This window comes from Xanthobacter dioxanivorans (genome assembly GCF_016807805.1).
Classification (GTDB): domain Bacteria; phylum Pseudomonadota; class Alphaproteobacteria; order Rhizobiales; family Xanthobacteraceae; genus Xanthobacter; species Xanthobacter dioxanivorans.
Genome location: NZ_CP063362.1, coordinates 1,400,739 through 1,456,931, shown reverse-complemented (window position 1 = coordinate 1,456,931; position 56,193 = coordinate 1,400,739). Strand labels below are relative to the sequence as shown.

Annotated in this window: 51 protein-coding genes and 2 pseudogenes (2 of these 53 running past the window's edge); 29 read left to right on the top strand and 24 right to left on the bottom strand. The window is 71.1% G+C overall.

Going from position 1 to position 56,193, the window contains the following annotated elements; genetic code table 11:
* Positions 1 to 371, bottom strand: the beginning of a protein-coding gene (locus EZH22_RS32560; RefSeq protein ID WP_333473697.1) for a type II secretion system protein GspD. 583 nt of this gene lie to the left of the window's left edge; only the first 371 of its 954 coding nucleotides appear in the window; it begins with the start codon at positions 369 to 371; its stop codon lies beyond the left edge, outside the window.
* Entirely contained in the window at positions 368 to 1,669 is a 1,302-nt protein-coding gene (locus EZH22_RS32555; protein WP_333473696.1) for a secretin N-terminal domain-containing protein, read from the bottom strand. Before EZH22_RS32555 ends, EZH22_RS32560 begins: the two co-directional genes overlap by 4 nt.
* A 528-nt stretch (positions 1,670 to 2,197) precedes the next feature.
* Here EZH22_RS32555 and EZH22_RS06960 point away from each other — a divergent pair.
* The 12 genes from EZH22_RS06960 (at position 2,198) to EZH22_RS06905 (ending at position 11,809) form a co-directional block, all read left to right on the top strand.
* The gene (locus tag EZH22_RS06960; RefSeq protein WP_203196427.1) at positions 2,198 to 3,856 is read left to right on the top strand and encodes a GspE/PulE family protein; all 1,659 of its coding nucleotides are present in this window, start codon (positions 2,198 to 2,200) and stop codon (positions 3,854 to 3,856) included.
* Between the two features lie 5 nt (positions 3,857 to 3,861).
* On the top strand, positions 3,862 to 5,073 hold the full coding sequence (locus EZH22_RS06955; protein WP_203192918.1) for a type II secretion system F family protein: 1,212 nt from the start codon (positions 3,862 to 3,864) through the stop codon (positions 5,071 to 5,073).
* A 180-nt stretch (positions 5,074 to 5,253) separates the two neighbouring features.
* Positions 5,254 to 5,712, top strand: a complete 459-nt coding sequence (gene gspG / locus EZH22_RS06950) for a type II secretion system major pseudopilin GspG (RefSeq protein ID WP_203192917.1) — start codon at positions 5,254 to 5,256, stop codon at positions 5,710 to 5,712.
* A gap of 14 nt (positions 5,713 to 5,726) precedes the next feature.
* Positions 5,727 to 6,203, top strand: coding sequence for a GspH/FimT family pseudopilin (locus tag EZH22_RS06945; protein ID WP_203192916.1), 477 nt, complete (start codon positions 5,727 to 5,729; stop codon positions 6,201 to 6,203).
* On the top strand, positions 6,181 to 6,672 hold the full coding sequence (locus EZH22_RS06940; protein WP_203194980.1) for a prepilin-type N-terminal cleavage/methylation domain-containing protein: 492 nt from the start codon (positions 6,181 to 6,183) through the stop codon (positions 6,670 to 6,672). The genes EZH22_RS06945 and EZH22_RS06940 overlap by 23 nt, the downstream gene beginning before the upstream one ends.
* Positions 6,669 to 7,394 carry a prepilin-type N-terminal cleavage/methylation domain-containing protein gene (locus EZH22_RS06935; protein ID WP_203194979.1) on the top strand — a complete coding sequence of 242 codons (726 nt, stop codon included), beginning with the start codon at positions 6,669 to 6,671 and terminating at the stop codon, positions 7,392 to 7,394. The genes EZH22_RS06940 and EZH22_RS06935 overlap by 4 nt, the downstream gene beginning before the upstream one ends.
* Entirely contained in the window at positions 7,391 to 8,290 is a 900-nt protein-coding gene (locus tag EZH22_RS06930) for a type II secretion system minor pseudopilin (protein ID WP_203194978.1), read from the top strand. The genes EZH22_RS06935 and EZH22_RS06930 overlap by 4 nt, the downstream gene beginning before the upstream one ends.
* Positions 8,287 to 9,375: a PilN domain-containing protein gene (locus EZH22_RS06925; protein ID WP_203194977.1), complete on the top strand. Its 1,089-nt coding sequence runs from the start codon at positions 8,287 to 8,289 to the stop codon at positions 9,373 to 9,375. Before EZH22_RS06930 ends, EZH22_RS06925 begins: the two co-directional genes overlap by 4 nt.
* Positions 9,372 to 9,929, top strand: coding sequence for a type II secretion system protein GspM (gene gspM, locus EZH22_RS06920; RefSeq protein ID WP_203194976.1), 558 nt, complete (start codon positions 9,372 to 9,374; stop codon positions 9,927 to 9,929). Before EZH22_RS06925 ends, gspM begins: the two co-directional genes overlap by 4 nt.
* On the top strand, positions 9,926 to 10,588 hold the full coding sequence (locus EZH22_RS06915; protein ID WP_203194975.1) for a hypothetical protein: 663 nt from the start codon (positions 9,926 to 9,928) through the stop codon (positions 10,586 to 10,588). Before gspM ends, EZH22_RS06915 begins: the two co-directional genes overlap by 4 nt.
* Positions 10,589 to 10,646: 58 nt before the next feature.
* Positions 10,647 to 11,303, top strand: coding sequence for a TIGR02466 family protein (locus EZH22_RS06910; protein ID WP_231711352.1), 657 nt, complete (start codon positions 10,647 to 10,649; stop codon positions 11,301 to 11,303).
* A 14-nt stretch (positions 11,304 to 11,317) separates the two neighbouring features.
* On the top strand, positions 11,318 to 11,809 hold the full coding sequence (locus tag EZH22_RS06905; protein WP_203194974.1) for a copper resistance CopC family protein: 492 nt from the start codon (positions 11,318 to 11,320) through the stop codon (positions 11,807 to 11,809).
* Here the strand turns inward: EZH22_RS06905 and EZH22_RS06900 are convergent.
* Both EZH22_RS06900 and EZH22_RS06895 read right to left on the bottom strand, forming a co-directional pair.
* Positions 11,706 to 14,378, bottom strand: coding sequence for a spermine/spermidine synthase domain-containing protein (locus EZH22_RS06900; protein ID WP_203194973.1), 2,673 nt, complete (start codon positions 14,376 to 14,378; stop codon positions 11,706 to 11,708). The two genes, EZH22_RS06905 and EZH22_RS06900, sit on opposite strands and share 104 nt — an antisense overlap.
* 115 nt (positions 14,379 to 14,493) lie before the next feature.
* Positions 14,494 to 16,404, bottom strand: a complete 1,911-nt coding sequence (locus EZH22_RS06895) for a hypothetical protein (RefSeq protein WP_203194972.1) — start codon at positions 16,402 to 16,404, stop codon at positions 14,494 to 14,496.
* Positions 16,405 to 16,954: 550 nt separating this feature from the next.
* Here EZH22_RS06895 and EZH22_RS06890 point away from each other — a divergent pair.
* The 4 genes from EZH22_RS06890 to EZH22_RS06875 are packed head-to-tail and all read left to right on the top strand — an operon-like array spanning position 16,955 to position 20,070.
* A complete protein-coding gene (locus EZH22_RS06890) occupies positions 16,955 to 17,743 on the top strand; it encodes a peptidyl-prolyl cis-trans isomerase (protein ID WP_203194971.1) in 789 nt (262 codons plus the stop codon).
* Positions 17,740 to 18,750 (top strand): HupE/UreJ family protein, encoded by a 1,011-nt coding sequence (locus EZH22_RS06885; protein ID WP_231711351.1) that lies wholly within the window; start codon positions 17,740 to 17,742, stop codon positions 18,748 to 18,750. The genes EZH22_RS06890 and EZH22_RS06885 overlap by 4 nt, the downstream gene beginning before the upstream one ends.
* Positions 18,751 to 18,793: 43 nt before the next feature.
* A complete protein-coding gene (locus EZH22_RS06880; protein WP_203194970.1) occupies positions 18,794 to 19,417 on the top strand; it encodes a HupE/UreJ family protein in 624 nt (207 codons plus the stop codon).
* On the top strand, positions 19,414 to 20,070 hold the full coding sequence (locus EZH22_RS06875) for a HupE/UreJ family protein (RefSeq protein ID WP_203194969.1): 657 nt from the start codon (positions 19,414 to 19,416) through the stop codon (positions 20,068 to 20,070). Before EZH22_RS06880 ends, EZH22_RS06875 begins: the two co-directional genes overlap by 4 nt.
* Before the next feature lie 345 nt (positions 20,071 to 20,415).
* Here EZH22_RS06875 and EZH22_RS06870 read toward each other — a convergent pair whose 3' ends face one another.
* The 5 genes from EZH22_RS06870 to rplU all read right to left on the bottom strand — a co-directional run bounded on the left by EZH22_RS06870 (position 20,416) and on the right by rplU (position 23,852).
* Complete coding sequence (locus EZH22_RS06870) at positions 20,416 to 21,183, bottom strand: outer membrane protein (RefSeq protein WP_203194968.1); 768 nt, start codon at positions 21,181 to 21,183, stop codon at positions 20,416 to 20,418.
* Positions 21,184 to 21,737: 554 nt separating this feature from the next.
* Entirely contained in the window at positions 21,738 to 22,244 is a 507-nt protein-coding gene (locus EZH22_RS06865) for an RNA pyrophosphohydrolase (protein ID WP_203194967.1), read from the bottom strand.
* Between the two features lie 164 nt (positions 22,245 to 22,408).
* Positions 22,409 to 23,038 (bottom strand): GNAT family N-acetyltransferase, encoded by a 630-nt coding sequence (locus EZH22_RS06860; RefSeq protein WP_203194966.1) that lies wholly within the window; start codon positions 23,036 to 23,038, stop codon positions 22,409 to 22,411.
* A gap of 145 nt (positions 23,039 to 23,183) precedes the next feature.
* On the bottom strand, positions 23,184 to 23,456 hold the full coding sequence (rpmA, locus tag EZH22_RS06855; RefSeq protein ID WP_203194965.1) for a 50S ribosomal protein L27: 273 nt from the start codon (positions 23,454 to 23,456) through the stop codon (positions 23,184 to 23,186).
* Between the two features lie 21 nt (positions 23,457 to 23,477).
* Positions 23,478 to 23,852, bottom strand: coding sequence for a 50S ribosomal protein L21 (gene rplU, locus EZH22_RS06850; RefSeq protein WP_203194964.1), 375 nt, complete (start codon positions 23,850 to 23,852; stop codon positions 23,478 to 23,480).
* 201 nt (positions 23,853 to 24,053) lie between these two features.
* Between rplU and hrpB the strand changes: the two genes are divergently transcribed.
* On the top strand, positions 24,054 to 26,528 hold the full coding sequence (gene hrpB, locus EZH22_RS06845; RefSeq protein WP_203194963.1) for an ATP-dependent helicase HrpB: 2,475 nt from the start codon (positions 24,054 to 24,056) through the stop codon (positions 26,526 to 26,528).
* Between the two features lie 9 nt (positions 26,529 to 26,537).
* Here the strand turns inward: hrpB and EZH22_RS06840 are convergent, their stop codons facing one another.
* Positions 26,538 to 26,936, bottom strand: a complete 399-nt coding sequence (locus tag EZH22_RS06840; protein WP_203194962.1) for an acyl-CoA thioesterase — start codon at positions 26,934 to 26,936, stop codon at positions 26,538 to 26,540.
* A 312-nt stretch (positions 26,937 to 27,248) separates the two neighbouring features.
* Here EZH22_RS06840 and EZH22_RS06835 point away from each other — a divergent pair, with 312 nt between their 5' ends.
* The 4 genes from EZH22_RS06835 (at position 27,249) to EZH22_RS06820 (ending at position 31,652) form a co-directional block, all read left to right on the top strand.
* The gene (locus EZH22_RS06835) at positions 27,249 to 28,373 is read left to right on the top strand and encodes a linear amide C-N hydrolase (protein ID WP_408647676.1); all 1,125 of its coding nucleotides are present in this window, start codon (positions 27,249 to 27,251) and stop codon (positions 28,371 to 28,373) included.
* Between the two features lie 103 nt (positions 28,374 to 28,476).
* Positions 28,477 to 29,487, top strand: a complete 1,011-nt coding sequence (locus EZH22_RS06830) for a WD40 repeat domain-containing protein (RefSeq protein ID WP_231711350.1) — start codon at positions 28,477 to 28,479, stop codon at positions 29,485 to 29,487.
* Between the two features lie 186 nt (positions 29,488 to 29,673).
* On the top strand, positions 29,674 to 30,423 hold the full coding sequence (locus tag EZH22_RS06825) for an acetoacetate decarboxylase (RefSeq protein WP_203194960.1): 750 nt from the start codon (positions 29,674 to 29,676) through the stop codon (positions 30,421 to 30,423).
* Between the two features lie 77 nt (positions 30,424 to 30,500).
* Positions 30,501 to 31,652 carry a patatin-like phospholipase family protein gene (locus EZH22_RS06820; RefSeq protein ID WP_203194959.1) on the top strand — a complete coding sequence of 384 codons (1,152 nt, stop codon included), beginning with the start codon at positions 30,501 to 30,503 and terminating at the stop codon, positions 31,650 to 31,652.
* A gap of 40 nt (positions 31,653 to 31,692) precedes the next feature.
* Here the strand turns inward: EZH22_RS06820 and EZH22_RS06815 are convergent, their stop codons facing one another.
* Complete coding sequence (locus tag EZH22_RS06815) at positions 31,693 to 32,397, bottom strand: sulfite exporter TauE/SafE family protein (RefSeq protein ID WP_203196423.1); 705 nt, start codon at positions 32,395 to 32,397, stop codon at positions 31,693 to 31,695.
* Between the two features lie 147 nt (positions 32,398 to 32,544).
* Positions 32,545 to 33,195 carry a glutathione S-transferase family protein gene (locus EZH22_RS06810; RefSeq protein WP_203194958.1) on the bottom strand — a complete coding sequence of 217 codons (651 nt, stop codon included), beginning with the start codon at positions 33,193 to 33,195 and terminating at the stop codon, positions 32,545 to 32,547.
* A gap of 340 nt (positions 33,196 to 33,535) precedes the next feature.
* On the opposite strand from EZH22_RS06810, the gene EZH22_RS06805 reads away from it, so the two are divergent.
* From EZH22_RS06805 to EZH22_RS06795, 3 genes and pseudogenes are all read left to right on the top strand, one after another.
* The gene (locus EZH22_RS06805) at positions 33,536 to 34,753 is read left to right on the top strand and encodes a polyhydroxyalkanoate depolymerase (protein WP_203194957.1); all 1,218 of its coding nucleotides are present in this window, start codon (positions 33,536 to 33,538) and stop codon (positions 34,751 to 34,753) included.
* A gap of 249 nt (positions 34,754 to 35,002) precedes the next feature.
* The gene (locus EZH22_RS06800) at positions 35,003 to 36,181 is read left to right on the top strand and encodes an MFS transporter (protein WP_333473732.1); all 1,179 of its coding nucleotides are present in this window, start codon (positions 35,003 to 35,005) and stop codon (positions 36,179 to 36,181) included.
* 333 nt (positions 36,182 to 36,514) lie between these two features.
* Positions 36,515 to 37,944, top strand: a pseudogene (locus EZH22_RS06795) (homospermidine synthase).
* 170 nt (positions 37,945 to 38,114) lie between these two features.
* Here the strand turns inward: EZH22_RS06795 and pnp are convergent.
* From pnp to EZH22_RS06750, 9 genes are all read right to left on the bottom strand, one after another.
* The gene (gene pnp, locus EZH22_RS06790; RefSeq protein WP_203194955.1) at positions 38,115 to 40,298 is read right to left on the bottom strand and encodes a polyribonucleotide nucleotidyltransferase; all 2,184 of its coding nucleotides are present in this window, start codon (positions 40,296 to 40,298) and stop codon (positions 38,115 to 38,117) included.
* A gap of 233 nt (positions 40,299 to 40,531) precedes the next feature.
* A complete protein-coding gene (rpsO, locus tag EZH22_RS06785; protein WP_203194954.1) occupies positions 40,532 to 40,801 on the bottom strand; it encodes a 30S ribosomal protein S15 in 270 nt (89 codons plus the stop codon).
* Between the two features lie 245 nt (positions 40,802 to 41,046).
* Entirely contained in the window at positions 41,047 to 42,195 is a 1,149-nt protein-coding gene (gene truB, locus EZH22_RS06780) for a tRNA pseudouridine(55) synthase TruB (protein WP_231711348.1), read from the bottom strand.
* Complete coding sequence (rbfA, locus tag EZH22_RS06775) at positions 42,192 to 42,629, bottom strand: 30S ribosome-binding factor RbfA (protein ID WP_203194953.1); 438 nt, start codon at positions 42,627 to 42,629, stop codon at positions 42,192 to 42,194. Before rbfA ends, truB begins: the two co-directional genes overlap by 4 nt.
* Positions 42,630 to 42,992: 363 nt before the next feature.
* Positions 42,993 to 46,208: a translation initiation factor IF-2 gene (gene infB / locus EZH22_RS06770; RefSeq protein ID WP_203194952.1), complete on the bottom strand. Its 3,216-nt coding sequence runs from the start codon at positions 46,206 to 46,208 to the stop codon at positions 42,993 to 42,995.
* On the bottom strand, positions 46,205 to 46,933 hold the full coding sequence (locus tag EZH22_RS06765) for an RNA-binding protein (protein ID WP_231711347.1): 729 nt from the start codon (positions 46,931 to 46,933) through the stop codon (positions 46,205 to 46,207). Before EZH22_RS06765 ends, infB begins: the two co-directional genes overlap by 4 nt.
* A gap of 19 nt (positions 46,934 to 46,952) precedes the next feature.
* Positions 46,953 to 48,551: a transcription termination factor NusA gene (nusA, locus tag EZH22_RS06760; protein ID WP_203194951.1), complete on the bottom strand. Its 1,599-nt coding sequence runs from the start codon at positions 48,549 to 48,551 to the stop codon at positions 46,953 to 46,955.
* Complete coding sequence (gene rimP / locus EZH22_RS06755) at positions 48,551 to 49,402, bottom strand: ribosome maturation factor RimP (RefSeq protein WP_203194950.1); 852 nt, start codon at positions 49,400 to 49,402, stop codon at positions 48,551 to 48,553. Before rimP ends, nusA begins: the two co-directional genes overlap by 1 nt.
* A 649-nt stretch (positions 49,403 to 50,051) precedes the next feature.
* Complete coding sequence (locus EZH22_RS06750; RefSeq protein WP_203194949.1) at positions 50,052 to 50,549, bottom strand: universal stress protein; 498 nt, start codon at positions 50,547 to 50,549, stop codon at positions 50,052 to 50,054.
* A 246-nt stretch (positions 50,550 to 50,795) separates the two neighbouring features.
* Here EZH22_RS06750 and EZH22_RS06745 point away from each other — a divergent pair, with 246 nt between their 5' ends.
* Entirely contained in the window at positions 50,796 to 51,233 is a 438-nt protein-coding gene (locus EZH22_RS06745; protein WP_203194948.1) for a GlcG/HbpS family heme-binding protein, read from the top strand.
* A 27-nt stretch (positions 51,234 to 51,260) separates the two neighbouring features.
* Here the strand turns inward: EZH22_RS06745 and EZH22_RS06740 are convergent, their stop codons facing one another.
* Complete coding sequence (locus EZH22_RS06740; protein WP_203194947.1) at positions 51,261 to 51,866, bottom strand: malonic semialdehyde reductase; 606 nt, start codon at positions 51,864 to 51,866, stop codon at positions 51,261 to 51,263.
* Positions 51,867 to 52,122: 256 nt separating this feature from the next.
* On the opposite strand from EZH22_RS06740, the pseudogene EZH22_RS31640 reads away from it, so the two are divergent.
* The 4 genes and pseudogenes from EZH22_RS31640 to EZH22_RS06730 form a co-directional block, all read left to right on the top strand.
* Positions 52,123 to 53,346, top strand: a pseudogene (locus tag EZH22_RS31640) (pyridoxal phosphate-dependent aminotransferase); the annotation flags it as partial.
* Between the two features lie 7 nt (positions 53,347 to 53,353).
* Entirely contained in the window at positions 53,354 to 54,034 is a 681-nt protein-coding gene (locus EZH22_RS32810) for an AbrB family transcriptional regulator (RefSeq protein WP_408647722.1), read from the top strand.
* Entirely contained in the window at positions 53,932 to 54,459 is a 528-nt protein-coding gene (locus EZH22_RS32805; RefSeq protein WP_408647721.1) for an AbrB family transcriptional regulator, read from the top strand. The genes EZH22_RS32810 and EZH22_RS32805 overlap by 103 nt, the downstream gene beginning before the upstream one ends.
* 88 nt (positions 54,460 to 54,547) lie before the next feature.
* On the top strand, positions 54,548 to 54,961 hold the full coding sequence (locus tag EZH22_RS06730) for a DoxX family protein (RefSeq protein ID WP_203194945.1): 414 nt from the start codon (positions 54,548 to 54,550) through the stop codon (positions 54,959 to 54,961).
* Between the two features lie 28 nt (positions 54,962 to 54,989).
* Here the strand turns inward: EZH22_RS06730 and EZH22_RS06725 are convergent, their stop codons facing one another.
* Complete coding sequence (locus EZH22_RS06725) at positions 54,990 to 55,754, bottom strand: M48 family metallopeptidase (RefSeq protein ID WP_203194944.1); 765 nt, start codon at positions 55,752 to 55,754, stop codon at positions 54,990 to 54,992.
* 61 nt (positions 55,755 to 55,815) lie between these two features.
* Positions 55,816 to 56,193, bottom strand: the 3' portion of a protein-coding gene (locus EZH22_RS06720; RefSeq protein WP_203194943.1) for a polyhydroxyalkanoate depolymerase. It continues 1,056 nt past the right edge of the window; only the last 378 of its 1,434 coding nucleotides appear in the window; its start codon lies off the right edge, out of view — the gene reads right to left on this strand; its stop codon occupies positions 55,816 to 55,818.

Genomic DNA, 56,193 nt, shown 5'->3' with positions numbered 1-56,193 from the left:
GGGTTGGACAGCACCTTCACGTCGGTGACCGTGTGCAGGGCGTCGAGGATGGCCCTCGGCTGGTTCTCGCGGCCGATGAGCAGGTTGAAGCCGGGCAGCACGCGGTTGATGGCCTGGTCGGTGACGGTGCTGGACAAGGTGTTCAGCACCGAGCCGTTGTTGCTGCCGAGGCCGAGATTGTTGGAGGTGAGATAGAACTGCACGCCGTAGGCCAGCGTGTCGTTCAGCGTCACCTCGGCCACGGTGGCCTCGATGGCCACCTGGAGCTGCGGCTGGTCGAGCTGCATCAGCGTGCGCTCGATGATGCGGTAATGTTCCTGGCTGGCGAAGATCAGCAGCGAGTTGTTCACCGTATCGGCGGTGATCCTCACGCCGGGGAGCAGGGCGGTTCCGCCGCCTGATCCGGTGCCTTGTCCCGTGCCCGAAGGGGCCCCTCCGCGTCCGTGCCGGTGGATTTCGCCCCGGCGGTGCCGGGCGCCTGCGCTGGCGGGGTGATGCCGAGCCGCTGTTGCACCGAGGGGCTCGTTCCGCCGCCGCCCGTGCCATCGCCATCCGCCCCGCCGCCGGAGGTGAGGGACGCGCCGGAGCCGGGGGCGATCTGGCTCGCCGCCTGGTCGAGGCCGCTCGACCCGCCGCCCATGAACAGGTCGTTGAGCACTTTCGCCGTCTGCTTCGCCTCGCCGTAGCGCAGGCGATAGACGCGCACCCCGACCGTGGTGTCGGAGCGGTCGAGGCGGGTGATCCAGGTGGCCGCCGTCTTGAGCAGCTCGGGCTTGCGGGCCACGACCATGATGGAGTTGAGCCGGCCGATGGCCTGGAACTTGACGAGCTTGTGGCTCAGCCCGCTCTCGCCCGCATCCATCAGGCTCTCCAGCTCGGAGATGAGCGGCTCGGGGGTGCCGTTGCGCACGGGATAGATGCCCACCGACTGGCCGCGCATCCAGTCGGCGTCGAAGGACAGGGCGGTGTTGATGGCCGCCTGCCGCTCGGCGCCCGTGCCCTGGATGAGCAGCAGGTTGCGGCCGGGATCGGCGCGCACCGCGCCGGCGCGGGTGGCGAAGCTGTCCAGAAGTGGCATGAGGGCCTCGGCCGAGACGTAGCGCAGAGGGACCACCGACAGTCCGAAGCCAGGCTCGGCGCGCGCGGCGCCGACCTCGGTGGTGCCGCCGGCGGCTTCGGAGAGGGGCACGAGGCGATAGCCCGCGGCGTCGCGGATCATGGCCACGGCGTTGGACCGGAGCGCGCTTTCCAGCACGTAGAGCAGGTCGGCCTTCGGCACCGGCCGGGCCGAGGCGAGGCTGACCGTTCCCTGCACGCGCGGGTCGATCACGTAGCCCACCCCGAGGATGTCGCCGAGCACCACCTTGGCCACCGTGGTCACCGGCGTGTTGTCGAAATTGAGGTCGTAGCCGTCAGGCCCGGCGCCGGTTCCGGCGCGGCCGGCCACCCCGGTTTCGGAAGGATCGGAGACCGGCGGGCCGGCGTTGGTGGCGTAATATTCGACCGCCCGGCGATCGTCGGGGATCTCCTGCGTCGCGGGCACGGGCCGGGTCTGGCGCGGGGACAGGTCCAGCGAACGCACCTGCTCGAAGACCCCGGGCGAGCGGGTGTCTTCCGGCACGAAGGAGCACGCGCCGAGCGCGCCGGCGAGGAGGGCCGCACAGACCAAGCGGATACGGACCGGTCGGAACCCGAACCGGTTGGGCCGAACTTTGCGCACACTCCACCCCGATGCCTCGATCAATCGGCTGCCAGTCGAGGTGGATGGCCCCGAACTCCCGACGGTAAATGTCTAGTATCGGCGGCGTATGACAGAAATATTAGGGGGGTGTCGCCGGGTGCCGGGCGGTGCTTCCTCAACGCTGGCGCGAAATGGCGTTGTAGCGCCATTGTCATCTGGATGCCGCGAAACCTTCATGAGGCGGCACGATTATGCGCGCGGTGCGTCGGCGGTGCCGGGGCGGGCCTCGCCTCGTCCGCATTGCAGCGCGCAGTCCCGGACGGGCGGAGACTCGGCGGGGCGGAGTCTTGGTCGGGCAAGGTCTTGGCCGGGCAAGGTCTTGGCCGGGCGGAGTTTCGCCGCCGGCGGCCGGGCGCGGCGGATCCGGCGGGGCGCACGCGCGGCGACTGGATCTTTCTGGGCACCTTTCCGGTGGTAGGGACACGGGGCATGACGGCCGAGGGCGCCGGCGACTTCATGAGCTATCTGGCGCGTGGCGGGCACGGGCGTCCGGGCCCGGCGCCGTCGGGCGAAGCCGCGGGGCCGGCGGCGGGCGGGGCGCTGCGGCGGGTCTGGGAGGCGAGCGAGCTGACCGCCGGCGACTTTGCCGATGCGGTTGCGGCCTTCTATTGCCTGCCGCGCGTTGGCCTTGCGGAGCTGATGGCGGCGGCGCCGCTGGTCTCCGCCTTCTCGCCGCGCTTCCTGCGCGAGGTGGCGGCCCTGCCCCACCGGGCGGCCGGGGGAGCGGCGTGCCTCGCCGTGGGCGATCCCACCGACGCATCGGTGGTGCAGGCCGCCGAGATCGTGCTCGGGGAGAAGGTGGCGCTGGCTGTGGCCTCGTTCGAGGACATCGCCACGGTTCTCGCCGAGCGGCTGGGGGCGGACGAGGCGCAGGCGGCGGCGGCCGCGGGGCCCGGCGATGCGCGCGCCGCCGACGACATCGACAGCCTGCGCGACCTCGCCAGCGGCGCCCCGGTGGTGCGCGCGGTGAACGACCTGCTGGAAAAGGCGGTGGAGCTGCGCGCCAGCGACATCCATGTGGGCCCCTTCCGCGGCTCCATGGAGGTGCGCATGCGCATCGACGGCCTGCTGCGCCCGGTGGCGGCCCCGGCCGACGTGCTGCCGCAGGCGGTGATCTCCCGCATCAAGATCCTCGCCGGCCTCGACATCGCCGAGCGCCGCCTGCCCCAGGACGGCGCGGCGCGGCTGGGGCTGGGGCGCGGCGAGATCGACGTGCGCGTCGCCATCATGCCGACCCAGCACGGGGAGGCCGCCGTCATCCGCCTGCTGCCGCGCGACCGGGGCCTGCTGACCGTGGACCGGCTGGGCCTGTCGCCCGGCGACGCCGAGACCCTCGCCCGCCTGCTCGCCCTGCCGCACGGCATGATCGTCGTCACCGGCCCCACCGGCTCGGGCAAGACCACGACGCTGGCCACCCTTCTGTCGATCCTCAACGATCCCTCGCGCAAGATCCTCACCATCGAGGACCCGGTGGAGTACGAGATCCGCGGCATCTACCAGTCGCAGGTGCGCCCGGCCATCGGCCTGACCTTCGCCACCGCGCTGCGCGCCTTCCTGCGGCACGATCCGGACGTGATCATGGTGGGCGAGGTGCGCGATCCGGAGACGGCGCACATCGCCGTGCACGCCGCCCTGACCGGCCACCTGGTGCTCACCACCCTCCACACCGACACCGCCGCCGCGTCGGTGCCGCGCCTGCTCGACCTCGGGGTGGAGGGCTTCCTGCTGAAGTCGACGCTAAGGGCGGTGATCGCCCAGCGGCTGGTGCGCCAGCTCTGCGACCGCTGCAAGCGGCCGCACACGCTCCGGGCCCGCGACATCGAAGACGACCCGCGCTATGCCGCGCTGGGGCTTGAGGCGGGGGAGACCGTCCATGAGCCGGCGGGCTGCGAGCGCTGCGGCGGCTCCGGCTATCGCGGCCGCGTGGGGGTGTTCGAGATCCTCACCCTGTCGGACACGCTCCGCGAGATGATCGACCGCCATGCCGGCGCCAGCGTGCTCGACCGGGCCGCCATCGCGGGAGGCATGACCACCATGCTCGATGACGGCATCGCCAAGTGCCGGGCGGGCATCACCTCGGCCGCCGAGGTGCTGCGCGTCACCACGGTGCGCTGAGAGCCATGGCCGACTTCACCTACAGGGCCTTGACCCAGGCCGGCCAGCTCGTCACCGGGCGGATCGCCGGCACCACCGAGGCGGAGGTGCGCCAGCGCATCGAGTTTCTCGGCCTCGTGCCGGTGGAGACGGCACCGGCACGGGAGGCGGCATCGGCCGGCCGCTTCGGCTTGTCCTTCGGCGCCCCGCGCGCGGCCGACGTGACCTTGTTCACCCGCGACCTCGCCTTGCTGCTCAAGGCGGGGGCGCGGCTGGACGAGGCCCTCGAGCTCCTGTGCGGCGACGCCGACCTCGGCCGCATGCGCGCCGTGGCGGCGGGCATCCGGGCCGAGGTGCTCTCCGGCGCCGGCTTCGCCGAGGCGGTCGCCGCCCAGCCGAAGCTGTTTCCCCCGGTCTATGTGGCCCTGGTGCGGGTGGGAGAAGCGTCCGGCACGCTGGACCGGGTGCTCGAACTGCTCGCGCAGGAGCGCGCCCGGGCCGAGGAGCTGCGCCGCAAGCTGCTCGAGGCGCTGCAATATCCCGCCTTCGTCCTGGTCGCGGCCGGCGGCGTGCTGGTGTTCTTCCTGCTGTTCGTGATGCCGCAATTCTCCAGCGTGCTGCGCGACATGGGGGCCAAGCTCGATCCGGCGGTGGAGGTGCTGCTCGACCTGTCGGACATCCTGCAGGCCCATGCGGGCGCGGTCGCGGCCGGCATGGCGCTGCTGCCGCTCGCGGGATGGGCGGTGCTGCGCCGGCCGGCGACGCGGGCCGGCCTCCTCGGGGCGCTGGCCCGCCTGCCGCTGGTGCGCACGGTGCTCCAGTTCCGCCGCTCGGCGGTGTTCTGCCGCAACCTCTCGATCCTGCTCGGCAACGGCGTGACGCTGACGACGGCGCTGCGCATCATCGTCGAGGTGATGGCGGCGGGCGACGACGCCTCCGCCTGGGCGACGGCCTCCGACAAGGTGCGCCACGGCGGGCGGCTGTCGGACGCCTTCGCGCAGGGCGATGCCCTGCCGCCCATGGCGATCCGCATGCTGCGCCTCGGCGAGGAGACCGGGCAGCTCGCGCTGCTCTCCGGCCGCATCGCCGATTTCTACGAGGAAAAGCTCCAGCGCGCCCTCGGCAAGGTGGTGGCGGTCATCGGCCCGGCCGCCATCGTCACCATCTCCGTCGTGGTGGGCGGGCTCATCGTCTCGGTCATGACCGCCCTGCTGTCGGTCAGCCAAAGCATCGGATGAACGAACGTGAAGACCTCGTTTTCCGGCGGTCGCATCCGCTCCGGCACGTCACCGCCGCCATGCCCGGGCGTGTCCCGGCCATCCAGGCGGGGCGGCCGGGACGGGTTTACGCACGGTGTCCCATGTGGTTCGGCGTGGATACCCGGCACCAGGCCGGGCATGACGAAAGTGATTGCGGCAATGCCATTCCTGAGTTTCCCAACGGGGTCCAAGCGCCGCCGCCGGCGCAGCACGGCCGGCTACACCCTGGTGGAGCTGCTGGTGGTCATCACCATCATCGGCCTCATCGTCGCCCTCGTCGGGCCGCGGGTGCTCGGCTATCTCGGCGATTCCAAGGTGAAGACGGCGAAGATCCAGATCCAGGGCTTCGCCAGCGCCCTCGACCTGTTCTACCTCGACGCCGGCCGCTACCCGACCTCGTCGGAGGGCCTCAACGCCCTGGTCCAGCGCCCGCCCGGCGTCGCCGCCTGGAACGGGCCGTACCTGAAGGGCGGCACCCTGCCCCTTGATCCGTGGGGCAAGGCCTATGTCTATCGCGCTCCCGGCCAGGGCGCGCCCTACGACATCGTCTCGCGCGGCTCGGACGGGCAGGAGGGCGGCACCGGCACCGCCGCCGACATCACGAGCGCTGTGCGGTGAGACGCCGGCGCGGCATGGCCCCCATTGGCATGGCCCCCACGCCGGGGGAAGCCGGGTTCAGCCTCCTGGAGGTGGTGTGCGCGCTCGCCATCGTGGCGGCCATCGCGGCCATCGCCCTGCCGCGCCTGCCGCTGGGCACCTCGCGGCCGAGGCTCGAGGCCTTCGCGGTGGAGACGGCGGCGCTGCTGAAAGCCGACCGCACCGCCGCCATCCGCCGCGGCGCCCCGGTCGCCACCGAGGTCGACGCCCCGTCCGGGCGCATCCGCTCGGGATCGAGCGGGCGCACGGTCCGCATTCCCGCCGACGTGCGCATGCAGGCGGTGCTGCCGCAATACTGCAATGGCAGGGCGGTGCGCGGGGCCATCGGCTTCCTGCCGTCCGGCCTGTCGTGCGGCGGCGTCCTCACCCTGGCGCGGAACGGCGCGGCCTACGAGGTGCGGGTGAACTGGCTCACCGGAGGGGTCGAGATTGTCCCGCGTCGCAGCTCCTGAGCGTTGCCCCGACGGGTCGGCGCGCGCGCCGCGCACCGGCGCCGGGGGCCGGGCCGGCTTCACCCTCATCGAGGTGCTGGTGGCGCTGGCGGTCGCGGCGGCCTGCCTCGGCGCCATCGCCCAGGTGTCCGGCACCAGCGCGCGGGGCTCGCGGGCCCTCGACGCCCATGTGGGCCTGCTGCAGACCGCGCGCGCCGTCGAGACCGGCATCCCCGCCCGTGGCGACCTCGCGGTTGGCCGCACCGACGGGGAGGTGGCCGGCCATCGCTGGCGCATGGACGTGCGGCCCCTCGCCGTCGGTGGCGAAGATGGCGGCGGCGATGGCGGGAAGGGGAGCGGCCCGGATGCGGCCGGCGGCCCCGGGGGCGGGCGCTGGGCGCCCATGGACGTGCTGATCCGCGTGCGCGCGCCCTCCGGCGCCCTGCTGGTGATCGAGACCGTCCGCCTGGTGCGGGCCGCCGCCGAATGAGGGTCGTTCCGCGCTCCCGCCGGGCCACCGCCGGCTTCACCCTGGTGGAGGTGCTGGTCGCCCTGGTCCTGGCGGGCCTCGTGGTGGGCGCGGTGGCCATGGTGACTGCCCAGTGGCTGCCCCAGTGGCGGCGCGGCTTCGCCCGCGTGGAGGCGGGCGAGCTGCTCGCCCTCGCCGTCGACCGCCTCGCCGCCGACATTGCCGCGGCCGAGTTCGTGCCGGCCAGCCTCGACAGCCGCCGGCCGCTGTTCGAGGGCTCGGCCTCCGCGGTGACCTTCGTGCGCACGGCGTTCGGCCCCAATGCGGGGCCGGGGCTGGAGATCGTCGCGTTCGCGGCGGCGGACGAGGCCCGGGGCGCCGGCCTCGTCCGCCGCACGGCGGCGTTCGTGCCGCGCCTCGCCGAGGCGGGAGCCCCGCCGTTCGGCCCGCCGGTGGGGCTGCTCGCCGCCGCCTACCGGGCCTCCTTCTCCTTCTCAGGCCGCGACGGCGTGTGGATCGACCGCTGGACCGGCGCCGACGTGCTGCCGCGCGCGGTGCGGATCGTGGTCCGCGACACCCGCACCGGCCGCGTCCTCGACGCCTCCACCGCCGTCGTCATCCGGGCCGAGTTGCCGGCGGCCTGCGCGGGCGAGGAGACGCTGCGCATCTGCGGCAAGGCGCAGCCCATCGGCGCCACGGCGCCGGGCGACGGCGCGGCCGCCGGACCGGGGGGGCCGCCATGAGCGCCCCTCACCGGCCGCCGCCACGCCAGGGAACGCGGGGCTTCATCCTCGTCGCCGTGCTGTGGATCCTCGCGGCGCTGGCCGGCTTCGTCGCGGTCTATTCCGTCTACGTCTCCGGCACCGCCATGGCGTCGGCGGCGCGGGACGAGGGCCACCTTGCCCGCAGCCTTGCCACCGCCGCCGTCGAGCTCTCGGCCTACCGGCTGGTGTCCGTGCCCAAGGACCGGCGCCCCACCCACGGCGAGGTCAGCCTGCGGATGGGGCGGGCCTCCGTCGTCGCCGAGTTCCGGGACGAGGCGGCACGCATCGACCTCAACGCGGCGCCGCGCGAGCTGCTCGCCGGGCTGTTCGTCGCCCTCGGGGCACAGCCGGAGGCGGCGGATGGCTACGCCGACCGCATCCTCGCCTTCCGCTCACCGCCCTCCGGCGCGCAGGAGGCCGAGGCGGCGATCTACCGGGATGCCGGCCTCGGTCACGGCCCGCGCGGCGCGCCGTTCGTCCATGTGGACGAGATCTGGCGGGTGGCCGGCCTGCCGCCCGCCCTGGTTGGCGCCGCGCTGGCCCACGTGACGGTGTTCAGCGGGCGCGGCGCGGTCAATGCCGACGAGGCCGATCCGGTGGTGCGCGCCGCCTTGCCCGATGCGCTGCGTCCCGCCGTCTCCGCGCCGGCCGCCGTGCCGGCCGGCACCGCCCCGGCCGCGCCGCCCGCCGAGCGCAGCGACGCGGTGCGGGTGAGCGTGCGCATCGCCTTCGACGGCGGCCGCCAGCGCGCCGCCGAGGCGGTGATCCTGGTGCGCGACTTCGGCACCGATCCCTACCGCGTGCTGTCGTGGCGCGAGGATCTCGACGGGCCGATGGAGCTTCCGCCCCGCGCCGAAAAGGCACGCAGGCCATGACCCGAACCGGCGCCCGCCCGCCCGCCCCGGCGATCCTCGACCGTGCCCTCGACGCCTTCTCGCGCTGGATCGACACGGTGGCCGGCGTCGTCGCCGCCGTCCTCGCCGGCCTGCGGCCCCTGCGGGCGGTGCGGATCGGCGAAAGCGCGGCCGGCATGTTCAGCCTCGCCGGCCCGGACGGGGGCGCGACGGGCTTTCCGCTCGCCGGGCCACCGGACGCTCCGTCTCCGGAGGTCGCCGCGCGGGTGAAGGGGCGCGCGGTCGAGCTCGCCCTCGATCCCGCCCGCTTCCTGTCACGCCCCCTGGAGCTTCCGGCCGGGGCGGCGCCCTTTCTCGATGGCATCGTGCGGGCGCAGATCGACCGCCTGACGCCCTGGACGGCGGGCGAGGCGGTTTATGGCTGGACGCCGCCCGTGATGATGCCGGACGAGCGCCTGCGCCTCACCGTCCTGGCGGCGCCCCGCGCGCGGGTCGAACCGCCTCTCCATTGCCTCAGGACGATGGGCGCGGGCTCCGTCGCCGTCACCGTCGCGGCGGTCGGCGGCGCGGGGCCGGTCCTGCTGCGCGGTCTCGATCCGGCCATGGCGGGCGTATCCGGGCTGGCGCGGGTGCGTCGCGCGCTCCTCGCCGTGCTCGCGGCGGCGGCGGTGCTGGCCACGCTCGCCCTCGCCGCCTCGGAGATCGCCGGCGGCGGCCTTGATGCCGAGCGCGACGACATCGACGCGCGCATCGCCGCCCATCGCCGCGCCCTCACCGCCGGCGGCGCGGCGCAGGGGGCCGGGGGCGCGGCGTTGCGGGCGCTCGAGCAGCGCAAGCGCGAAAGCCAGCCCACCGTGCTGGTGCTGGAGGCCCTGTCGCGGGTGCTGCCCGACGACACCCATGTCACCGCCTGGCAGATGGACGGGGACAGGGTGCAGGTGGCGGGGATTTCACGCGAGGCGCCCGCCCTCGTCCGGCTGATGGAGCAATCGCGCGCCTTCACCCAGGCCACCTTCGTCGCGCCGACCACCCGCCAGCCGGGCGAGGCCGGCGAGCGCTTCGAGATCGAGGCCCGCATCGCCGTCCCGCCCGAGGGGGCCCGGTGAGCGCCGCGCCGGCCTCCCGCCCCGCCGCGCTCCTCGCCACGCTGGCCTATGGGGCCCTGGTGGCGGTGCTGGTGCTCGTCGCCTGCGGCGCGGTGGGCGATCTCCTGGCGCGGCGGGCGGCGGTGGAGGAGGCGCGCGCGCGCCTCGACCGGATGCAGGGCCGGGGACCGGCGCGCGCGGGGGCGGACGGCACCCCGGACGTCGCGGCCGGCTCGCCGTTCCTGGAAGGGCCGTCGGTGACGGTGGCCGGCGCCGACCTGATGCAGCGGGTGGCGGCGGCAGTGGCACGCTGCGGCGGCCGCATCACCTCCTCCCGTGTCGAGCTGGAGGGGACCCCCTACGGCGCCGGCTTCCTGGCGTTGGCCGCCAGCCTCGAGATCGGGCAGGCGGACTTGCAGAAGCTGCTCTACGACCTGGAGGCGGGCCAGCCGTTCCTGTTCGTGGACCAGCTCGTGGCCCAGGGGTCGGTGGCCTCCGGCGCCGGCGAGACGCGCGAGGGCGGGCGCCTGCAGGTCACGCTGACCGTTTATGGCCAATGGCGGAGCGTGCGATGAAGCGGATCCGGCGGATGCTCGCGGGCCTGATCGGGGCGCTCCTCGCCGGCCTTGCCACGCCCGTCGGCGCCGAGGATCTCGACCTGCCGGCGCCGCCCGCCGGCACGGCGGAGCTGCGCGCGGGCGAAGCGGGCGCGGGCGCGCCGGGCCGGATGCCGGCGCCGCGGGGCAATCCCCTGTGGTCGGTGCCGCTCGACGCCCTCTCCGCCACGCGGGAGCGGCCGATCTTCTCCCCCACCCGGCGCCCCCCGGCGCCACCGGAGGGTGCGCCGCCGCCGCCGCCCGATGTGCCGGTGCCGGTCGCCGCCGCGCCGGCGCAGCCGCGTCTGACCCTGATCGGCACCGTGGTCGGCACCGGCGAGGGCTATGCCATTTTCCTCGATCCGGCGACCGGCGGCGTGATCCGGCTCAGGGCCGGGGAGGCGCACGAGGGGTGGGTGCTGCGCACCGTCAGCCTGCGCGATACCCTGCTGCAAAGCGGGCGCGCCTCCGCGATCCTGGCGCTGCCACAGCGCGACGGCGGCGGCCTCGCCGCGCCGGCGGGGCGCCAGCCGGACGGGGCCCCCGCCCGCCCCGCGGGGATGCGGGCGACGGCGGACCACATCATCGCCCCGCGCCGCTCCCGGCCGTCGCCGGCCGATCTGGAGTCCAGCCATTGACGCCGGGGGCGGTCGTCATCGGGCGGTCGTCATCGGGCGGTCATGGGGGGTGAGGAAAGTGCGCGCCATCCTTCCCCTTGCCGGACCGGACAGCGTGAGCCAGATCATCGGATTGTTCCCGACGCCCGTGATGCGGGTGGAGGGCCTGCTGGAGGCGCCGGAGGCCTCCGCCCTGGCCGCCGAGGCGGTCGAGGCCACCACCCTCACCAACGCCTATTCGGACCTCCTCTCCCACACGCCGGTGGCCGGCGCGGAGACGAACAGCCTGTTCGCGACGCTGGGTGGCCGGGTGCTGCCGAAGGTGGTGGAATTCGGCGAGGTGCTGTTCGGCGAGGCGCTCAACTGGCAGATCAAGGAGATCTGGGTGAACGTGCTGGAGCCCGGCGGGCGCCAGGCCATCCACACCCATGCCAACAGCTTCATCTCCGGGGTGATCTACCTGACCCCGGCGCACCCGTCCGCGAACCTCGTGTTCCACAAGGCCCTGGGCGGCACCGGCTTCATCTTCGGCAATACCAACCCGAACGCCCGCATCAACGCCTTCAATGGCGGAAAATGGGCCATGCCGCAGACGAATGCCGGCGATCTCGTGATGTTCCCGAGCCATCTGCTGCACGAGGTGCCGGTGAACCAAGGTGCCCGGCGCATCTCCATCGCCTTCAACGCGATCCCCGACCGGCTCGACAATTTCGGCTACGCCATCCGCTTCTCGTGATCTCGGAGACGACGATGAAATCGCTCTTCCTCGGCGCGGCGCTGCTCGCCGGCCTGATGGCGGGCACGGGCAGCATGGCGCGGGCCCAGTGCGCCTTCGACCAGTCCGTCCCCAACGCCAACGCCGTGCTGGACGACCCGCGGCCGGCGGTGAGCATCGACTTCACCGACGAGTTCGAGCTCAACGAGGTGCGGGTGGTGGCGCTGGCCGACAACAGCCTGCGGCCGACCGACTGGACGCGTCCGGCGGCGCAGGTGCGGGCGACGTCGTTCCGCGTCACCGAACCCCTGCCGCCGGGCAAGTACCTGATCGAATGGAACGGCTATCTGCGCCGCCACTTCCATGCCGATGGCGGGTCCATCCCCTTCACCGTGGCGGCGGCCGGGGACGCGCCGCCCGAGCCTAGCCCGGCGGCAGCGCCGCCCGCAGGCGCCGCGCCTCGGATCGGTTCGGATTTGCGCTATCCAGCGCTTCTAGGAGCCGGCGCGCCGCCGCCGGGTCGCTGATCGCGAGCTGCCGCGCCATGGCCAGCACCGGCAGGTAGGCGGCCTCGAAATCCGGGCTCATCCGCACCAGCTCCACGAGGCGGGGCGCGATGTCGCCGATGAGGTTGCGCGGGCCCTTCGCCGCCAGCGTGCGCGCGCCCATCCGCAGGTAGCCGTCGCGGGCCTGCCAATAGGCGGCGAGGTGGCGGCGGGCCTCCGCGTCCGCCGGCTGGAGCAGGTCCGCCGGATCTGCCTTGAGCGCCGCGAGCAGCGCGACGAGGCGGTCGGCGGGGGTGTCGGCCTCGGCATAGGCGACGCGTGGCGCCTGCGTGGTCACCACCGGGCGGTCGTCGGTGTTGAGCCGTCCCGGCCCGGCGAAGGCGCGCAGGGCATCGGCGCCGGCGAGATAGAGGCCGAACAGGGAGAAGCGGTCGTCCATGTCGAGGGCCGAGAGACGGGCGCCGAGGGCGCGGTCGGCGACGCGGCGGGCGAGCCAGTCGGCCGGATAGGTCGTCGGCGCCTTCCGGCCGACGAGGGCGATCAGCGGCGTCTCCACGCTGAACTGCGCGAGATAGGCGCTGGCATCGGGGAAGGTGTCGAGGAAGGTGCGCACGATGACGCGCAGGGTGGCCAGATCGAGCTGGTGCAGCGGCAGCCACTGGCAGAACAGGCCGCCCTCGGCGAGGCGCGCGCGGACGGCGGCGAAATGCTCGCGGGCATAGAGCGCGCCAGAGCCATCCACCGAGGGGTGGTAGAGGTCGGCGACGATCACGTCATAGGCTTCGCCCGGCGCGCGCACGAAGCGGCGGGCGTCGGCCACGTGGGTCCGGATGTCGCCATTGCGGCCGATCTGCGGGGCCGAGCGGTCGAACAGCGCGAACGCCTCCACCACTTCCGGCACCAGCTCCACCCCGTCCGCCACCAGGCCCGGATGGTCGCCGGCCGCCGACAGGGTGGCCCCGGTGCCGAGGCCGAGGAACAACGCCCGCCTGGGGTCCGGATGCAGCAGCAGCGGAATGTGCGCCTGCCGCTGGTCCGATCGCGCGGAGCTGCTGCCGCCCATGCGGAAATGGTTGTTCACCTGGAGATATTGATCGCCCGCGCCGTTGCGCACCACGCTCACCGCCGCCATCACCCCGTCCCGGTGCCACAGCAGCGCCCCGCCCGGCGGGATGCGCACCAGCCGCAGCGACACGGGGGCGAGCACCAGGGCGAGCGTCGCGGCGCCGAGGAGGGCCGCCGCGGAGACGCTCGGCCGCCGCAGGTCCGGCAGCGCCAGCAGGTAGGCGAAGGCGATGAGGGCGAAGGCGAGCTTGGCGCCGATCAGCGGCAGCAGGAGCGGGCCGAACAGGATCGGCGCCAGCGCCGCCCCCAGCGTGTTGGCGGCGAGCGCGGGGCCGACGCCGCCGGCCCTGTCGCTGGCGTCCTGGGCCAGCTGGGTGAACAGCGCGCCCATGGCGACGGTGGGCGGCAGGAAGGCCAGCGCCGCGATGCCGAGCTCGGCGAGGAGGCGGCCTTCCATCGTCGCCGGCAGCCACGCCCGCAGTCCGGCCAACGCGTCGTCCGAGACGCCGAGAAGCGCGGCTCCGGCGAGGCAGGCGAGGCCGGTCGCCGTGACCAGGGTGCGGGTGAGCGCGGCCGTGTCGGAGGTCCGAGCCATCCGGTTGCGCACCCCCGCGCCCAGCGCCGTGCCGGCGAGGTAGGCGGAAAGGAGGATGGCGAAGGTGTAGATGGTGTTTTCGAGGATCTGGCTCAGCACCCGGACGGTGAGCACCTCGTAGCCGATGCCGAGGAGGCCGGTGACGAACAGTGGCGCGAGCCCGCGCCAAGAGGCGCGCCAAGCGGCGGGCGAAGAGGCGCTCCGGGAGGCGCGCCGGGAAACGTCCGGGGCAACCCTCGGGGGGCCGGCCCGGTCCGGCGGGGCGCCATCCGCGAGCGGGGTCGCCGCGCCGGCAACCATCAGCGCCGCGCAGGCGAAATTGAGCGCCGCGCACACCAGCAGCGTCGCCGACAGGCCGAGGGCGGGGATGATCAGGAAGGCGGTGGCGAGGGTACCGGCCACGGCGCCCGCCGTGTTCGCCGCATAGACCCGCCCCACGGCGGCCCGCGCGGCGAGGAGGGGCGCGAGCACCGCCTCCAGCGCCGGCAGGGTGGCGCCCATGGCGAGGGTCGCCGGCAGCAGCAGCACGAAGGGCAGGGCGAAGGCGATGCTCCACTGCCGCAGCCCGTCCGCATCCACCGGCACCAGCGCGGCGACGAGGTCGCCGGCGCGCGGCGCCAGCGGGATGAGGCAGAGCGCCCACAGGCCGATGGCGAGCTCCAGGCCGGCATACCAGGCCGCCGGCCGCGGGCTGCGGGCGATGCGGCGGCCGAGCAGCAGGCTGCCGAGCGCGAGGCCGGCGAACAGCGCCGAGACCACCCCGAGCACCGCGACGATCTCATGCCCGAGGGCGACGGCGAGCATCCGCGCCCAGACGATCTCGTAGCCGAGCCCGGCAAAGCCCGACAGCGCGGCGATGGCGGTGACGGCGAGGATATGGCGCGGGCGGACGCGGGCGGTGGCGGCCGGGGCCGCGCTGGCATCGGACATGGGCAAGCCTGGAGCCTCGGCACAAAGCGAACCGGGGGCCCTGACGGCCCCCGGCGGAACGCGGGACGAGAGCGGGCCCGGCGCGCGGCCGGGCCCGCCTCACATCTTCAGAACCTCACTTCTTCAGCGCCACGGCGAGGGCGCCGTTGGTCTCCACCAGCAGCTTCGGCTGGTCGGCGACGCGGATGAAGATGGGGTTGACGTAGAACCACAGGTCGGACCAGCCGGCCACGTCGTAGCTGGAGATCTTCTGGCCGTCGCGCACCACCATGTGCGAGGGGCAGGCGGCATCGGTGCAAGGCACGTAGGGGCCCTGGGCGCCGTTTTCCGGATCCCAGTCGTTGAGCGGGTTGCCCTGGGCGTCGGTCTCGGCCGGCGTGGACGCCGGCAGGTTGCTGCCGCGGGCCCGGACGTACATGTTGTTCTGCACGTTCTGGATGGTGACCACCATGGTCCGCTTGGTGCCGTTCGCGGTCCAGGTGCTCGGGCTGAAGGTGGCGAAGGTCGCAGCGGTGGTGTTGGTGCCGCTGGTGTAATTGGCGTTGGTCGGCGCCACCACGCCGGAGACGTTGCCCTTGATGAACTGCACCTGGCGCAGGGTCGGCCGGTTGAGCGGCTCCTTGATGCCGATCTGGGCCAGCGACGGGTTGTTGAAGCTGTACGGCGAGTGGTTGGTGCCGGTGGGCACGTTCACCTCGAGGGTGAGCTTGACCGAGCGGCCACGTGGAACCACCAGGGTCTGGCCCATCTTGGCCGAGCCGGCCGCCGCATAGCCGATGACCTCGGCCTTGTAGGAGAGCTCCCCGGTGATCAGGTCGCCCATGACCGAGAAGGAGTTGCCGGAACGCACGCCGTCAACCACCACCTGCGGGCGCAGGGTCGTGCCGGTCGCCGGGCGCGGGATGTACAGCTTCTGGTACTCGCCGGGATAGAAATCGTTGGTCGAGCCCGTCTCGTAGATGCTGAACGCGCCGCGATTGTGCCAGTCGGAGCTGGCATAGAAGAACCAGTTGCGGCCTTCACCGAGGAGCGCGTCCCACACGCCGCCGATCTTGGCGGCGTAGATGCCGGTGCCGCCGAAGGTGGTCACGCCCACCGAGTCGCAGCCCGTGCCGCAGAAGCCGGCGCGGTATTCGCCGCGATTGTTGGAGGCCTGGTGGCCGGGCTGGCTCTCGAAGCCGACCGCGACGGTGGGACCCGCATTGTTGAAGTCGCGGAGATGCTCGATGTTGAACCCGTTGTTGCCGTTCGGGTTGAACACGCCGGCGCGTTCCAGGTGGGCGGGGACGTAGTAGCTGTCGAGGGGATAGTATTTCTGCAGCCACTGGACGCTGGGGACGGCCTTGTTCTGGTGGTTGGCGGTGCCGGAACCGGAGCCCGACGCGTTCGCCACCTTGCCTTCCCAGCTGTGGTTCGGCGCACCCTTGGAGAAGTCGGTGTCGGAGCGGTCGAAGCGGTATTCGAACTCGGCCACGCCGCTGGCATCACCGGTGTTGCCGCCGAAATTCTGCGGCTTCTGGTTGCCGATGACGGTCATCGAGGTGTGCTCGTGGCCCGGCACGTTGGTCTCGATGCCGGCGTAGAGCATGGGCTTGTTGAGCTGCTTCGCGAGGCGCGCCAGCTCGGGATAGATGATTTCTTCGGCGCTCTGCCAGCGCCACATGGAACGGTGGCCCTGCGAGGTGGCCACGTCGCCCTTGACGACGGTCACCGGCGCCACGTCCCAGAACTTGCCCGTGCCGGTGGTGGAGCCGTCGCCCTCGGGGTCGTCCACGCGGCAGTCGCGTGGGCTGGAGCCGCCGTGGTCCGCGGCTCCGAGCCATTCGAGGCCGTAGCTCTGCACCGCCTTCTTCACCATCGTCTCGACGGAAGACCGGCCGTCCGAGCACGGCGTGTGATTGTGAAAGTCGCCCGCCATGTAGCTGTCGGCGAAAGACGGCGTGGACGGCAGAGCCCCCATTCCGCCGGCCACCGCGAGAACCGAAGCTCCCGCGAACAACTGATGCGCCAGCACCCCGCTCTTCATTCTGCAACCCCTCAGCTGACAACGGATGTCCAGAATCCGATGGCGGTCTACTACCGGTGTTCTGTGACCGCTTCCTGAACCTTTGATGACGCTGGAGGATGTGAGCCGAATAACAGAACTGTTCAGCCGGCGGAAAGTCGAGGGCGGCTCTTTACAGACAAAGGATTTCCCGCAAGGCCCGCGGCAGGACGAGGTGAGATTTCTGTGGCGCTGTCATCAACCCGACACCACCCGGCCCGTAGGAGAAGCGCCGCGAGAAACGGCAGGGGCGTCCGCCGGTCTCTCGCCGGCATTTGGGCGGCCTCGGACCGGCGTCTGGCGCACGCGCCGGATGGCGCGGGGCAGGCCTTTCGGACAAGGCGTGCGCCTTGATGGATTCCAGGGCCGGAACGCCGACGAGGCCAGCGCCTCCGCATCGGCGATCCGACTCAGGCGAGAGCGGCGCGGGGGACGGGATTTGACGTCATCGGGTTTGGAGCCGGCCGCCGGGGCGGCCGGGGGCGATCGCAGGGAAGCGGGCCATACGCCGCCGGGTTGGGCGCGGCGCTTCGTGCGCGAGCCGCTGGTCCAGTTCATGGCGTTGGGGGCGGTGATCTTCGCCGTGCATGCCGCCGTCACGCCCTCGGTGAGCAAGGAGCGGCTGATCGAGGTGACCCCCGAGGTGCGCCAATCCATCGTGGACGCCTTCAAGGGCACGCACGAGGGACGCGCGCCGGGAGCCGACGAGCTCGCCAAGCTGGTCGACGTGTGGCTCCTCAACGAGATCACCTTCCGCGAGGCGCTGGCGCAAGGGCTCGACAAGGGCGACGAGATGATCCGCGACCGGATCACCCACAAGATGCGCCTGCTCATCTTCAACGGCGTCGAGGTGAGCGAGCCGAGCCAGGCGGAGCTGGCCGCCTGGTACGAGAAGCGCCGCGCCAACTACGACATTCCCGACCTCGTCAGCTTCATCGACGTGCCGTTCACCGGCCCGGACGCCGAGGCGCAGAGCCGCGCCGTGCTGGAGCAGATCCGCGCCGGCACCGAGCCCGAGGAGGTGCAGCTGCGCGCCCTCATCTTCGGGCAGCGGCCGCGGCAGACGCTGGAGCCGTCCTTCGGCAAGGACTTCGTCGACCAGCTGGTGGAGGCCCCGGCGGGGGAATGGCAGGTCCTGCCGTCCGCGTCGGGCTGGCACGTGGTGCGCCGCGACACCTTCACGCCCGGCCGGCGGGTGGAGCTGGACGAGGTGGGCTCCCAGGTGGCGCAGGCCTGGAAGGACGAGCGGCGGCGCGTGCTCGCCATCGCCGCCACCCGCGACCTCGGCAAGGCCTATGTGATCCGGCGCAGCGAGCCATGAACCCCTCGCAGCCTCCCTGCGGGCAAGCCCCCGTCCGCCGTCGCGCCCTCGCCGCGCTGGGCGGCCTCGTGGCGGCGCTCGTCTGCCTCGTCGTGGCGGTGCTGGCGCCGGCGTCGGGGGCGCGGGCGCACGAGGCCACCATGGCGGTGATCACCCTGCGCGAGATCGCGCCGGGCCGCTTCATCGGCCAGTGGACCATGCCGCCGGTGGACATGACGCTCCAGCCCATCTTCCCGCCCCACTGCACATGGGAGCCGCCGGAGCTCGTCTGCGGCGCGCGCGGCATCACCGGCCAGCTGAGCTTCCAGGGCCTCGGCAGCCGGCAGTCGGTGGCCACCATCCGGGTGATCCCCCACGAGGGGCCGATGGAGGTCTATACGGTGAGCGCCGCCAAGCCCACCGTCACCGCCGCGCGTGATCCGGGCACCGACATGGCGGTCTGGCGCGATCTGGCCGAGACCTACACCAATCTCGGCATCGACCACATCCTGCGCGGCATCGACCATCTCCTGTTCGTGCTCGGCCTGATCTGGCTGGTGAAGGGCGGCTGGAAGCTGGTGAAGACCATCACCGCCTTCACCGTCGGCCACAGCCTGTCGCTCGCCGCCGCCACCTTCGGCTGGGTCGGCGTGCCGGAGCGGCCGCTGAATGCCGCCATCGCGCTCTCCATCGTGTTCGTCGGCGTGGAGATCGTGAAGCTGCAGCGCGGCGAGGCGGGACTGACCGCGCGGCATCCCTGGAGCGTGGCGTTCGCGTTCGGCCTCCTGCACGGGCTCGGCTTCGCCACCGCGCTCACCGCCCTCGGCATTCCCCAGGCGACGCTGCCCATCGCGCTCTTCTTCTTCAACGTGGGCGTGGAGATCGGCCAGCTCACCTTCGTCATGGCGGTGCTGGCCCTGCTTTGGGCCCACCGCCAGGCGCAGGCGCTGCTGCCGCGCTGGGGCGCCGCCATCCCCGCCTACGTGATCGGCTCCGTCGCCTCGTTCTGGTTCCTCACCCGCATCTGACCCGGGCGCCGAGGGGCGCCGCAACCGATCAAGGAAGGCCGCCATGAAACACCTCGTCCCCAGCGCCCGCGTGCTCCTCTGCGGTGCGCTGGCCGGCCTCTTCGCCGCCGTCCCGCTGGCGCCCGCTTTCGCCCATACCGGCAGCGGCGTGGCCCTCGGCCTCGTCAGCGGCTTCCTCCACCCGCTCACCGGCGCCGATCACCTGGTGGCCATGGTGGCGGTGGGGCTTTGGGGGGCGCAGCTCGGCAACCCGGCGATCTGGGTCCTGCCGGTCACCTTTCCCCTGGTGATGGCGGTGGGCGGCGTCCTCGGCCTGCTCGGCGTGCCGCTGCCGTTCGTCGAGCCAGTGATCGCCCTGTCGGGCATCGCCCTCGGCGTCATGGTGGCGCTCGCCGCGCGGCCACCCCTGTGGGTCGCGGCGGTGATGGTGGGCGTGTTCGCGGTCTTCCATGGCTATGCCCACGGCCGCGAGCTGCCCGATGCGGCGGACGCGGTGGCCTTCGCCGCCGGCTTCGTCGCCGCCACCGGCCTGCTGCATCTCACCGGCATCCTGATCGGCGTGCTGGTGCGCTGGGAGGCCGGGGCCCGGGCGGTGCGCGCCTGCGGCGCCGCCATCGGCTGCGTGGGCCTCTATTTCCTCCTCGGCGCCGTCGGGATCATCGCATGAAGGCCCGCTTGACGCGCTGGATCCACTTGTCCGCCGCCGGGGCCGCGCTCGCCTGCGCGCCTACGGCGGCGCACGCGCATCTGGTGGAGACGCGGCTCGGCGATTTCTACAGCGGTGCCCTGCATCCCCTCACCGATCTCCAGCAGGTGCTGCCATGGATCGCCCTCGCGGTGCTGGCCGCCTTCCAGGGGGCGCAGCGCGCGCGCTGGGTCATCCTGGCGTTTCCCCTCGCCCTGCTCGCCGGCGGACTTCTCTCGCTGGTGCTGCCGCAGCCGGCGTTCGGCCCGGCCCTCGGCCTCGCGCTGGTGGCGGCGACCGGGCTCGCCGTGGCGGCGGCGCTGCGCGTTCCGCTTCCGGTTCTCCTCGGCACGGCCGGAATCATGGGCCTGCTGCACGGCGACCAGAATGGCGCGGCCATGGCCGCGAGCACCGACCGCGTGCTGTTTCTCGCCGGAGTGATGGCGTCAGGCTATGTGGTGATGACGCTCGCGACGGGCGCCGCCCTTGCCTTCCTGCGCGGCGGCGGACGGGGCGATGACGTGCCCTCCACCGGATCCTGGCGCCCCATCGCCCTGCGGGCCGGCGGAAGCTGGGTCGCGGCCGTGGGCATCATGGTGCTCGGACTGCATCTGGTGACGCCCGGCGCGAGCTGACCGCCGGGCGCTCCGCAGGCGGGACCCGCCTGCGATCCGTTCTTCACCTCCCCCTTGGCCCGCCGCGCCCGTCGACCTTTCCCGTCGCGCTGCGCCGTCGGCCGGCCGATGCGGTGATCGTCGCCCCCGCATCATCCCGCCCCTTGCCGGCGTCCCGCCCGGCCGGTGTAAGCCCGAAGGGGCCGGTGGTGCGTCCGCTTCCGTCCGCGTGAGAAGACCGCAAATGGAAAGAGCCCCGGCGATGCCGGGGCTCTCCAGACAGGGCCCTCCAAACAGGGCGTTCCAGGCGGACCCTGCCGGCGGGTCCGCGCCTGTCGCGCGAACCCGCCGGCAGTGATGGCGTTCTCAGAAGCGATAGTTGATGCCGGCCTTCACCAGCTGGACGTTCTGGTCGACCGTCGCCTGGTAGGGATTGATGAAGGTGTTGGGCGTGAAGTTGAAGGTCACCTGGTTGCTGCCCAGGTCGATGTAATTGTATTCCACCTTCGCCGACCAGTTGTTGAAGAAGGCCCACTCGACACCGGCGCCCACGGTCCAGCCCCAGCGGGTGGAATCGGTGGTGGCGCTGTAGCTGAAGGCGGGGAAGGCGAGGTCGGTGTTGCCGGCGGTGTGCGAGGTGGTGGCCCAGGCAGCGCCGCCCTTGGCGTAGAGCAGGATGCGGTCGAAGGCGACGCCCAGGCGGCCGGTGATGGTGCCGAGCGCGTCGATCTTCGAGGAGCAGGCATCGTTGCTCTGGATGCAGCTCGGCGCGACGCCGTTGAAGTAGGAGCCGGAGCCGGAAATGTCGGCCCACGCCGCGTCCGCCTCGACACCGAGGACGATGTTGGAAATCTGCCAGTTGTAGCCGATCTGGCCGCCGACGAAGCCGCCGTCGAGGCTGAACTCGGCATCTGCCACGCTGAGGGTCGTCGGGTTCAGCGGATCGACGGAATTGCTGAAGTCGTTCTGCGCCCAGCCATAGCCGGCCTGGGCGCCGACGTAGAAGCCGGTCCAGCTGAAGACCGGCGCCACCGGCGCCTTGGTCACCGGCTTGGACGCCAGGTCGGCCGCCTGGGCGGCGCCGCCGGCGATCAGCGCGGCGAGAATGTTTGTAACCAGCAGCGACGCGCGCATGTAAAGCTCCCCACCCCCGAATGAAACAGGATGGCTGGTCATAACGCAGGTCGCTGTCAATAACTGTCTCCCTACGGCAACAGTCAGAGGTGTCCGGACTGTCATACCACAGACAAAATAGTCGGGTATGATGCAGATATTCTGGACATCATGTGGCGTTTGACGCGGTAGTCCGGATATTGGTGGGGGTGCGACTCGAAGTTTCTGTCACAATTGATTTATAAACTTCGTATTTTCCGAATATTTTGCGCGTTCTTGTGGTGAGCTCCATCCCGCGGGGTGGTTTTCACGGTCCGAGCGGGATGTAATCCGCCACCGTTCTCTTCCGTGATCCGGAGTCTTCTGTGCCGCGGCGGCGGCTCAATCCGGGCAGGTCTGCACCGCGTCGCCGCACAGGTCGATGAGGCGCATGCCGCCGGGCCGGACGCAGGCGTTGCCGGCGGCGGCAGGGTGTCCATCCATCTGGAGCCGGAACATCCGCCCACCCCGCGCAGGGGTCCTTATTCCCGCGCCGCGCCCGGGTCGTCGAAGCCTCCTCGCCCCCGGCGCGGAGTTCAGCTCTCGGAGAACCGGCGGAAGCCGCGCACCACCTCGGCATAGACGTTGCGCTTGAAGGGGATGACGAGCTCGGTCACCTTGTCGAGGCTTTCCCAGCGCCAGTCCATGAATTCCGGCTTGTGGGCGCCGCCGCCGGGCCGCGAGATGTTGATCTCGGCGTCGACGCCGGTGAAGCGGAAGGCGAACCATTTCTGCGTCTGGCCGCGATACTTGCCCTTCCAGGCCTCGCCCGCAATGCGGCCGGGCAGGTCGTAGGTGAGCCAGTCCTCGATCTCGCCGAGCCTGGTCACCGAGCGGATGGAGGTCTCCTCGTAGAGCTCGCGCAGGGCGGCGTCGAACGGCTCCTCGCCCTTGTCGATGCCGCCCTGGGGCAACTGCCAGGAATGGGTCGCGTCCACATGCTCCGGCCCGCCGATGCGGCGCCCGAGGAAGACCTTGCCCGCGCCGTTGAACACGGCGAGGCCGACGCAGGGACGGTAGGGGGCATCTTGGTGCTTGCTCATCGGCGCCATCCGGACGGGTGATGTGTCTTTTCCGTGATGGCCCGCGCGGCAGCGCCGCGCAAGCTTTCGTCTCCCCGCGGCAGCGCCGCGCAAGCTCCCGTCAAGGCCAGGCCGGCCGCCGCGCAGGCGCCTCGGTGGGCCGCGCGGTGGCGTGCAGTTGCCTCTCAGTGGGCCGCGCGGTGGCGCGGTAGCGCGGTGGAGCCCCAGGCCCGGATGGAGGCCCAGGTGCGCCGGTCGAGCTGGAACCGGTCCACCGGCACCGAGGCGCCGAGCGCCTTCACGCGGGTGAGGCCGACGCCCGACCACTGGAAGCCGCACTTCTCCAGCACCCGCCGCGAGCCCGGATTGACCACGCGCGCCGAGCCGACGAGGAGCGAAAGGTCGGTCTCGGAGAAGGCGTAGTCGATGACGGCGCGCACCGCCTCGGTGGCCAGGCCCCGGCCCCAGAACGGCTCGCCGATCCAGTAGCCGATCTCGGGCGCCGGTTCCGGCGGGCGGCGGCCGAAGCTCACCATGCCGGCAAAGGCGTGGGCGCCCTCGGCCTTGGCGAACAGGGCGAAGGTGGCGGATTGCGGGGTCGCCGCCAGCGTCTCGACGAAGGCGTGGGCGTCGGACGGCTTGTAGGGAAAGGGCAGGTTCGCGGTCATCTCCGCGATCTTGCGGTTGTTGGCGAGCTCCGCGACAGCGGCAACGTCCTCGAGGCGCGGCGCGCGGAGCACGAGCCGGTCGGTTTCGAGGACGGGGATACAGCTCTCCGCCAGGGTTGCTCCGGACGGCGTCTCACACAGGGTCATGGCGGGCTCCTCGAGGCACAGACAAACGAAAACCGGGGAGAGGTGTCCCATCTCCCCGGTTCGTGTCTGAGCTTGAGGTTCGGCCCGCTCAGGCGCCCACCGGTTCGACGAGACCGGCGGGATCCTGCATTTCAGGTCTCGCCGTTTATTCAGCCGCCTCGGCGGCGGTCGGAAGCACCGATACGTAGGTGCGGTCGTTAGCTTTGGTCCGGAAGGCGACTTTGCCTTCGACGAGGGCGAAGAGGGTATGGTCCTTGCCCATGCCCACATTCGTGCCGGGATGCCACTTGGTGCCGCGCTGGCGCACGATGATGTTGCCGGCGATGACGTCCTGGCCGCCGAAGCGCTTCACGCCGAGACGGCGACCATCGGAATCGCGACCGTTGCGAGACGAGCCGCCTGCCTTTTTATGAGCCATTGTTGCTCTCCTCGTTCTCGATCAGGCGTCGGCAGCGGCTGCGGGAGCCGGCGCACGCTGGGTCTTCGGTTCAGCCTTGACGCTCTCGCCGAGGCCGGAAATCTCGGTGATGCGCACGACGGTGAGGTCGGCGCGGAAGCCCCGCTTGCGGCGCGAATTCTGCCGGCGGCGCTTCTTGAAGGCGATCACCTTGTCGCCGCGGGTCTGCTCGACGATCTCGCCGGTGACGGTGGCGCCGTCCACGTGGGGCGTGCCGATGGCGACGGTGGCGCCGCCCAGCATCAGCACCGGGAAGGTGAAGATGGAGCCGACCTCGGCGTCGAGGTGGTCGATGGTGATTTCATCAGCCGCGGCAACGCGATACTGCTTGCCGTTTGCCTTGATGACCGCGAACATCTTGTCTCGCTTTCGTGTTCCGCCGCGCCTCGAAGGGCGGGCTTCTTCCGGTCGGGAATGGGAATGCGGGCACGAGGGCCCGCGCGAAGTGGGTCCGATACACCATGGGGCCCTGAAAAGTCAATGCGCCTGCCGCATTCGGCGGGCCCTCGCCACCGGCGCATTGCCTGCCGGCCCGCCGCCATTCTAAAGCCCTCGGCCATGTTCGACACCCCTCTGCCCATCGATGCCGTCCTCGGCGACCTTCAGGCGACGCTGCGCGCCACCGCCTGCGCCGTGCTCGTGGCGCCGCCGGGCGCGGGCAAGACCACGCGGGTGCCGCTGGCCCTGCTGAACGAGCCGTGGGAGGCCGGCGGGCGCATCCTGGTGCTGGAGCCGCGCCGCCTCGCCGCCCGCGCTGCCGCCCGTCGCATGGCGCAGAGCCTCGGCGAGCGGGTCGGCGAAACGGTTGGCTTCCGCACCCGGCTCGGCTCGGAGGTCTCGCGCCGCACCCGCATCGAGGTGGTCACCGAGGGCATCTTCACCCGCATGGTGCTGGACGATCCCGAGCTTTCGGGTGTCGCCGCCGTGCTGTTCGACGAGTTCCACGAGCGCAGCCTTGATGCCGACCTCGGCCTCGCTTTGGCTCTCGACGCCCAGCGCGGGCTGCGCGAGGACCTGCGGCTCCTGGCCATGTCCGCGACGCTGGACGGCGCCCGCGTCGCCGCGTTGATGGGCACAGGCGCCCCGGCGCCGGTGATCGAGAGCGAGGGCCGCGCCTTCCCGGTGGAGACGGCCTATCTCGGCCGGGATCCGCGCATGCCCGTCGACCGGCAGATGGCCGATGCCATCCTGCGCGCGCTGCGGCAGGAGACCGGGTCGGTCCTCGCCTTCCTCCCCGGCGCGGCGGAGATCAGGCGCACGGAAAATCTTCTCGCCGAGGCGGTGCGCGATCCCGCCGTCGACGTGGTCGCCCTTTACGGCGCGCTGGAGGCCGCCGAGCAGGACCGCGCGGTCCTGCCGGCCCCGACGGGCCGGCGCAAGGTGGTGCTTTCCACCTCCATCGCCGAGACCTCGCTGACCATCGAGGGCGTGCGGGTGGTGGTGGATTGCGGCCTTGCCCGCGTGCCGCGCTTCGAGCCGGACGTGGGCCTGACGCGGCTGGAGACCGTGCGCGTCTCCCGCGCCGCCGCCGACCAGCGCCGGGGCCGCGCCGGCCGCACCGAGGCGGGGGTGTGCTACCGCCTGTGGAGCGAGGGCGAGACCCTGAGCCTCAAGCCCTTCGCCACGCCCGAGATCCTCGCCGCCGACCTGACCGGGCTGGTGCTGGACCTCGCCCGGGTGGGGGTGCGCGACCCGGCGGCTCTGCCGTTCCTTGATCCGCCGCCGGTCCCCGCCGTCGCCGAGGCAAAGGCGCTGCTGCGCCTGCTGGACGCCCTCGACGCCGACGGGGCCGTCACCCCCCTCGGCCGCCGCATGGCGCGCCTGCCTCTGCCGCCGCGCCTCGCCCACATGGTGGCGGTGGGCGCCGACGCCGGCGCGGGGCACCTTTCGGCGGAGATCGCGGCGCTGTTGTCCGAGCGCGGTCTCGGCGGCGACGGCGTGGACCTCGTCCACCGCCTCGACGGCTTCCGCCGCGACCGCTCCCGCCGGGCCGAGGAAGCCCGCCGGCTCGTCGCCCGCTGGGCCGAGATGGCCGGCGGGCGGGACGGGGCGGGGGGCCGGCGGCCCTCGGCGGCCGCGCTGCTGGCCCTGGCCTTTCCCGACCGGGTGGCGAAGGGGCGGGGCGACGGCACGCGCTTTCTGCTTGCCAACGGTCGCGGCGCGGTGATGGACCCGGCGGCGGCGCTGGCCCGCGCGCCCTTCCTCGCCGTGGCCGAGGTGGGCGGCCGGGCGGAGGCGGCGCGCATCGGCCTCGCCGCCGCCTTGTCCCTGGACGAGGTGGAGACGCTGTTTGCCGCCGGCATCACCGCCGGCACCGAGATCGCCTTCGATTTGGACGCGGCGGCCGTGCGCGGGCGGACGGTGCGCCGGCTGAAGGCGCTGGTTCTGTCCGCCGCGCCCTGCCCGGTGCCGGCCAACGGGGATACCGCGCGGGTGCTGGCGGAGGGGATCGCCGGCCTCGGCCTCGATCGCCTGCCGCTGAGCGCGGCCACGCGGCAATGGCGCGAGCGGGTGCAGTTCCTGCGTGCCGCCGAGGGGGAGCCGTGGCCGGACCTGTCGGATGCCGCGCTGGCTTCCACCGCCGGCGACTGGCTCGCTCCTTTTATCGAGGGGCGGACCAGCTTGTCCGAGGTCACGCCGGCCGAGGTGGCGAACGCGCTCCACGCGCGCCTTCCCTATGACCTCGCCGCCCGGCTGGAGGCGGAGGCGCCCACCCATTTCACCGCGCCCACGGGCTCGCGCCTGCCCATCGACTATGGGGCGGAAGGCGGGCCGCAGGTGAGCGTGCGGGTGCAGGAATTGTTCGGCCTCACCGCCCACCCGGCCATTGCCGGCGGGCGGGTGCCGCTGACGCTCGCCTTGCTGTCGCCGGCCCACCGGCCGATCCAGGTGACGAAGGACCTGCCGCAATTCTGGCGCGGCTCGTGGCGGGACGTGCGCACCGAGATGCGCGGGCGCTATCCCCGGCACCCCTGGCCGGAAGACCCGGCCGTCGCCCCGCCCACCACGCGGGCCAAGCCGCGCGGCACCTGAGCGCCCCCGTCAGGCCTCTTCCGGGGGGATGGGACGCGGGCGGCCGTCCTCGTCGATGGCGACGAAGGTGAAGACGGCTTCCGTCACCTTGGTGGTCTCCTCGCTGGCGCGGGCGCGACGCCAGGCCTCCACCTCGATGCGCATGGAGGTGCGCCCGAGCTTCACCACCTTGCCGAACAGGCTCACCTCGTCGCCCACCGCCACCGGGGACAGGAAGCTCATGGCCTCCACCGCCACCGTGGCCGCCCGCCCGCGGGAGCGCCGCGCCGCCACGTTGCCGGCGGCTAGGTCCATCTGCGACATGAGCCAGCCGCCGAAGATGTCGCCGTTGGGATTGGTGTCGGCCGGCATGGCGATGGTGCGGATGACCGGAATGCCATCCGGCATGTTCGACTCTTTGTCGTGCATCCATTTCTCCAGGCACCTGAGGCGCGACGTTGGCGACGTTCCAGACTGGAAATAGCAAAATTTTCCCGGCGCGCCGCCAAATTTGATCCATCTCAGAGAATCGCCGGGGAGGGGATGCTTATCTCCGCTCGTCCATGTCTTTTCGGGGCAGACAGGGCATGGATGACCGGCTCCGCCTTGCTGTGTGGGCGGAGCCGGTATCTCCCTTTCCCGGCCCATCGGGCGGCCGGATATGATGAGCGGCCGTTGCATCGGAGTTCGCTCATGCCGAAATCCCGCTCTTCCCGACCCGTCCCTCCGAACGCGCCCGGCATGTCGAGGCATCGCCTCCCGAAGCCGCGCGTCACGGGCGTAGCGCGCCGCGCGATGGCGCTGGCGGCGACCGCGCTCTATCTCGCGGGCGTCGGCGCGCCTCTGGCGCAGGCCTGCACCCGCGCCGTCTATCTCGGCTCGGCCGGGGTGGTGGTCACCGGCCGCTCCATGGACTGGTCGGAGGACATGCGCACCAATTTGTGGGTCTTCCCCGCCGGGATCGCGCGCACCGGCGCGGCCGGGGCCAACACGCCGAAATGGGTTTCCCGATACGGCAGCCTGATCGCCTCGGGTTACGACGTGGGCACCGCCGACGGCATGAACGAGAAGGGCCTCGTCGCCAACCTGCTCTACCTGGCAGAATCCGAATATCCCAAGCCGGAAGGCCGCCCGGCGCTCTCCATGAGCCTGTGGGCGCAATACGTGCTCGACAACTTCGCCAGCGTGAGCGAGGCGGTGGAGGCGCTCTCGAAGGAGCCGTTCGTGGTGGTGACGGCGGTGCTGCCGAACGGGCGGGCGGCCCAGCTCCACCTCGCCATTTCCGATGCGTCCGGCGACAGCGCCATCTTCGAGTATCTGGGCGGCAAGCTGGTGATCCACCACGGCCGCCAATACCAGGTGATGACCAATTCGCCGTCCTACGACCAGCAGCTTGCCCTCAATTCCTACTGGGAGCAGATCGGCGGCACGGTGTTCCTGCCCGGCACCTTCCGGGCAGCGGACCGCTTCGCCCGCGTCAGCTTCCTCATCAAGGCCCTGCCCGCCAAGGCGGAGCCGGCCATCATCACTGCCGTGCCCGACCAGACCTACGACAACCAGGCGGTGGGCTCCGTCGCCAGCGTCATGCGCGCGGTGAGCGTGCCGCTGGGCTTCATCGAGCCCGGCTCGCCCAACATCGCCTCCACCATCTGGCGCACGGTGAGCGACCAGAAGAACCGCACCTACTTCTTCGATTCCGCCACCAGCCCCAACACCTTCTGGGTGCCGCTGTCAGATCTCGACCTGAAGCCCGGCGCGCCGGTGAAGAAGCTCACCCTCACCGGCGGCAAGGTCTATGCCGGCAACGCCGCGGCCCGCTTCGAGCCGGCCGCGCCCTTCGCCTTCCTGCCGGTGAAGGTGGACTGACGCGGCCGGGGCGGACCGCCCCGCGCCCGCGCGCGGCCTTGCCAGCCGGCCCGTTCGATGCCTTATGAGGCGCCCGTCTTTTGCAACCGGGAACGCCCGCGTCATGTCTTCCGCCCCGTCCAGTCTCACCGGCAAGGTCCAGCCCTTCACCTTCGGCACGGGGATCGTCTCCGTCGCGTTCCTCGATCGAACGGCGGCGTTCGTGGGGGCGGAGGGGGCGGTGTACCGGGTGGAACTGGGCGAGGGCGCCGATGGCGCGGTCCGCGACGGCGCCGTCCATGGCGGCGCGGTCCTCGCCGCCGCGTCGGACGGCCGGCGCCTCGTCACCGGCGGCGACGACGGCCAGGTGATGGAGACCCTCGCCGACGGCACCACGCGCCCCCTCGCCGCGCACAAGGGCCGCTGGATCGACCGCGTGGCGCTGGGGCCGGACGGGGTCGTCGCCTATTCCGCCGGCAAGACCGCTCATGTCCTCCAGCCAAAGGGGGAGGCGCGCAGCCTCGACCTGCCGTCCACCGTGGGCGGCCTTGCCTTCGCGCCGAAGGGGCTGCGGCTCGCCGTCGCCCATTATGGCGGGGTGACGCTCTGGTTTCCCAACGCCGCCGGCGCCAAGCCCGAGCTCTACGGCTGGAAGGGCTCCCATCTCGGCGTCGTGTTCTCGCCGGATGGCCGCTTCCTGGTCTCCAGCATGCAGGAGCCGGCCCTGCACGGCTGGCGGGTGGTGGACGGCGCGCACATGCGCATGTCCGGCTATCCCTCGCGGGTGAAGTCGTTCGCCTTCACGGCCGATGGCAAGTGGCTCGCCACCTCCGGCTCGGGCGAGGCCATCCTCTGGCCGTTCCAGGCGAAGGACGGCCCCATGGGCAAGGAGCCGACCATGCTGGCGCCCTCGGCCTCGTCCCGCGTCACGGCGGTGGCGACCCACCCGAAGGATCCGGTGCTGGCGGTGGGCTACGAGGACGGCATGGTGATGATGGTGCGCATCACCGATGCCGCCGAGATCCTGCTGCGCGCCCCCGATGCCGATGCGGTGAGCGCCATCGCCTGGCACGGCGTCGGCGGCGCGGTGGCTTTCGGCACGCTCGGCGGCAAGGGCGGTGTCCTCGCCTTCTGACGGAGCCGGGCAGGCCTGCGGTCGGCCCCGGCGCTGCGGCGGAGCGGCGGACCGGCAGGATCTGCCGTTGCGGAAGAACCCGCCCGGGCGGGCGCGGAAGCGCTTTTCACCCGCATGCGCGCGTTCTAACGTGGCGCCGCCCCTTCGCACGTGCGAAGGGGGCAAAGCCGCACGAGAGACCTTCCGATGAAGATCGCAGACGTCCGCCGCACCGCCTACTCGATGCCGCTCGTGAATCCGTCCTATCCGCCGGGGCCGTATCGCTTCATCGATCGCGAGTACATGATCATCACCTACCGCACCGATCCTGCGGCGCTGGAGAAGGTGGTGCCGGAACCGCTCGAGATCGTGGCGCCCATCGTGAAGTATGAATTCATCCGCATGCCGGATTCCACCGGCTTCGGCGACTACACCGAGACCGGACAGGTGATCCCGGTGCGGTTCAACGGGGTGGAGGGCGGCTATGTCCACTCCATGTATCTCGACGACGAATCCCCCATCGCCGGCGGCCGCGAGCTCTGGGGCTTCCCGAAGAAGTACGCCACTCCCAAGCTGAAGGTGGAGACCGACACGCTGGTGGGCTCGCTGCACTATGGCAGCGTGCTGTGCGCCTCGGCCACCATGGGCTACAAGCACGTGGCGTGCGACAAGGAGAAGGTGCTCGCCGCGCTGCTGACGCCGAGCTTCCTGCTCAAGATCATCCCGGACGTGGACGCGACCCCGCGCATCTGCGAGCTGGTGCGGTATTTCCTGGAGGACGTGACCATCAAGGAATGCTGGACCGGCCCGGGCGCGCTCGGCCTGTTCCCGCATGCTTTGTGCAATGTCTCGCAGCTGCCGGTGCTCGAGGTCGTCTCCGCTTTGCACGTCAAGGCGGACCTCACCCTCGGCCTCGGCGAGGTCGTGTTCGATTACCTGAAGGACGGCGCGGGCTGAGCCCTGCGCGGGGCGGCGCGCGTTCCGCGCCGTCCCGCCCCGACGCCCGCCCCGCCCGAACGCATGAGGCAAGAACCATGACCGCGCGTGCCAACCACCTTCCTGCCGACCTGTGCGACATCATCAACGAGTACAAGCGCGTCGCCCTGGTGTTCCAGGGCGGCGGTGCGCTCGGCGCCTACCAGGCGGGCGTGTACGAGGCCCTCGCCGAGGTGGGCTGCGATCCCAACTGGATCTCGGGCGTCTCCATCGGCGCCATCAACAGCGCCATCATCGCCGGCAACGCGCCGCAGGACCGCGTGCCGCGGCTCAGGGAGTTCTGGGAGACCATCACCTCGCGGCGGCTCGTGCCGTTCGCCATGGAGGGCGACATCTTCCGTCAGTGGCGCAACCAGCTCAGTGCCGCCCGCACCATCCTGCAGGGCCAGCCCGGCTTCTTCACGCCGCGCTTCCCCAATCCGTGGCTGCTGCCCACGGGCGCGGCCGGCGCCACCTCCTTCTACGACACCTCGCCCCTGCGCGAGACGCTGCTCAAGCTGGTGGACTTCGACCGCATCAATTCCGGGGAGAAGCGCTTCTCGGTGGGCGCGGTGAACGTGCGCACCGGCAACTTCATCTATTTCGACAACAGGGAGCACACCATCGGCCCGGAGCACGTGATGGCGTCGGGGGCGCTGCCGCCGGGCTTCCCCGCCATCAAGATCGACGGCGAGTATTACTGGGACGGCGGCGTGGTCTCCAACACCCCGCTCCAGTTCCTGCTGGACCAGCCGGACCATCCGAGCGCCCTCGTCTTCCAGGTCGACCTGTTCAGCGCCCGGGGACAGCTGCCGCGCGATATGTTCGACGTGGGCGAGCGGCAGAAGGACATCGGCTATTCCAGCCGCACCCGCTACACCACGGATGTCTTCCGCCGGGTGCAGGACCTGCGGTCCAAGCTCTACGATGCGCTCCAGCGCATCCCCGAACAGCTGCGCACCGAGGACGACGTCGCCCTCATCGAGGATTACAGCAATTCGGGGCCGGTCAATATCTGCCACCTGATCTATCAGGAGAAGACCTACGAGCGGGAGGTGAAGGACTATGAATTCTCCGCCGCCTCCATGCGCGACCACTGGCAGACCGGCTACGAGGACACGGTGAAGACCCTGCGCCAGGGCGACTGGCTGAAGAAGCCGGACGATTCCATCGGCATCGTGGTGCACGACATCCATCGCCTCGCGGACTGAGACCAACGGCCTCGCCTGACCGATGCCGGGAGGGCGTCGGTCAGGCGAGGCCGCGCGCCAGCATGTAGACGCCGAGCAGGGCGAGGCCGGCGAAGAACACCCGGCGGAAGACCTGTGGCGACACCGCCCGCCGCACCCGCCCGCCGATCTCCATGCCGAGGAAGGCGGGTACCAGCGCGGCGACGGATGCCAGCGCGATGCGCGGGTCGGCGAGCACGGCGCCGCCCTCGCCGGGGCTCGCCAGCACGGCGGCCAGGGCGAAGGTGGACACGGTGAAGGTGAGGCCGAGGGCCTGCACCAGATCATCCCGCTCCAGGCCCAGCGCCTGAAGATAGGGCGCGGATGGCATCACCGACACCCCGGTGGTGCCGGTGACGAGGCCGGTGGCGAGGCCGACGACCGGTGAAAGCCAGCCTTCGGCCTTCGCCGGCAGGCGCAGCGGAATGGCGGAGAGGCCGAGGGCGCCGTAGGCGAGCAGCGTCGCGCCGAGGGCCGGGAGGGCGGCGGGGGAGGTGAGCCCGCCCAGGAGGATCCCGCCGGCGAGGGTTCCCAGCACCAGGGCCAGCATCATCGGCAGGAAGCGCCGCGCCGTGGCCACCACGCGCGGGCCGGTGAAGTATTGCCAGAGATTGGTGACCGTCGCCGGCAGGATCAGCACGGCGGCGGCTTCGGCCGGCGTGAGGAACAGGCTGAGGAGGCCGATGCCCACGGTGGGCAGGCCCATGCCGATGAGGCCCTTCACCATGCCGGCGAGAACCAGCACGGCAAAGCCGGCGGCAAGGGCGCCCACCGGCAGCTCACCCACCGGCAAATCTCCCACCGGCAGGATGCCGGCGGCCAGGTTCAGGGAAAGCGCACCCGCCGGCAAGGTGTCGGCCGCGGCCGGCGGGGATCAGAATTCGGCGTCCAGCTCCTCGAGCTCCTCCGGCTCGGCGAGGGCGCCGGCGATCCATTCCTGCATGGCGGGCAGGCTCATGATGCGGGCGCGATAGGCCTCGCATTCGCTGCCGAGCTTCACGTCGTAGGTGGTGAAGCGCGAGCAGACGGGGGCGTACATGGCATCCGCCAGCGTCGGCGCCGCGCCCATGAGGTAGGGCCCGCCATGGGCGGTGAGGCAGCCGCGCCAGATGGCGGCGATGCGCTCGATATCCGCCTGCGCGCCGGCCCAGACCTTGAAGCCCGGATAATGCGCCTTGATGTTCATGGGCAGGGCCGAGCGCATGTTGGCGAAGCCCGAATGCATCTCGCCCGAGATGGACAGGCAGTGGGCCCGCACCGCCCGGTCGGCGGGCAAAAGTCCGGCCTGCGGGAAGACCTCGTGGAGGAAGGATGCGATGGCGAGTGTGTCCCACACCGTCACGTCCTCGTGCACGAGGCGCGGCACCAGGAAGGACGGCGAGAGCAGCAGCAGCTCCGCCTTGATGTCAGGATCGTCGAGGGGGACGCGCTCCTCCTCGAACGAGAGGCCCGCCATCTTGCACAGAAGCCAGCCGCGCAGCGACCAGGAGGAGTAGTTCTTGCTGGAGATGGTGAGTGTCGCCATGCCGTTCCTGCGCCTTCGATGAAAGATCTCGTTCGCCGCCGTCATCGACCCCTGTTCTTGTCGCGCACCGGCCGGCGACGGGCCTCGGTGCGCTCTTGATGCGGATGCGTGTTGCAATGCACACCGCCCCGCTTCAATATCGTTCTAACAGGTACAACCCTTCCGGCCGGCTGCAAAGAGCAAAAGCAGTCCTGCGACAAGAACTTAAGGTTCCGCCGTCCGTGGGGGCGTCGGCATTCGGGGGACGCGGAACAGAAGGACCTTCCGGCATTATGCTGCAAACTTCCATCAGGTCATCTTCTCCGGAGCGGCGCCTCCGGGCGGGGCAGTGCGGGCAGCCATGATGTATCAGGCGTACCAGGCCCAGGCCGATCTCATGAGCTCGATCCGGTTCTTCGCGGGCCTCGCCCGGCAGACCCTCACGGGCCCCCTCATCAACGGATATGGACACGCGGGGGTGCGGCATCTCGCGGCCGGCTACGAGCTGCTGGAGCGCGCCACCCTCACCCACGGCCGTCCGGATTTCGGCATCAAGTCGGTCGAGGTCGGCAACCGCGAGGTCCAGGTGAGCGAGGAGAAGACGGCGGTTCTGCCGTTCGGCACCCTGCTGCGCTTCAGGAAGGACGTGGATGTTCCCCAGCCCCGCGTGCTCGTGGTGGCGCCTCTCTCCGGCCATTTCGCCACGCTGCTCGTCAATACCGTAAAGACGATGCTGCCGGATCACGACGTCTATATTACCGACTGGCACAATGCCCGCGACGTGCCGCTGTCGGAGGGGCCGTTCGGCTTCGACGACTATGTGGAGCACGTCATCCGCTTCCTCGAGATCATGGGCCCGGGCTCGCACCTCGTCGCCGTGTGCCAGCCGTGCGTGCAGTCGCTGGTGGCCGCGGCGGTGATGGCCCAGGACAAGAACCCGGCGGCCCCCGCCTCCATGACGCTCATGGCGGGGCCCATCGATTGCCGCATCAACCCCACCAAGGTGAACGAGCTCGCCACCTCCAAGCCGATCTCCTGGTTCGAGAAGAACCTCATCGGGACGGTGCCGAAGGGCTTTGCCGGCTCCGGCCGGCGGGTCTATCCGGGGTTCATGCAGCTCACCGCCTTCGTGAGCATGAATCTCAGCCGCCACATCAAGGCGCATTTCGACCTCTACAACGCGCTCGCCGAGGGTGACGAGGAGAAGGCCGAGACCACCAAGGCATTCTACGACGAATATTTCGCCGTACTGGACCTCGCCGCCGAATTCTACCTGGAGACGGTGCGCTACGTGTTCCAGGAATATCGTTTGCCCAAGGGTGAGCTCACCTATCGCGGCCGGCCCATCGACTTCCGCGCCATCCGCCGCACCGCCCTCCTCACCGTGGAGGGGGAGCGCGACGACATCTGCTCCATCGGCCAGACCATGGCGGCGCAGGACATCTGCTCGGGGCTGCGTCCGCACAAGAAGCGCCACCACATGCAGGCGGGGGTGGGCCATTACGGCGTCTTCTCCGGCCGCAAATGGGCCGGGCAGGTGTATCCCATCGTGCGCAATCACATTCTCGCCAGCGACTGAGGCCCTCCGGCCCCGATGACGGCCGGGGCACGGCTCGCGCACGTGCGCCGCGCTGCCGTTCCCCAGGGGGAGATCTGCGCCGGCATCGGCGCGCCCGGTGACAGGCATGCGCGCCGGGGGCTTGCGCGGCGTGCCCGCGCTGGATACCGGGGAACTGGCTGCCGCCGGTCTGCGGAGATCCCCGTGCCCCGTCCTTCCGTCCCCGCCCCTGAACGGCTCAGGGACCATCCGGCCTTTTTCCTCTTCTGGATGACCCGCGTCGCCTCGGCGCTGGCGTTCCAGATGCTGGGGGTCGCGGTGGGCTGGCTCATCTACGCTCTCACCGGCAGCGCCGTCGCGCTGGGCCTCGTGGGGCTGGCGCAGTTCTTCCCCATCCTCTGCCTCACCCTGTTCGTGGGCCACGCCGCCGACACCTTCGACCGGCGCCGCATCGTCTTCCTGTGCCAGACCCTCGCCGCCCTCACGCTGGCGCTGCTGGCCCTCGGCATCGGCCAGGGCTGGGCCGGCATCGCCGCCATCTATGCCGCGGTGATGGTGGTCGGCGCGGCGCGGGCCTTCGAGCACCCGACCATGGCGGCGCTGCTGCCGCGGCTCGTGCCGGCGCCGATCCTGCCGCGAGCGCTCGCGGTCTCCACCTCGGCCATGCAGATGGCGACCATCGCCGGGCCGGCCCTGGGCGGCCTCGCCTATGTCTTCGGCCCGACCGTGCCGCTCGCCGCCGCGGCCCTGTGCTATGGCGCGGCGGCGCTCTGCATGGCCAGCATCCGCCATGCCCACGTGCCGGCGCCGAAATCGGCCATGAGCATGACGACGCTGCTCTCCGGCCTCGCCTTCATCCGCCGCAGCCCGGTGGTGCTCGGCTCCATCTCCCTGGACCTGTTCGCGGTGCTGCTGGGCGGGGTCACGGCGCTGCTGCCCATCTTCGCCAGCGACATCCTGCACGTGGGCGCGGAAGGCATGGGCGCGCTGCGCGCCGCGCCGGCGGTGGGCGCCACCCTCATGTCGCTGGTGCTGGCCCGCGTGCCGTTGAGCCGCAACGTGGGGGCGACCATGTTCGCCGCCGTCGCGGTGTTCGGCCTGGCGACGGTGGTGTTCTCCCTGTCGCAGAACTTCATGCTGTCCCTGGCGGCGCTGTTCGTGCTCGGGGTCGCGGACAATGTGAGCGTCGTCATCCGCTCGTCGCTGGTGCAACTGTCCACCCCGGACGAGATGCGCGGGCGGGTGAGCGCGGTGAATTCGCTCTTCGTCGGCACCTCGAACCAGCTCGGCGAGTTCGAATCCGGCATGGTGGCGGCCCTTGTCGGCGCGGTGGGGGCGGGGGTCATCGGCGGCATCGGCACGCTGGTGGTCGCCGCCGTGTGGATGCGCCTGTTTCCCGAGCTCCGGCGCGTCGACGAAATGCCCCTCGGCGCCATGCGGAAGGCCTGAGGCCGCGCCCTTCCTGCCCGCCACCCGGGGCCCCCGGGCGAGGCTGGGAGGGCCGTTCCCCGGCCGCCCGCGGGCATGTGCCGCCGCCGGCGCGGCACGCGGGCCGGCGTTGGCATCATTTGGTTTGCCGGCTTCGGCGCGGCTCTTCGGTTGACGTTCGGGCGCGCTTTTCCCATGGTGCCGCCGCCCGCGCATCCGCGGCGGGCTCGTTTGCCCCCGAGCCCGTGCCGAAGCGGCGGTTCGCCGCGCCGAAGGCGCGCGCTCGGGATCGTGAAGCCACGGCGCCGCCTGCCATCAGGACGGCGCCGCCGCCCCGACGAGGAGTGTTGCACCATGAGCGACTGGCCGGTCCACGCGAAGATCGACGGCCCCATCGTGATGATCGGTTTCGGATCGATCGGCCGGGGGCCCTGCCCCTGATCGAGCGCCATTTCGATTTCGATCTGGAGCGCATGGTGGTGATCGACCCGGTGGCGGACCACAAGAAGCTGCTCGACGCCCGCGGCATCCGCTTCGTCCAGTCGGAGGTGACGGCGGAAAACTACCGCGACCTGCTGACGCCCCTGCTCACCCATGGCGGCGGGCAGGGCTTCTGCGTGAACCTGTCGGTCGACGTGTCGTCGATCGCTGTGATGGAGCTGTGTCGGGAGATCGGCGCGCTCTACATCGACACCGTGGTGGAGCCGTGGAAAGGCTTCTATTTCGATGAGACCATGGATACCGCCGCGCGCACCAACTATGCCCTGCGCGAGAGCCTCCTGGCCGCGCGCAGGCGCAATCCGGGCGGCACCACCGCGGTCTCCACCTGCGGCGCCAATCCGGGCATGGTGTCCTGGTTCGTGAAGCAGGCGCTCTTGAACATCGCCGCCGATACCGGCCTCGACCGCCCCGAGCCCGCCACCCGCGAGGAATGGGCCCAGCTCTCCCGCGCGCTGGGGGTGAAGGGCATCCACATCGCCGAGCGCGACACCCAGCGCGCCCGCGAGCCCAAGATCATGGGCGAGTTCTGGAACACCTGGTCGGTGGAGGGCTTCGTCTCCGAGGGCCTGCAGCCGGCGGAGCTGGGCTGGGGCACTCACGAGAAGACCTTGCCGCCGGACGGCCGCACCCATCCGGCCGGCTGCGGCGCCGCCATCTTCCTCATGAGCCCGGGCGCCGCCACCCGCGTGCGCTCCTGGACGCCGACGCCCAAGGCCCAGTACGGCTTCCTCGTCACCCACAACGAGAGCATCTCCATCGCCGACTACCTCACGGTGCGCGACGGCGCCGACGTGGTCTACCGGCCCACCTGCCACTACGCCTACCATCCGGCCAACGACGCGGTGCTGTCGCTGCACGAGATGTTCGGCAATGGCGGTCACTTCCAGGGGAAGTGGAAGATCCTCGACGAGCACGAGATCGTCGACGGCATCGACGAGCTGGGGGTGCTGCTCTACGGCCACGCGAAGAATGCCTACTGGTTCGGCTCCCAGCTCTCCATCGAGGAGACGCGCGAGCTCGCCCCCTACCAGAACGCCACCGGCCTGCAGGTGACCTCCGCCGTGCTCGCCGGCATGGTGTGGGCGCTGGAGAATCCGAACGCGGGCATCGTCGAGGCCGACGAGATGGACTTCCGCCGCTGCCTCGAGGTGCAGCTGCCTTATCTCGGCCCGGTGATCGGCACCTACACCGACTGGACGCCCCTGACCGGCCGCCAGAAGCTGTTCCCCGAGGATCTCGACCTGGAAGATCCCTGGCAGTTCAAGAACATCATCGTGCGGTAAGGCGGGCTTATGCCAATGGCCCGTGAGCTTGCTCATGGGCCATTGGTTAAGCCCGCGCGTCCGGGGGATCCAGGCCGCAGCCGGCCCGGGGCCGAACCGGATGCGGCAAACGAAAAAGGGCGGCCCTGCGGCCGCCCTTTCGCATTTCAGTGCTCCAAGCCGCGTGCGGATCACTCCGCCGCGCCGGCCTCGCCTTCGGAGGAGGTCCTGCCGCCGGCTTCGCGCTCGGCCTTGGCCTTGGCTTCGAGGTCCTCGCCGGTGGTCTGGTCCACCACCTTCATGGACAGGCGGGTCTTGCCGCGCTCGTCGAAGCCCATGAGCTTCACCTTGACCTTGTCGCCTTCCTTGACCACGTCGGAGGGCTTGGCCACGCGCTCGTTGGCCATCTGCGACACGTGGACGAGGCCGTCCTTGGAGCCGAAGAAGTTCACGAAGGCGCCGAAGTCCACCACCTTCACCACCGTGCCCTCGTAGATCTGGCCCACTTCCGGCTCGGAAGCGATGGACTTGATCCAGTTGATGGCGGCCTTGATCGCGTCGCCGGAGGCGGAGGCGATCTTGATGGTGCCGTCGTCCTCGATGTTGATCTTGGCGCCGGTCTTCTCGACGATCTCGCGGATCACCTTGCCGCCGGAGCCGATCACTTCGCGGATCTTGTCCACGGCGATCTTCATCACCTCGATGCGCGGGGCGTGCTCGCCGAGTTCCGCGCGGGCCGTGGTCAGGGCCTTCGCCATCTCGCCGAGGATGTGGACGCGGCCGTCCTTCGCCTGGGTGAGGGCGACCTTCATGATCTCCTCGGTGATGCCGGCGATCTTGATGTCCATCTGGAGCGAGGTCACGCCCTGCTCGGTGCCGGCCACTTTGAAGTCCATGTCGCCGAGATGGTCCTCGTCGCCGAGGATGTCGGAGAGCACCGCGAACTTCTCACCTTCCAGGATGAGGCCCATGGCGATGCCCGCCACCGGGCGGCGCAGCGGCACGCCCGCATCCATCAGCGCCAGCGAGGTGCCGCAGACGGTGGCCATGGAGGACGAGCCGTTGGACTCGAGGATCTCCGACACCACGCGCAGGGTGTAGGGGAACTCGTGCTTGGCCGGCAGCATGGGGTGGATGGCGCGCCAGGCGAGCTTGCCGTGGCCGATCTCGCGGCGGCCGGGCGAGCCCATGCGACCGGTCTCGCCCACGGAGAAGGGCGGGAAGTTGTAGTGCAGCAGGAAGTGCTCCTTGTAGGTGCCTTCCAGGCTGTCGATGAACTGCTCGTCCTCGCCGGTGCCCAGCGTCGCCACCACCAGGGCCTGTGTCTCGCCGCGGGTGAACAGGGCGGAGCCGTGGGCGCGGGGCAGGATGCCGACCTCGGACACGATGGGGCGCACGGTGCGCACGTCGCGGCCGTCGATGCGGATGCCCTCGTCGAGGATGTTCCAGCGCACGATCTTGGCTTCGAGCGCCTTGAGCACGTCGGAGACGACCTGGGCGGTGGGCACCTTGGTGCCGCCGAGTGCCAGCTCCTCGTAATACTTCTTCACCTTGGACTTGGCAGCGCCGACCGCCTCGTAGCGGGACTGCTTCTGCTTGATCTTGTAGGCGGCGCGCAGGTCGCTCTCGGCGATCTCGCGGACCTTGGACTCCACTTCGGAGACGTCCGCCGGCTGGAAGTTGCGCGGCTCCTTGGCGGCCTTCTCGGCGAGCTTGATGATGGCCTCGATCACCGGCTGGAAATGCCGGTGGCCGAACATCACCGCGCCCAGCATGATCTCCTCGGGCAGCTCCTTCGCTTCGGATTCCACCATGAGGACGGCGTCGCCCGTGCCGGCGACGACGAGCTCGAGCGAGCTCTCCTTCACCTCGTCCACGGTGGGGTTGAGCACGTATTCATTGTCGATGAAGCCGACGCGGGCGGCGCCCACCGGGCCCATGAAGGGCACGCCGGAGAGGGTGAGGGCGGCCGAGGCGGCAACCATGGCGACCACGTCCGGGTCGTTCTCCAGGTCATGCGCCAGCACGGTGATGATCACCTGGGTGTCGCACTTGTAGCCGTCGGGGAACAGGGGGCGGATGGGGCGGTCGATGAGGCGGGAGACCAGCGTCTCCTTCTCGGACGGACGGCCCTCGCGCTTGAAGTAGCCGCCGGGGATGCGGCCGGCGGCGTAGGTCTTTTCCTGGTAGTTCACGGTCAGGGGGAAGAAGTCCTGGCCGGGCTTGGGCTCGCGGGCGGAGACGACGGTGGCGAGCACCTTGGTGTCGCCGTAGGTGGCGAGCACGGAGCCGTCCGCCTGGCGGGCCATCTTGCCGGTTTCGAGGGTGAGGGTGCGGCCACCCCAGTCCAGCTCTTCGCGATGAATGTCGAACATGAGTCCTGCTCTTTCTTTATGTGGCGCGAACAGGACAGGCCATGAGCAAGACGGCCGGACGCGCCGCGCGGAGCCGTGCCTTCACGAGGCGGCTCCGACGGTTGCGTCCGGCGATCCTGCCATGGCTCGTCCTTCGTTCGCGGACCCGCAGCAGGCCCCATGCCCGCTGCGCGAGCGCGCCCTTGAAGGCGCGCGCGACGCCGGCCCTTCCGGGGCGGGCGTCGGCTGTGGCGTCAGCGGCGGATGCCGAGACGCTCGATGAGGGACTTGTAGCGCCCCTCGTCCTTCTTCTTCAGGTAGTCGAGAAGGCTGCGGCGCTGCGAGACGAGCTTCAGCAGCCCGCGGCGCGAATGGTTGTCCTTGTGATGGGACTTGAAGTGATCGGTGAGGTTCACGATCCGCTCGGTGAGGATCGCCACCTGCACTTCCGGCGAACCCGTGTCGCCGTCCTTCGCGCCATAATCCTTGATGAGCGCCTGCTTGCGCTCTGCCGTGATCGACATCGGTCTGTCCTTTCAACGAGAGTTCACTGTCTGCCGAGCCGCCCAAGGTCTGCCGGCTGGAGATGCCGGAGGGGGCGAGGTGGCAGGTCCGTCGGCCGGGCCGGGATGTCGTCCAGCGCGGTCGAGCAAGTACACGGGAGCGTCCCGAAGGACGGTCCCGGCGGGGCGGACTATAGCCATTTTTCCCCGTGGAACCAGAAGAATGTTTCGCCGGCGCGGGGCCGGGGCCCGACCCTATCCCGGCCTCATTGCCCGCTTCTGCGGGGCGCCTTCGCCTCGCGCTTTGCCCAGTTGAACACGCGATGCGGGAAGATCTCGCCCCCCTCCACGTCGCCGATGGCGATGAGCGCGCCCTGGCAGCGGATGGCCGCATGGCCCTCCATGATGGGCGCGTCGCGCCCGCGCAGGATCACGCTCTGGCCGCAGCGCAGGCGGTGGGCGTCGGGCGGGGTGACGGAGAGCTGCGGGATCTCTTCCAGCGCCACTGCCACCGGGTCGAGGGCGTCCATGAGCGCCTCCTCGCCGGCCTCGGCGCGCTCGCGCAGCTCGTCGAGGGGCACGAGGCGCTCCTCGAGGAAGGGGCCGACCGAGGCGCGGCGCAGGGCGCAGACGTGGCCGCGCGCGCCCAGCATGCGGCCGAGGTCGCGGGCGATGGCGCGCACATAGGTGCCCTTGCCGCATTCGGCCTCCAGCACCGCATGGTCGGCGTCGGGCCGCTCCACCAGGTCGATGCGGAAGATGCTGACGGGGCGGGCCTCCAGCACCACCTCCTCGCCCTCGCGGGCGAGGTCGTAGGCGCGCTCGCCGCCGATCTTCAGCGCCGAATAGGCCGGCGGCACCTGCATGACCTCGCCGCGGAAGGCGGGGAGGGCGTCGAGGATCTCCGCGTCCGACGGGCGCAGGTCGGAGGTGGCCACCGCCTTGCCCTCGGCGTCGTCGGTGTCGGTCTCGACGCCGAAGCGCACGGTGAAGCGGTAGGTCTTGCGCCCGTCCATCACGTAGGGGACGGTCTTCGTCGCCTCGCCGAAGGCGATGGGCAGGCAGCCGGAGGCGAGGGGATCGAGCGTGCCGGCGTGGCCGGCCTTCTTGGCCCCGAAGATGCGCTTCACCACGCTCACCGCCTGGGTGGAGGTGATGCCCACCGGCTTGTCGAGCAGCACCCAGCCGTCGAGGTCGCGCTTGGGCGCGCGCGGGCGATTGTCCTGCTCGCGGGTGAGGCGGGGCTGGCGCCCGGGGCCGGCAGCCTCGGGGGCCGCATCCCCGGCGATGTCCACGGGCACGGGCACAGGCTCGGCGACCGGCTGGCCGGTGACGGTCTGCGCGTCGATCGCCTGGGGCAGGACTTCGACGGCGGCTTCGGCGACGATTTCGGCGGCGGCTCGGTGGGCGGTCATTCGGCGTCGGTCTCTTTGTCGGTGTCGGGGGTATCCAAGGGCGCGCCATCAAGGTCGCGGGCCACCACGGGCGAGCGCAGCAGCGCGTCCATGCGGGCGCCCTCGTCGAACGAGGTATCCTCGCGGAAGCGCAGCTCGGGCACGGATTTCAGCTCCATCCGCCGGGCCACTTCGGTGCGCAGGAAGCGGGCGTTGGCGGCCAGCGCCTTGATCACCGGGGTGATGTCCTTGCCGCCGAGGGGCATGACGTAGCAGGTGGCGATCTTGAGGTCCGGCGACATGCGCACCTCGGGCACGGTGATGATGTGCGCGGAAAGCACCGGATCGGTCACGTTGCCGCGCTGGAGCACGTCGGCGAGGGCATGGCGCACCAGCTCGCCGACGCGCAGCATGCGCTGGGAGGGGCCGCCTCCCGTGCGGGTGTCAGGTCTCATTTTCTCTAAGCCTTTGCGGTGCCATGCGACCTTGCCGCGGCACCTTCTCCTTCAAGATGGAGCGGGCGGACTTGGACCGTGCCGCTCCGGTTGAAACTGTACGCTGCCGCGCCGCCACTCCCTCTTCCGCTGCCGGCAAGGAAAGCGCGAAGCGCGGACCGCGCCTTTCAGTCCGTCATGGCCGGGCTCGTCCCTGATGTCGGCTGTCGCCGACGTCTGGCCTTGCCAACGAAGCCCGCATGTTTGCGGGCTCCGGCCATCCACGTCGTCAACCGGGCACAGGCCCGTGAGCCTCATGCCAGCGGTCCGGCGTGGATGCCCGGCACACGGCCGGGCATGACGCTTCCGAAAGGGACGCCCGCCTCACAGCGAGCGCTGGATCACCTCGACGCGATAGCACTCGATCACGTCGCCGGCGCGCATGTCCTGGTAGTTCTCGAACGACATGCCGCAATCCTGGCCCGCATGCACCACGTTCACCGCATCCTTGAAGCGGTTGAGCGTGGCGAGCTTGCCTTCGTGGATCACCACGTTGTCGCGGATGAGGCGGACATGCTGGCCGCGTTCCACGATGCCGTCGGTGACCTGGCAGCCGGCCACCTTGCCCACCTTGGAGACCGCGAAGATCTCCTTGATGAGGGCGTTGCCCAGCATGGTCTCGCGGTTGATGGGCGCGAGCAGGCCGCTCATGGCCTTCTTCACGTCATCCACGAGGTCGTAGATGATGTTGTAGTAGCGGATCTCGATGCCCGCCCGCTCGGCCGCGTCGCGCGCTTCCTTGTTGGCGCGCACATTGAAGGCGATGATCGCGGCGCCGGAGGTCTCCGCCAGCGTCACGTCGCTCTCGTTGATGCCGCCCGCGCCGGAATGGATGATGCGGGCCTGCACCTCGTCGTTGCCGAGCTTTTCCAGCGAGCCGATGATGGCTTCCACCGAGCCGGACACGTCGCCTTTGATGATGAGGGGGAATTCCTTCCGCCCCGTGGCCTTCACCTGGCTCATCATCTGCTCGAGCGAGCCGCGGATGGTGGCGGACCGGGCCGCCGCCTTCTCGCGCTTCTGGCGCTGGCGGTAGTCGGTGATCTCGCGGGCGCGGGCCTCGTTCTCCACCACGGCGAGGCGGTCGCCCGCCTCCGGCGTGCCGTTGAAGCCCAGAACCTCCACCGGGAAGGAGGGGCCGGCCGCGTCCACATTGGCGCCGGTGTCCGAGATGAGGGCGCGCACGCGGCCCCATTCGGCGCCGGCCACCACGATGTCGCCGACCTTGAGCGTGCCGCGCTGGACCAGGACGGTGGCCACCGGGCCCCGGCCGCGATCGAGCTTGGCTTCCACCACGGTGCCTTCGGCGTCGCGGTTCGGATTGGCGCGCAGATCGAGCAGTTCGGACTGGAGGGCGATCGCCTCCAAGAGCTTGTCGAGGTTGAGATGCTCCTTGGCGGAGACCTCCACCTCGAGCGTCTCGCCGCCCATGCTCTCCACCTGCACTTCATACTGAAGCAGTTCGGAGCGCACGCGCTCGGGCTTGGCGCCGGGCTTGTCGATCTTGTTGATGGCCACGATCAGCGGCACGCGCGCCGCGCGGGCGTGGTTGATGGCTTCCACCGTCTGGGGCATCACGCCGTCGTCGGCCGCCACCACCAGCACCACGATGTCCGTCACCTTGGCGCCGCGGGCGCGCATGGCGGTGAAGGCGGCGTGGCCGGGGGTGTCGATGAAGGTGATCTTGCTGCCCGAGGGCGCGGTCACCTGATAGGCGCCGATATGCTGGGTGATGCCGCCGGCTTCCCCGGAGACCACGTTGGCCTTGCGGATGGCGTCCAGAAGCGAGGTCTTGCCGTGGTCGACGTGGCCCATGATGGTCACCACGGCCGGACGCGGCACCAGGGTCTCGATGGCGTCCGGCGTGTCGAACAGGCCTTCCTCGACGTCGGATTCCGAAACGCGGCGCACCGTATGGCCGAGATCGGTGGCGATGAGTTCGGCCGTGTCTGCGTCGACCACGTCCGTGATCTTCAGCATCTGGCCCTGCTTCATCAGCATCCGGATCACGTCCACCGCCCGCTCCGACATGCGGTTGGCGAGCTCCTGGATGGTGATGGTCTCGGGCAGGATCACCTCGCGCAGGATCTTTTCCTTGCTCTCCTGCTGCCGGTGGCCGGTCATGCGCTGGGTGCGGCGGCGGAACGACGCGAGCGAGCGCTGGCGCTCCTCCTCGCCGGACAAGGCGGTGACCAGGGTCAGGCGGCCACGCTGCTTCTCCTGCCCGGCGGGGGCGCGGGGCACCTTGACCGGAGCGACCGGGCGTGCGCCGGGGCCGCGGCGGACGGCGCCACGGCGCTCCTCCTCGGCCTCGGCCTCGGCCCCGGCGGCGGTGCCGGCGGGACGGGACGTGAGCGGCCGTGCGGCGGTGGCGCCGGCGCCCGCGCCGGTGGTGCCGGCCGGACGGGAGCCCTGCTCCTCGCCGCCGAAGCGCTTGCGCGCCTCCTGCTCGGCGCGGCGCTTGCTCTCATCTTCCTGGGCGCGGCGGGATTCTTCCTCGCGCTTGCGGGCCTCGGCGGCCTCGCGCTCGGCGCGCTCGACGCGCTCGCGCTCGGCACGACGGCGGGCCTCGTCCTCGGCGACACGGCGCTCCTCGGCCATGCGCCGCTCTTCGACCTCGCGGACGCGGGCATCGGCAAGGGCGCTGGCGCGGGCGTTGCGTTCTTCCTCGGTCAGGGTGCGCAGCACCACGCCGGAACCGCCGGGGCGCTGGTTGCCCGGACGGGCCGGACCGCCGCCGCCGGGACGGCGATCGGCGCCGGGTCCCCCGGAGCGCGGCGGCTGCTGGCCGGGACGGCCCTGGGTACCGGGCCGCGACGACGTCTGGCCAGCGGCGGAACCGGGGCGGGACGAGGCCGACGAACCCGTGCGGGCGCCTTCCGCCGGGCGTGCGCCGGCAGGCTGGGCGGAACGCGCCGGCGCGGACGGCGCCGGAGCCTTGGATGCCACGGTGGCCGGCGCAGACGGAGCGCTCGGCGCCGGAGCCGTCATCACGGGAGCCGTCGCAACAGGAGCTGCGGCGACAGCCGGCACGGGCTCGGCAGGTGCAGCCGGGGCCGGAGCTTCGGCCGCCGGTGGTGCGACAGGCGCGGGCGGCGCCGGGGCCGCAGATTTGGCCTCGACCGGAGCGGGCGTGCTCGGAGCCGGCGCGGCGGGGGCCGCCGCAGGAGCCACAGGCGCAGGTGCCGGCGCGGCAGGCGCCGCAGCGGCGGGGGCCGGGGTCACGGGGGTCGGCGCCGCAGGAGCGGGAGCAGCCGGGGCCTTGGCCTGCACCGGGGCGGCCGGCGCGGGGCTCGCGGCCGCCGGACGCGGCGCGGCGGGCGCAGCCGGGGTCGCGGCGGGGGCCGCATGACCCGCGACGTGTCCTGCTTCACCTGGGGCGATGACGCGGCGCTTCACCTTCTCCACCACGACCGCCTTGGAGCGGCCGTGGCTGAAGCTCTGGCGCACCGTCCCCTGCTCCACCGGGCGCTTCAGGGTGAGCGTCTTGCCGGGGGCGGGATGCAGCGTCTTGTCGCCTGGGGTCTTCGTATCGTTCATTCCGTATCCGTTCCTTGCATCCGGCCGGTAACATGCGCCTGGCTCTCGCCCTGCCCATGCCCGTCGCTGCCGGACGCACCCGTCCGCCAGCGCCCGAGCTTTTGGCAGCGCCCGAGAAATCCTGCGGTCGTCGGATGCGCGAGCAGCGCCGCATGTACCACATTTGACCGCCCCAACGCCAAGTCCAATTCGATGCCTGGAAAGCAATCGATGATGGTCACCGGACGAGAACCGGCATTTTCCACCTGACGCACGAGGGCATTCAGCTTGCGCACGCCGTCCGGGCGCGCGTCCGCGGCGTGCAGGAGCACCTGCGCGTCGCCGGAGGCGAGAGCCGCCTCCACTTTCGTATGGCCCGTCACCACCTTGCCCGCCTTGTTGGCAAGGGAGAGGGAACTGCGGGCGTCCTTGTCGAGAAGCAGGTCCACGAGATCGGCAAGGCCGGCGGCGGCCGTTCCCTTGCCCTTGAAGGCGCGGCCGAAGGCCTTGCGCTTCAGTGCCGTCTCGAAGTCGGCACGCGTGGCGCTCACCCAGGCGCCACGCCCCGGCAGCTTAGCGCCGAGGTCCGGGACGATCTGGCCGTCCGGCCCCACCACGAAGCGCAGCATTTCCGCAACCGGGGTGACTCGCCGCGTGGCGAGGCACAGGCGCGACAGCGGCGCGCGCGGCGAGCCTAGGCTCCGCGGTCCCCCGTCCGTCTCGTCCTCGTCCATCGTTGCGAGCACCCTGGGTCATCTCCTTGTCTCAGGCTTCGTCGGCAGCGGCGGCGTCTTCGCCTTCCGCTGCCGGCTCGTCGGCCTCGATCCAGCCGGCGGTGACACGGGCCTGCATGATCAGGGCCTCGGCGTCCTCGCGGGAGAACTCGAAGCCGTCGAGCGCGCCGGCATGGCGAACCGTCTCGCCGTCCTTGCGCTCGGTCCAGCCGGTGAGGTCGTCCGTGGCGCAGCCGGCGAGGTCCTCGACGCTCTTGATATCGTTCTCGCCGAAGGCGACCAGCATCTTGGACGTCACGCCCGGCACCGCCTTGAGGTCGTCCGCGACGCCCAGCTCCTTGCTGCGGGCGTTCAGGGCCTCTTCCACCTCGGCGAGGTGCTTGAGGGCGCGGGCCTGCAGCTCCGCCGCGGTGTCCTCGTCGAAGCCCTCGATGGAGGCGAGCTCGTTGATCGGCACGTAGGCGATCTCCTCCACCGAGGCGAAGCCTTCGGAGGAGAGCAACTGGCCCATCATCTCGTCGAGATCGAGCGCCTCGGAGAACATCTTGGTGCGCTCGGCGAATTCCTTCTGCCGCCGCTCGCTCTCTTCCTGCTCGGTCATGATGTCGATGTCCCAGCCGGTGAGCTGGGTGGCGAGGCGCACGTTCTGGCCGCGGCGGCCGATGGCCAGCGACAGCTGGGCGTCGGGCACCACCACCTCGATGCGCTCGCGATCCTCGTCGAGCACCACCTTGACCACCTCGGCGGGGGCAAGGGCGTTGACGATGAAGGTGGCGATGTCGTTGTTCCAGGGGATGATGTCGATCTTCTCGCCCTGCAGCTCGTTCACCACCGCCTGCACGCGCGATCCGCGCATGCCGACGCAGGCGCCCACCGGGTCCACCGAGCTGTCGCGGGAGATGACGGCGATCTTGGCGCGGGAGCCGGGGTCGCGGGCCACCGCCTTGATCTCGACGATGCCGTCGTAGATCTCCGGCACTTCCTGGGCGAACAGCTTCGCCATGAACTGCGGATGGGTGCGCGACAGGAAGATCTGCGGGCCGCGCGGCTCGCGGCGCACGTCGTAGACATAGGCGCGGATGCGGTCGCCGGTCTTCACCGTCTCGCGCGGCAGCAGCTCGTCGCGGCGCAGGATGCCTTCGCCGCGGCCGAGATCCACCACCACGTTGCCGTACTCGACCCGCTTGATGAGGCCGTTGACCACGTCGCCGATGCGGTCCTTGTACTCGTCATACTGCCGGTCGCGCTCGGCCTCGCGCACCTTCTGCACGATGACCTGCTTGGCGCTCTGCGCCGCGATGCGGCCGAAATCGAAGGGCGGCAGGGTGTCGGCGATGGTGTCGCCCACCTGCGCCGCCGGATTGTGGCGGCGGGCGCCGTCCAGCGTGATCTCGGTGGCGGTGTTCTCCACCTCGTCCACCACCAGCAGATGGCGCGCGAGGCGCAACTCGCCGGTCTTGGGATTGATGTCGGCGTGGATGTCCGTCTCCTGGCCGTAGCGCGAGCGCGCCGCCTTGGCGATGGCATCCTCCATGGCGGCGATCACGATGCCGCGGTCGATGGACTTTTCCCGCGCGACCGCGTCGGCGATCTGCAGGAGTTCCAGCCGGTTTGCGCTGACGGCAACCATCAGTGCGTCTCCTTCACGGTGCTGGCGGGTGTGGCCTCGAAGCCGGATTTCTTCTTGGCGTTGGACTTCTTGGACGTGGGCTTGGCACCCTTGGCCTTCTTGCCCGCGACCTTGCCGGTGGCGCCCTTGTTGGCGACCGGCTTGCCGGACGCCTGCTTGGTGGACGCCGGCTTGCGCGCCGGGGCCACGGGGGCGGGCGTCTCGTCGGTCGGCGCCTCGTCCGCGTCCGCATCGCCCTCCTCCTCGCCATCGAGGAAGGCTTCCGCCTCCTCGTCGAGGGCCTGGCCGGCGGCCTTGGCGGCGCGCAGGGCCTCGCGGATGAGGGCGTCGGTGAGCACCAGGCGGGCGTCGTGGATGTCGGCCAGCGGCAGGCGGACGGTGGCTTCCTCGTCGGCCCGCGCGTCAGTGCGGCGGACCACAGCCATGTCGCCCTCGGCGCCGATGAGGATGCCGCGGAAGCGCTTGCGCGTGTCCACGGCGTGGGCCATCTCCACCTTCACCTCGTGGCCGGCCCAGCGGACGAAGTCCGACAGGCGCACCAGCGGGCGGTCGATGCCGGGGGAGGACATTTCCAGGCGATACGCGCTGGAAATGGGATCTTCCACATCGAGCACGGGTGAGAGGGCGCGGGATGCGGCCTCGCAATCGTCGATGCTCATGGTGCCGTCGGGACGCTCGGCCATGATCTGCACGGTGCCGCCGTCGCGGTTCGTCACCTTCACGCGGACGAGCCGGTAGCCGAGCGTGCCGAGCACGCCGGCGGCGATGGCGGCCACGCGGGCGGCCACCCCGGTTTCGGTGATGAGGCGCGGCTCGTTGGGATCGTCGAGCACGGCGTTGATCTCGGTCATGTCCCTCCGGGACGCGTGATCTGCAACGGCTGGTCTGCCGAAGGGGCGTCCGGCGGTTCGGCACCGGCGCCCGGTTGAGTGTCTCGCCTCGCGGCTGGCAGGTCGTGTCCGGCAGGGGCCGGATAAACAGAAACGGAGCGGGTCCCGGGAGGGGCCCACTCTCATCACCTTCGACTGCGATGGCGCTGAGGCATCCCCATCGGGGACGGCGCTAATATAGCTGCAAATGGCGAAGGTGCAAGCGGCTCGCGTCGGAGCATCCGGGCACCTTCTTCCCGCGTGTTCCTCGTCCGGCGCGGGTCCGGGCGCGGGGCTCCGCCGCATTTGCGCCAAAGAGAACGTGTTCAAGGCCGCCTCGTCGCCGCACGGCCCGCTGTTCCCGGATCGGGCCCGGTCCGCGCCATCGCCGTCGGCCGCACTGCGCATCCGGACGGCACATGCGGGCGGCGCACCTGATCCGCACGCGTCCCCAGATCTCCGGGTCAGAGATCTCCGGGGCCCGGATCTCCAGCGTTTCGAACCGCCCTGTCGGCCGAGGCCCATGTTTGCGCGTCAATCGGCCGGGCAGCGCGACCGCCGGGACGGGATCTTGTGTCCCTCCCGGCGGTGAAACGGGAGGGCCGAACCCCAGCGCCTTGATCCGCCAGCCTCAGGCGAGGGCGTCGAGCTCGGCGTCGGTCAGCGCCCCCGGCACGATGGTGACCGGGATGGGAAAGCTCGCCGCGCGCCCCGCCGCCAGCGAGGAGACGAGGGGACCCGGCCCTTCCTTCCCCACGCCCGCCGCCAGCACCAGGATGGCGATGTCGCGGTCCTCGTGGATGAGCGCGGCGATGATCTCCGCCTTCTCGCCCTCGCGGATGACGCATTCGGGCGTGAGGCCGGCAACCTGACGGGCGCGGGCGACGAATTTTTCCAGCCGCGCCTCCATCTCCTCGTGCGCCTCGGCGCGCATGAGGTCGGCGACCCCCAGCCATTGCTGGGCGACGCCTTCGAGCTCCAGCACGCCCAGAAGCACCAGGCCGCCCTCGGTGCCGGCGGCGCGGCGGCTGGCATAATAGACCGCGCGGTCGCACTCGGGCGTGTCGTCCACCACCACGAGGAACTTGCGGCGGTGGCCGGGTTCGTGGCTCTGGCGCGTGGCAATCATGGGCCGTCCGGGCTCCGTCATTCGGGCGCGCATGGTGCCATGGCGCGCGGTCCGGGCAAGAGCGGGAATTGCCGCGTCTCCCCCGGCACCGGCACCGGCACCGAACTCTGCCGCGCCCGCGCGGGACGCGGAACCCGGGGCGGGTGAAGAAAACGCGCCGAACCAAAGGCCTGGAAAACCAACGCGGAAATACTCTAGACCGGGACGGGGGCGCCGGGTGGGCGCGCCAGCACGGGAGATGTCGCGGTGTCCGAACTCAACCTGGAACAGGCTCAGACCATGGTCGCGGCGGCGCTCGCCCATGCGCGGGCCAATGCCATGAACCCCCTCGCGGTGTGCGTGCTCGACGCCCGCGGCGCGCTCAAGGCGTTCGCGGCGGAGGATGGCACCAGCCTCAACCGCGCCGATATCGCCAGAGGCAAGGCCAACGGCGCTCTCGCCCTCGGCATGGGCTCGCGCTCCCTGCTCAAGCGGGCCAAGGACCAACCCTACTTCATCTCCGCCGCCACGGCCGCCATCGGCGGCTCGCTGATCCCGGTGCCCGGCGGCGTGCTCATCCGCTCCGGCGAGGGAAAGATCATCGGCGTCGTCGGGATTTCCGGCGACACCTCGGACAATGACGAGGCCTGCGCCGTGGCCGGCATCACTGCCGCCGGCCACCTGCCTGATCCCGGCGCGGACTGAGCCGGCGCCGGGACATGGGGAAGCGGCTCAGAGGATCTGGGCCGCTTCCTCGAAGGCGAGGCGCGGCAGGCGGGGCATGACCTTCTCCGGGTCGCCATGGCCGATGGCGGCGATGAAATTGGTCTTCACCGTGCCCCCGGGGAAGAATTCGCCGTCCACCTTGGCGGCGTCGAAGCCGGACATGGGCCCGACATCGAGGCCGAGGGCCCGCGCCGCGAGGATGAGATAGGCGCCCTGGAGCGAGGAATTGCGGAAGGCGTGCGGCTCGATCGCCGCCGGGTTGTTCACGAACATGTCGCGGAAGCCCGGATTGTGCGGGAAGACCTGCGGGATCTTGTCGTGGAAGTCGAGGGCGTAGCCGATGAGGACGATGACCGGGGCGGCCAGCGCCTTGAGGTTTCCCGGCGACAGGCCCGGGCGCAGGCGCTCCTTGGCCTCCGGGGTGGTCAGGAAGACGAAGCGGGCCGGCTGGGTGTTGGCGGAGGTGGGGCCGGACTTCACGAGGTCATAGAGCGCCCGGATCTCGGCCTCGGTGACGGGCGCGTCGGTCCAGCCGTTCTGCGAGCGGGCGTCGAGGAAGAGGCGGTCGATCGCGGCCTGGTCGATGGCGGCGTTCTCGATCGTGGCGGTCATGCGGCGTGTCCTTGCTGGGTCGAGGCGCGTGCGGGCGCCGCGGCCGGGGAGAGGGGTCCACGGTGGAGGTACGACCTGCCGCCCGCCGGCACAATGACCGAGCTTGCAAAGACCCCTTGCACCGCTGCATTGAGACCCATCAGCCACAGTGATCCCTCCGCCACGGCAATTGATAAGCCTTCGGAGGCGCGAGCCATTATAGGATCGCGAGCCGCCTGATCGCGCGCCTTGCCTAAATTCGTTTCATGAGCCCGCCATGACCCCGCAAGCCCTGCCGCTCCTGCCCCACGCCGAAGGGGATGACCCCTATCTCGAGCGGGTGCGCGCGCATGTCCGCGCGCTCCCGGAGAGCGGCATCGTCGAGGTGATGAATTACGGGCGGGCGCGGCCCGGCATGATCCCCCTCTGGGCCGGGGAGGGCGACGTGCCGACGCCGCCCTTCATCTGCGAGGCGGCCGCCGCCGCGCTGCATGCGGGCGAGACCTTCTACACCTGGCAGCGCGGCCTGCCCGAGCTGCGCGGCGCCATCGCCCGCTACATGAGCGGCCTCTACGGCATCGCCGAGGATCCGGAGCGCTATTTCGTCACCGGCTCCGGCATGCAGGCGATCCATATCGCCCTCGCCATGGCGGTGGGCGCGGGGGACGAGGTGATCATTCCCTCGCCCGCCTGGCCCAATGCCGCCGCCGCCGCGCAGAAGGCGGGGGCGCGGCCGGTGCCCGTTCCCTTCCGCTATGGCCCGCAGGGCTTCACCCTCGACCACGAGCGCCTCGCCGCGGCGGTGACGGAGCGGACCCGCGCCATCTTCCTCAACACGCCGGCCAACCCCACCGGCTTCGTGGCGACCCACGACGACCTCAGGGCCGTGCTCGCCCTCGCCCGCCGCCACGGTCTATGGATCATCGCCGATGAGATCTACGGCCGCTTCTACTACGACGCGGACGACGGCACCCCGGCGCGGGCGCCGTCGCTCCACGATGTGATGGCGGACGACGACCACATTCTCTTCGTGCAGACCTTCTCGAAGAACTGGGCCATGACCGGCTGGCGCGTCGGCTGGATCGAGGCGAACCCGAAGCTCGGGCAGATCATCGAGAACCTGATCCAGTATTCCACCTCGGGCGTCGCCGCCTTCATGCAGCGTGGCGCCGTGGCGGCGCTCGACCTCGGGGAGGGCTTCGTGGCCGAGCAGGTCGCCCGGGCCCGCAGGGGGCGCGACCTCGTCGGCGACGCGCTGCTCGCCACCGGGCGGGTGGACCTGGTGAAGCCCCCCGGCGCCTTCTACCTGTTCTTCGGCATCGCGGGGCGGGCCGACGTGCGCAGCCTCGGCCTGACGCTGGTGGACGAGGCCAATGTGGGCCTCGCGCCGGGCACCGCCTTCGGCCCCGGTGGAGAGGGCTTCATGCGCCTGTGCTTCGCCCGCGGCGATGCCCAGCTCGCCGAGGCCAGCCGACGCCTCGTCGCCTGGCTGAAGGGGCGGAGGCGGCGTGACGCTGCTGCGGTTCCAGGTCCGTTCCGCCGTCGCGGCCGGCGTCACCCTCGGCGCGGCGGCGCTGGGCGGCCTCGTCTTCGCGCTCGCCGGCCTGCCCGCCGCGTGGATCTCCGGCGCGCTCGTGGTCACCATCGCGCTCGCGGTGGGAGGCGTGCAGATCGCCGTGCCGGAATGGACGCGCGTCCTCGCCTTCATCGTCCTGGGCACCTCCATGGGCACGGCCCTGACGCCGGAGACCTTCGCCCGCGCCGCCACCTGGCCGGTGAGCATGGCGTGTCTTGCCGGCAGCGTCCTCGGCACCATTGCGGGGGGCATGCTGTTCCTGTCCCGCGTTGCCGGCTGGAGCCGGGAAACCGCCTTCTGGGCCTCCGCCCCCGGCGCCTTCGGCACGGTGATCGCCATGGCCGCGGACACGCATGCGGACCTGCGCAAGGTGGCGTTCGCCCAGGCGCTGCGGCTGTTCCTGCTGGTGGCAGCCCTGCCCAATGTGCTCGCTGCGGTGGGCCTCGCGGCCGGGGGCTGCCGCCGCCGCCGCATGTCTCGAGCCTTGCGGAGGTGGGCCTGCTGCTCGCGGTGTGCTGCGGCACCGGCCTTCTCGCCGCCCGGCTCAGGCTGCCGGGAGGCCTCATCATCGGGGCGCTGGCCGGGAGCGCGACCCTTCACGCCTTCTCCTTGAGCAACGCGGTGCTGCCGCCGGTCCTGCTGGTGCCGGCCTTCGTCGTGCTCGGGGCGAGCGTGGGGGTGCGCTTCCTCGGCACCACGCTCGGTGCCATCCGCTCCTATTTCTTCGCCTCGCTCGGGGCGCTGCTGGTGGCTTCGGCCGTCTCGACCGCCTTCGCGCTTTTGGCGGCATGGCTGACCGGTGACGATCTCGGCAAGCTCGTCACCGCCTTCGCGCCGGGGGCGCTGGAGGCGATGACGGCGCTGGGCTTCGCCCTCGGCTACGACCCGGCCTTCATGAGCGCCCATCACCTGTTCCGCTTCGCCGGCCTGTCGGTGGTGCTGCCGGTGGCGGCCCGCTTCATGTTCGCGGCGGTGGAAGAGGTGGAAGGGCCGGATCGGAAGCCGCAGCTCACCGGCCAGGAGCCGCACACGAAATAGTGTGTGCGGTGCAGCATCGTCCTGCTTGAGGTCGCTTCACGCAACGGCAGAATGCGCGCTCCCGTTACCGCCCTACAAGGAGAATGGCGTGCGCGTTCTGGACGATCTGGCACTTCTGGTGGGGCGCTTTTGCGCCGCGGCGCTCTTCCTGCCTGCGGGCATCAGCAAGATGGGCAAAATCGCAGGCTTTGCCGGCAGCCTCGCCGCCAAGGGCATACCTTTTCCCACCCTCATGGCCTACCTCACGGTCGTGGTGGAGGTCGGCGGCGGGCTGCTGCTGATCCTGGGCCTGTTTCCCCGCATCACCGCGGTGGTGCTCGCCGGCTTCGTCGTGATCGCCACGGCCACGTCGCACGTGTTCTGGATTCTGCCCGATCCGGCGGCGCAGGCGGCCCAGCAGATCCACTTCTTCAAGAACGTGGGGATCATCGGCGGGCTGCTGTTCTACTTCGCCTCCGGTGCCGGCGCGTTCGCCCTCGGTCGCAAGGCCGCCGCGGTCTGAATACGGAGCACGCCGGGGCGGCGGGCGCTCACGCCCCGCCGTAACGGTGGAGGTCGGAGCCGTTGCGACGCAGCCACGCCTCCGCCTCCCGCCGTGCCGGGCACACCTGCTCCACCAGCCGCCAGTAGCGCGGGCCGTGGTTCATCTCGAGCCGGTGGGCCACCTCGTGGGCGGCGAGATAGTCGAGCACGAAGGCCGGCGCGAGGATGAGCCGCCAGGAGAAGGACAGGTCGCCCTGCGCCGAGCAGGAGCCCCAGCGGCTCGCCGTGTCGCGCAGAGTGATGCGGCCCACCTCCACCTTCAGCGCCGCCGCATAGCGCCGGACGGCCGGGCCGAGGTCGTGGCGCGCCTCGCGCTTGAGGAAGTCCTGCACGCGCCGGGAGAGGTGCGGGGCGTCGCCGGCGACGTTGAGGGTGGCGGGTTCGCCATCCTCCTGCGCCGGGGCGATCCACACGGTGCCGCGGGCCTCGGGACGATGGACGATGCGATGCGGCTCGCCGCGCAGCGGGATGATCGCGCCGTCGGCGAAGGGCACCGGCTCCGGCAGGCGCACCAGGCGCACCCGAACCCACTCGCGATGCCGCTGCACGAAATCGTGCGCGAAGGCGAGGGGCACATGCGGCGGCGCGGTCAACGTCACATCGCGGGCGGCGGCGCGGACCCGCAGGGTGAGTCGCCGGGCCTGAGGGTGCCTTCGTACCGCCACGCGCAGCGGACCGTCATCGAGCATCAGCTCGATCCATTCGGCGCCGCGGGTGAGCGGCGCTTTACGGTCGTGGCGGCGGAACAGCATGATACAACCGGAGCGACGTGGGTATCCGCATCTTCACCGGAATTGCGCCGGCCTGCCAGTCCTAAGTGGGAGCAATCCGGGGATAAAGCGCGGTCACCTTCGCGCCCAGCCCGAAAACGTCGGTCTCGTCGTCGGCGGCGGTGAGGGGCGCCGGCGCTGGCCGCTCGGGGGACGGCCGCGTGGACGTGGCGCCGCGCGGCAGCTCCTGGGAGAGGATGAAGTCGGAGATGCGCGGCGCGATCTCGGAGCGGAAGCGCGATCCGTTGAACACGCCGTAATGTCCCACGCCCGGCTGCTCCCAGTGGGCGCGCTTGTCCTCGGGGATGCGCGGGCACAGCTTGTGCGCCGCCTTGGTCTGGCCGATGCCGGAAATGTCGTCCTTCTCGCCCTCCACCGTCATCAGCGCCACGCGATGGATCACCTCCGGCTTCACCGGCCG

Coding starts and splice junctions, on each gene's coding strand:
- EZH22_RS06960 (WP_203196427.1), top strand. CDS start 2,198: ATGAGCTATCTGGCGCGTGGCGGGCACGGGCGTCCGGGCCCGGCGCCG.
- EZH22_RS06955 (WP_203192918.1), top strand. CDS start 3,862: ATGGCCGACTTCACCTACAGGGCCTTGACCCAGGCCGGCCAGCTCGTC.
- gspG (WP_203192917.1), top strand. CDS start 5,254: ATGCCATTCCTGAGTTTCCCAACGGGGTCCAAGCGCCGCCGCCGGCGC.
- EZH22_RS06945 (WP_203192916.1), top strand. CDS start 5,727: ATGGCCCCCATTGGCATGGCCCCCACGCCGGGGGAAGCCGGGTTCAGC.
- EZH22_RS06935 (WP_203194979.1), top strand. CDS start 6,669: ATGAGGGTCGTTCCGCGCTCCCGCCGGGCCACCGCCGGCTTCACCCTG.
- EZH22_RS06930 (WP_203194978.1), top strand. CDS start 7,391: ATGAGCGCCCCTCACCGGCCGCCGCCACGCCAGGGAACGCGGGGCTTC.
- EZH22_RS06925 (WP_203194977.1), top strand. CDS start 8,287: ATGACCCGAACCGGCGCCCGCCCGCCCGCCCCGGCGATCCTCGACCGT.
- EZH22_RS06915 (WP_203194975.1), top strand. CDS start 9,926: ATGAAGCGGATCCGGCGGATGCTCGCGGGCCTGATCGGGGCGCTCCTC.
- EZH22_RS06905 (WP_203194974.1), top strand. CDS start 11,318: ATGAAATCGCTCTTCCTCGGCGCGGCGCTGCTCGCCGGCCTGATGGCG.
- EZH22_RS06900 (WP_203194973.1), bottom strand. CDS start 14,378: ATGTCCGATGCCAGCGCGGCCCCGGCCGCCACCGCCCGCGTCCGCCCG.
- EZH22_RS06895 (WP_203194972.1), bottom strand. CDS start 16,404: ATGAAGAGCGGGGTGCTGGCGCATCAGTTGTTCGCGGGAGCTTCGGTT.
- EZH22_RS06885 (WP_231711351.1), top strand. CDS start 17,740: ATGAACCCCTCGCAGCCTCCCTGCGGGCAAGCCCCCGTCCGCCGTCGC.
- EZH22_RS06880 (WP_203194970.1), top strand. CDS start 18,794: ATGAAACACCTCGTCCCCAGCGCCCGCGTGCTCCTCTGCGGTGCGCTG.
- EZH22_RS06875 (WP_203194969.1), top strand. CDS start 19,414: ATGAAGGCCCGCTTGACGCGCTGGATCCACTTGTCCGCCGCCGGGGCC.
- EZH22_RS06870 (WP_203194968.1), bottom strand. CDS start 21,183: ATGCGCGCGTCGCTGCTGGTTACAAACATTCTCGCCGCGCTGATCGCC.
- EZH22_RS06865 (WP_203194967.1), bottom strand. CDS start 22,244: ATGAGCAAGCACCAAGATGCCCCCTACCGTCCCTGCGTCGGCCTCGCC.
- EZH22_RS06860 (WP_203194966.1), bottom strand. CDS start 23,038: ATGACCCTGTGTGAGACGCCGTCCGGAGCAACCCTGGCGGAGAGCTGT.
- rpmA (WP_203194965.1), bottom strand. CDS start 23,456: ATGGCTCATAAAAAGGCAGGCGGCTCGTCTCGCAACGGTCGCGATTCC.
- rplU (WP_203194964.1), bottom strand. CDS start 23,852: ATGTTCGCGGTCATCAAGGCAAACGGCAAGCAGTATCGCGTTGCCGCG.
- hrpB (WP_203194963.1), top strand. CDS start 24,054: ATGTTCGACACCCCTCTGCCCATCGATGCCGTCCTCGGCGACCTTCAG.
- EZH22_RS06840 (WP_203194962.1), bottom strand. CDS start 26,936: ATGCACGACAAAGAGTCGAACATGCCGGATGGCATTCCGGTCATCCGC.
- EZH22_RS06835 (WP_408647676.1), top strand. CDS start 27,249: ATGTCGAGGCATCGCCTCCCGAAGCCGCGCGTCACGGGCGTAGCGCGC.
- EZH22_RS06830 (WP_231711350.1), top strand. CDS start 28,477: ATGTCTTCCGCCCCGTCCAGTCTCACCGGCAAGGTCCAGCCCTTCACC.
- EZH22_RS06825 (WP_203194960.1), top strand. CDS start 29,674: ATGAAGATCGCAGACGTCCGCCGCACCGCCTACTCGATGCCGCTCGTG.
- EZH22_RS06820 (WP_203194959.1), top strand. CDS start 30,501: ATGACCGCGCGTGCCAACCACCTTCCTGCCGACCTGTGCGACATCATC.
- EZH22_RS06815 (WP_203196423.1), bottom strand. CDS start 32,397: ATGGTGAAGGGCCTCATCGGCATGGGCCTGCCCACCGTGGGCATCGGC.
- EZH22_RS06810 (WP_203194958.1), bottom strand. CDS start 33,195: ATGGCGACACTCACCATCTCCAGCAAGAACTACTCCTCCTGGTCGCTG.
- EZH22_RS06805 (WP_203194957.1), top strand. CDS start 33,536: ATGATGTATCAGGCGTACCAGGCCCAGGCCGATCTCATGAGCTCGATC.
- EZH22_RS06800 (WP_333473732.1), top strand. CDS start 35,003: ATGACCCGCGTCGCCTCGGCGCTGGCGTTCCAGATGCTGGGGGTCGCG.
- pnp (WP_203194955.1), bottom strand. CDS start 40,298: ATGTTCGACATTCATCGCGAAGAGCTGGACTGGGGTGGCCGCACCCTC.
- rpsO (WP_203194954.1), bottom strand. CDS start 40,801: ATGTCGATCACGGCAGAGCGCAAGCAGGCGCTCATCAAGGATTATGGC.
- truB (WP_231711348.1), bottom strand. CDS start 42,195: ATGACCGCCCACCGAGCCGCCGCCGAAATCGTCGCCGAAGCCGCCGTC.
- rbfA (WP_203194953.1), bottom strand. CDS start 42,629: ATGAGACCTGACACCCGCACGGGAGGCGGCCCCTCCCAGCGCATGCTG.
- infB (WP_203194952.1), bottom strand. CDS start 46,208: ATGAACGATACGAAGACCCCAGGCGACAAGACGCTGCATCCCGCCCCC.
- nusA (WP_203194951.1), bottom strand. CDS start 48,551: ATGGTTGCCGTCAGCGCAAACCGGCTGGAACTCCTGCAGATCGCCGAC.
- rimP (WP_203194950.1), bottom strand. CDS start 49,402: ATGACCGAGATCAACGCCGTGCTCGACGATCCCAACGAGCCGCGCCTC.
- EZH22_RS06750 (WP_203194949.1), bottom strand. CDS start 50,549: ATGATTGCCACGCGCCAGAGCCACGAACCCGGCCACCGCCGCAAGTTC.
- EZH22_RS06740 (WP_203194947.1), bottom strand. CDS start 51,866: ATGACCGCCACGATCGAGAACGCCGCCATCGACCAGGCCGCGATCGAC.
- EZH22_RS06725 (WP_203194944.1), bottom strand. CDS start 55,754: ATGCTGTTCCGCCGCCACGACCGTAAAGCGCCGCTCACCCGCGGCGCC.